The following is a 57,671-nucleotide window of genomic DNA, read 5'->3' on the forward strand; positions in this document are numbered from 1 at the left end:
ATCATCGGTCTGGCTGAAGTTCGTGACGTGTTCAAATCACCGAAATTCGGTGCGATCGCAGGTTGTATGGTGACGGAAGGTCTCATCAAACGTCACAACCCAATCCGCGTTCTGCGTGACAACGTGGTTATCTATGAAGGCGAGCTGGAATCCCTGCGCCGCTTCAAAGATGACGTTAACGAAGTCCGTAACGGCATGGAATGTGGTATCGGCGTTAAGAACTACAACGACGTTCGCGTTGGCGATATGATCGAAGTGTTCGAAATCATCGAAATCCAGCGTAGCATCGCTTAATCCCTCAGCGGATTAAAAAAATTGTAAGCCGGGTAAGCGAAGCGCCATCCGGCATGAAATATCAAAAGGGGCTTATGGCCCCTTTTTTGTCTGGAGAATTTATTATGGCGAAAGAATTTGGTCGCCCACAGCGCGTGGCTCAGGAGATGCAGAAAGAAATCGCTCTCATCCTGCAACGTGAAATTAAAGACCCACGCGTGGGCATGATGACCACCGTTTCGGGTGTTGAGATGTCCCGTGATCTGGCGTATGCCAAAGTGTTCGTCACATTCCTGAACGATAAAGACGAAGCCGCTGTTAAAAACGGCATTAAAGCATTGCAGGAAGCCTCTGGTTTCATTCGTTCTTTGCTTGGCAAAGCCATGCGACTGCGCATCGTGCCTGAGCTGACCTTCTTCTACGATAACTCACTGGTAGAAGGTATGCGGATGTCCAACCTGGTGACCAGCGTGGTTAAACATGACGATGAGCGTCGTGTGAACCCGGAAGAAGACAGCAAGGAGGACTGATGAGTCGTCCTCGTCGTCGCGGTCGCGACGTGCACGGCGTGCTGTTGCTGGATAAACCACAAGGTGCATCCAGCAACGACGTGCTGCAAAAAGTTAAACGCATTTATAATGCCAACCGCGCCGGTCATACCGGTGCGCTAGACCCGCTGGCGACCGGTATGCTGCCGGTTTGCCTGGGGGAGGCAACCAAGTTTTCTCAGTACCTGCTCGATTCCGATAAGCGTTATCGTGTGATCGCTAAACTTGGCCAGCGCACGGATACTTCCGATGCGGATGGTCAAGTTGTCGAAGAGCGTCCGGTGACCTTCAGTGAAGAACAGCTTCAGGCGGCGCTTGAAAGCTTCCGTGGTGATACCCAACAGGTGCCATCCATGTATTCGGCGCTGAAGTATCAGGGTAAGAAGCTGTACGAATATGCACGACAGGGGATTGAAGTCCCACGTGAAGCACGCCCGATTACTGTTTATGAGCTGCTATTTATTCGCCATGAAGGTGACGAACTGGAGCTGGAAGTTCACTGTTCGAAAGGCACCTATATTCGCACTATCATTGACGATCTCGGTGAAAAGCTGGGCTGTGGCGCGCACGTGATTTATCTGCGTCGTCTCGCGGTCAGTAAATATCCGGTTGAACGTATGGTGACGCTTGAGCATCTTCGTGCGCTGGTCGAACAGGCAGAAGAGCAGGGGATCCCCCCGGCTGATTTGCTCGATCCGCTGCTGATGCCGATGGACAGTCCGGCCTCTGATTTCCCGATCGTGAATTTGCCCCTGACGTCATCCGTTTACTTTAAAAACGGTAACCCGGTTCGCACGACAGATACCCCGCATGCCGGGCTGGTTCGTGTGACGGAAGGCGAAGAAAACAAGTTCATCGGAATGGGTGAAATCGACGACGAAGGCCGCGTCGCACCGCGTCGCCTGGTGGTTGAATATCCGGTTTAAGGCATTTACTTGCCTTGCGATAAGCAGGGGAGACGGGTAGAATATCGCCGCTTAACGCCTGGCGAATTGTTTAACAATCTGCGAGGCGTAAACTGGGGTTGCTGAATTAGAGATCGGCACCCTTTCATTCTTTATATTTTGGAGTTCATCATGTCTCTAAGCGTTGAAGCTAAAGCTAAAATCGTTTCCGAGTTCGGTCGTGGTACTAACGACAGCGGTTCTACCGAAGTTCAGGTTGCCCTGCTGACTGCACAGATTAACCACCTGCAGGGTCACTTTGCAGAGCACAAAAAAGATCACCACAGCCGTCGTGGTCTGCTGCGTATGGTTTCTCAGCGTCGTAAACTGCTCGACTACCTGAAACGTAAAGATGTTGCACGCTACACCGCGCTGATCGAGCGTCTGGGTCTGCGTCGCTAAGTCTTGCGAGTTTCAGAAAAAGGGGCCTAATGGCCCCTTTTTTCAACCAGACGGCAGCAATTCACTGGAAACTATTGTATTGTTGCTATAAATGATCTTCATTGCAGAGGTTCGCGCGGCTAATGAGAGGCTTCACCCATGAGGGTGTCGGTTGTCATTAGTCGCGAGGATGCGAAGAAGGTCGGGTTAAATCGACAGCACACCGTGGGTGTGCTGTCATTCATTAAGAAAGGACAGAACTTTGCTGAATCCGATCGTTCGTAAATTCCAGTATGGTCAGCATACCGTCACGCTGGAAACCGGCATGATGGCACGTCAGGCTACTGCTGCCGTTATGGTAAGCATGGATGACACTGCTGTATTCGTGACCGTTGTTGGCCAGAAAAAAGCAAAACCAGGTCAGGACTTCTTCCCTCTGACCGTTAACTATCAGGAGCGTACCTACGCTGCTGGTAAAATCCCTGGTGGCTTCTTCCGTCGTGAAGGCCGTCCAAGCGAAGGCGAAACCCTGATTGCGCGTCTGATTGACCGCCCGGTTCGTCCGCTGTTCCCGGAAGGCTTCGTTAACGAAGTTCAGGTTATCGCGACCGTTGTTTCCGTTAACCCACAGGTTAACCCGGATATCGTTGCGATGATCGGTGCATCTGCTGCACTGTCCCTGTCAGGCATTCCATTCAACGGTCCTATCGGTTCTGCTCGTGTGGGTTACATCAACGACCAGTATGTACTGAACCCGACTCAGGATGAGCTGAAAGAAAGTAAGCTGGATCTGGTTGTTGCCGGTACCGAAGCTGCAGTACTGATGGTTGAATCCGAAGCTGAACTGCTGAGCGAAGACCAGATGCTGGGCGCTGTGGTGTTTGGCCATGAACAGCAGCAGATTGTTATCCAGAACATCAACGACCTGGTGAAAGAAGCCGGTAAACCACGTTGGGACTGGCAGCCAGAAGCCGTGAACGAAGCGCTGAACGCGCGCGTTGCTGCCCTGGCAGAAGCTCGTCTGAGCGATGCATACCGCATCACTGACAAACAAGAGCGTTACGCTCAGATTGATGTCATCAAATCTGAAACCATCGCTACGCTGGTTGCAGAAGATGAATCCCTGGACGCAAACGAGCTGAGCGAAATCCTGCACGCTATCGAGAAAAATGCCGTACGTAGCCGCGTTCTGGCTGGCGAACCGCGTATCGATGGCCGTGAAAAAGACATGATCCGTGGTCTGGATGTGCGTACTGGCGTTCTGCCACGTACTCACGGTTCCGCACTGTTCACCCGTGGCGAAACTCAGGCGCTGGTAACAGCAACTCTGGGTACCGCACGTGACGCGCAGAACATCGACGAATTGATGGGTGAGCGCACTGACAGCTTCCTGTTCCACTATAACTTCCCTCCGTACTCCGTAGGCGAAACCGGTATGGTTGGCTCACCTAAGCGTCGTGAAATTGGTCACGGTCGTCTGGCGAAGCGCGGCGTGCTGGCTGTTATGCCGGAAGCTGACAAATTCCCGTACACCGTTCGTGTGGTTTCTGAAATCACCGAATCTAACGGTTCTTCTTCTATGGCTTCCGTTTGTGGCGCTTCTCTGGCCCTGATGGATGCAGGCGTGCCAATCAAAGCCGCTGTTGCGGGTATCGCAATGGGCCTGGTGAAAGAAGGCGACAACTTTGTTGTTCTTTCTGACATCCTGGGCGACGAAGATCACCTGGGTGATATGGACTTCAAAGTTGCGGGTTCCCGCGAAGGTATCTCTGCTCTGCAGATGGATATCAAAATTGAAGGCATCACCAAAGAGATCATGCAGGTTGCACTGAACCAGGCTAAAGGTGCGCGTCTGCACATCCTGGGCGTGATGGAGCAGGCGATTAACGCACCGCGTGGCGATATTTCTCAGTTCGCACCGCGTATCCACACTATCAAGATCAGCCCGGACAAGATCAAAGACGTGATCGGTAAAGGCGGTTCTGTGATCCGTGCTCTGACCGAAGAAACTGGCACCACCATCGAAATCGAAGATGACGGTACTGTGAAGATCGCTGCGACCGACGGTGAAAAAGCGAAATTCGCTATTCGTCGTATCGAAGAGATCACTGCAGAAATCGAAGTGGGTCGTATCTACAATGGTAAAGTGACCCGTATCGTTGACTTTGGCGCGTTCGTTGCCATCGGTGGCGGTAAAGAAGGTCTGGTTCACATCTCTCAGATCGCTGACAAGCGCGTTGAGAAAGTGACCGATTACCTGCAGATGAACCAGGAAGTACCGGTTAAAGTTCTGGAAGTTGACCGCCAGGGCCGTATCCGTCTGAGCATTAAAGAAGCAACCGAGCAGTCTCAGCCTGCTGCCGCGCCGGAAGCACCGGCCGCAGAACAAGGCGAGTAAGGTTGCATTTGCCCTCCGCTCTGGCGGAGGGCGTATTATCAGGCAGGACGCCTTGTTAGCAGCCGGGGGACAGGACGTTCATCCAATAGTTGTCTTCGGGAGTGGGAAATGAAGCCTTTTTTGCGCTGGTGTTTCGTTGCGACAGCTTTAACGCTGGCAGGATGCAGCAACTCTGCCTGGCGTAAGAGCGAAGTCCTCGCAGTGCCATTGCAACCGACTTTGCAGCAGGAAGTGATTCTGGCACGCATGGAACAAATTCTTGCCAGTCGGGCTTTAACCGATGATGAACGCGCACAGCTTTTATATGAGCGCGGAGTGTTGTATGATAGTCTCGGTCTGAGGGCACTAGCGCGAAATGATTTTTCACAAGCGTTGGCAATCCGACCTGATATGCCTGAAGTATTCAATTACTTAGGCATATATTTAACGCAGGCAGGCAATTTTGATGCTGCCTATGAAGCGTTTGATTCTGTACTTGAGCTTGATCCAACTTACAACTACGCGCACTTGAATCGCGGTATCGCATTGTATTACGGCGGTCGTGATAAGTTAGCGCAAGATGATCTGCTGGCGTTTTATCATGACGATCCTAATGATCCTTTCCGGGTCCTGTGGCTTTACATTGTCGAGCAGAAGCTCGATGAAAAGCAGGCGAAAGAGACGTTAAAGCAACGTTTCGAGAAATCGGACAAGGAACAATGGGGATGGAACATTGTCGAGTTCTACCTGGGCAACATTAGCGAAGCAACGCTGATGGATAGGCTCAAGGCGGACGCAACGGATAACACCTCGCTCGCTGAGCATCTCAGTGAAACCAACTTCTATTTAGGTAAGTACTACCTAAGTCTGGGGGATAAGGACAGCGCTACGGCACTGTTCAAATTAGCGGTCGCTAACAACGTACACAACTTCGTTGAGCACCGTTATGCATTGTTGGAATTATCGCTCTTGGGCCAGGAGCAAGACGACCTGGCAGAATCGGACCAGCAATAGCTGACGACACCACATCAGCCCGTAATCATTTTTCTTGATTGCCATCATCTTAACGGGTGAGGGCGTTGTTGTTCGTCAATACACCTACTTTGAGCCGGTTCACACTTTTCAATGAAAATTGCTAATCATTTTCACGACGAGTTATGTAGACTGGCCGCCATTAATATCGAGGCACTTGTACTACATGGCTGAATTCGAAACCACTTTTGCAGATCTGGGCCTGAAGGCCACTATCCTTGAAGCCCTTAACGATCTGGGTTACGAAAAACCATCTCCGATCCAGGCTGAATGCATCCCGCATCTGCTCTCTGGTCGTGACGTGCTGGGCATGGCCCAGACTGGTAGCGGTAAAACCGCAGCGTTCTCGCTGCCACTGCTGCACAACATTGATCCGGAACTGCGTGCACCGCAGATCCTCGTGCTCGCTCCGACCCGTGAACTGGCTGTTCAGGTTGCGGAAGCGATGACTGAATTCTCTAAACACATGCGCGGCGTGAACGTGGTTGCCCTTTACGGCGGCCAGCGTTATGACGTGCAGTTACGCGCCCTGCGTCAGGGCCCACAGATTGTTGTCGGTACACCTGGCCGTCTGCTGGATCACCTGAAACGCGGTACGCTGGATCTCTCTAAACTGAGCGGTCTGGTTCTGGATGAAGCTGACGAAATGCTGCGCATGGGCTTCATCGAAGACGTAGAAACCATTATGGCTCAGATTCCAGAAGGTCATCAGACCGCTCTGTTCTCTGCAACTATGCCAGAAGCGATCCGTCGTATTACCCGTCGTTTCATGAAGGATCCGCAGGAAGTGCGTATCCAGTCCAGCGTTACCACTCGCCCGGACATCAGCCAGACTTTCTGGTCTGTACATGGAATGCGTAAAAATGAAGCGCTGGTGCGTTTCCTGGAAGCAGAAGATTTTGATGCGGCGATCATCTTCGTTCGTACCAAAAACGCGACCCTGGAAGTGGCTGAAGCTCTGGAGCGTAGCGGCTATAACAGCGCTGCACTGAATGGCGACATGAACCAGTCCCTGCGTGAGCAGACTCTGGAGCGTCTGAAAGACGGTCGTCTGGATATCCTGATTGCAACCGACGTGGCAGCACGTGGCCTGGACGTAGAACGTATCAGCCTGGTTGTGAACTACGACATCCCAATGGATTCCGAGTCTTACGTTCACCGTATCGGTCGTACCGGTCGTGCGGGTCGTGCTGGCCGTGCCCTGCTGTTCGTTGAGAACCGCGAGCGTCGTCTGCTGCGTAACATTGAACGCACTATGAAGCTGACCATTCCAGAAGCAGACCTGCCAAACGCAGACCTGCTGGGCAAACGCCGTCTGGAAAAATTCGCCGCGAAAGTACAGCAGCAGCTGGAAAGCAGCGATCTGGATCAGTACCGTGCTCTGCTGGCGCAAATCCAGCCGACTGCGGAAGGCGAAGAGCTGGACATCGAAACTCTGGCTGCAGCGCTGCTGAAAATGGCACAGGGCGAACGTGCTCTGATCGTGCCACCTGATGCACCGATGCGTCCTAAGCGTGAATTCCGTGAGCGTGATGAGCGTTTCGAACGTCGTGGTAATGACCGCAACGATCGCAATGACCGTGGCCCACGTGGTGACCGTCCAGAGCGTAGTGGCGAAGACCGTCCACGTCGTGAGCGTCGTGACGCTGGCGATATGGAACTGTACCGCATTGAAGTTGGCCGTGATGATGGTGTTGAAGTTCGTCATATCGTTGGCGCTATTGCTAACGAAGGCGATATCAGCAGCCGTTACATCGGTAACATCAAGCTGTTCGGTACTCACTCTACGATCGAACTGCCAAAAGGTATGCCGGGCGAAGTTCTGCAGCACTTTACTCGCACTCGCATCCTGAACAAACCGATGAACATGCAGCTGATGGGTGATGCCCAGCCGCGTCCTGACCGTGGTCCTCGTCGTGAAGGCGATCGTCCAGCTGGCGAACGTCGTTTTGGTGGTGGTGAGCGTCGTGAAGGCAGCCGTCCTCCTCGTCGTGATGGCGCAGCACCTGCTGGTGCAGGCCGTTTCAGCGGTGAGCGTCGCGAAAATCGCGGCCCACGTCGTGAAGAAGGCACCTCCCGTCGTCGTGACGCGTAATTGCCACGCCTGATAGCGTAAAGTAATCATTACAGCCCCGATATTATTATCGGGGCTTTTTTTATTCCATTTGTACTATCGTACTGGTACAGTGCGACACATTAAAATGCAGTAGCAAAATGTTTAACTGGAGAAACGGCTGTATGGCGACACTAACCACCACACAAACTTCACCTTCGCTGCTCGGCGGCGTGGTGATTATCGGCGGGACGATAATCGGTGCAGGGATGTTTTCCCTGCCGGTGGTCATGTCCGGTGCGTGGTTCTTCTGGTCGCTGGCTGCGCTAGTGTTTACCTGGTTCTGTATGCTGCATTCCGGGCTGATGATCCTCGAAGCGAACCTGAACTACCGTATCGGGTCGAGCTTCGATACCATCACCAAAGATCTGCTGGGCAAAGGCTGGAACCTGGTAAACGGCATCTCCATTGCTTTCGTTCTCTACATCCTGACCTACGCCTACATCTCGGCGAGCGGTTCAATACTGCACCATACGTTTTCTGAAATGTCGCTGAACGTCCCGGCGCGTATGGCCGGATTAGTTTTCGCGCTGGCGGTAGCGTTTATCGTCTGGATGAGCACCAAAGCGGTGAGCCGCATGACAGCTATCGTTCTTGGCGCAAAGGTCATCACGTTTTTCCTGACCTTCGGCAGCTTGCTTGGGCACGTCACGCCACAAACGTTGTTTAACGTCGCCGAGAGCCACGCGACGTACTCCCCGTACCTGCTGATGACGCTGCCGTTCTGCCTGGCGTCGTTTGGCTATCACGGCAACGTTCCAAGTCTGATGAAGTACTACGGCAAAGATCCGCGCACGATTATTCGCTGTCTGATTTACGGTACGCTGCTGGCACTGGGGCTGTATGTGATTTGGCTGCTGGGGACGATGGGCAACATCCCACGTCCTGAATTTATCGGCATTGCCCAGAAGGGCGGGAACATTGATGTGCTGGTACAGGCGCTGAGTGGCGTTCTGAACAGCCGCAGTCTGGATCTGCTGTTGGTGGTGTTCTCGAACTTTGCGGTGGCGAGTTCATTCCTCGGCGTGACGCTGGGCCTGTTCGACTATCTGGCGGATCTGTTTGGTTTCGATGATTCCGCAATGGGCCGTCTGAAAACCGCGCTGCTGACCTTCCTGCCACCAATTGTTGGTGGCCTGCTGTGGCCGAACGGTTTTCTGTATGCCATCGGGTATGCGGGATTAGCTGCGACCATCTGGGCGGCGATTGTTCCGGCGCTGCTGGCGCGTAAATCACGTAAACGCTTCGGCAGCCCAAAATTCCGCGTCTGGGGCGGCAAGCCGATGATTGCACTGATTCTGGTGTTCGGTGTTGGCAACGCGCTGGTGCATGTACTTTCGAGCTTTGATTTATTGCCGGTATATCAGTAAAACTCTTTGCCGGATGGCGGCTGCGCCTTATCCGGCCTACGTAGAATTGTAGGCCCGGTAAGCGCAGCGCCACCGGGCACAAAATTACCCCAACAACTCCTCTTTCACCTGCATCGCTAAATCAAACGAATGCAAACGCGCCTGGTGATCGAAAATCTGTCCGTTAACCATAATCTCATCCGCCTGCGTCTCGCGCAGCACCGACTCCAGCCCGTGACGTACTTTCGCTTTATCGCCCACCAGAGACATGCTCAGTGCCTGCTGCACGCCGTACTGTTCCGATGCTGACCACAGCTGATGCATATTTTCCACCGGCGGCGGCAGCTGCCCGCTTTCTCCACGGCGCAGTTTGGCGAAGGCCTGCTGCATTGAGGTAAACAGGAATTCCGCATCGCGGTTGCTGTCGGCGGCGATGATATTGATACACACCATCGCGTGCGGTTTCTCCAGTCTTTCTGACGGTTTGAAATTCGTGCGATAGAGATGCAGCGCCTGATGCAGCATATCCGGGGCAAAGTGGGAGGCGAACGCAAACGGCAGGCCGAGCTGCGCCGCCAGCTGTGCACTGTAGAGGCTTGAACCTAACAACCACACCGGGATCTTTTCGCCATAACCGGGGACCGGACGCACCTGCGGATTTGGATCGCGGGCATCGAACCAATCCACCAGCTCCGCCACATCGCGCGGGAAGTTATCAATATCACCGCTCATATGGCGGCGCAGCGCACGCATTGTTGGCTGATCGCTGCCCGGCGCACGCCCAAGCCCCAAATCAATACGGCCAGGGTAGAGCGTATTCAGCGTGCCGAACTGCTCGGCAATCACCAGCGGGGAGTGGTTCGGCAGCATCACGCCGCCCGAGCCGAGATGCAGGGTGGTGGTATTCGCGGCCAGATAGCCAATCAGCACAGAGGTCGCTGCGCTGGCGATGCCCACCATGTTGTGATGTTCCGCCAGCCAGTAGCGATGATAGCCGCGCTGTTCAGCGAGACGTGCGAGATCCAGAGAGTGAGAAAAGGCTTCTCGTGCAGAGGAGCCTTCTGGGATCGGCGCCAGATCGAGCACCGAAAATGGAATGGATTTATCAGTCATAACAGCTCACTTTGTCGACGGCATATCTTTTAATAGTGCATTAAAATTTAATAACCGTTGTTAACAAAGTGAGCTTTTTTTAGGCCTGCAACTCCAGCCCCGCCACACGTTTCCAGTAACCGTTACAGTCACTGTGCGCCTTCAGCGGCAGTGGTGCAGCGCCATTTTCGTTGGCGCGAAACGCATCCAGCATCGCAAAGACATCAGTATCCAGCGGTGACAGACGCACCATATCCACCACGCCGTGCATCGACGTCAGTTCGTTACCGAGGTTATAAACATAACCGCTCATGGTTTGAATGCCGTTGAGCACAAACACCTGCTGATTCTCCTGCGACAGCATGTTGCGGCCTTGGGGATACTTGATGCAGCAGGTCTCGCACTCGTCCTTCGGGCGATCTTCCGAGCGGGCGGTAAAGCAGCGCGCGGAGTAGGCCAGCGGCAAATGCCCGTAGCTCAGGACTTCCACTTCGAACTGATCGCGGATGCCTAGCTCTTCACACTGAGTCAGCAGGTTGACCAGCCAGTCGCGGGACAGCTCCACCGGCATACACCAGCGCGTCATCCCCTGTTTAAGCAGCAGGCGCAGCGTCACGGCGTTATAGCAGTTGAGCGCATGTCCGGCGACAAACGGCAGCTTACGTTCGGCGCACATATTCACCACGCCAAGATCGCTCGCTTCCAGCAGAAAATCGCCGTTCTCTACGTAGCGCTTAATTTCGCCCAGCTCAGATGAAGCTTGTACCAGCGCCAGCGTCGACAGCACCACCTGCTTGCCGCTACCTGCGAGGTTTTTCGCCATATCCAGCCAGTCGCCCACTTTGGTCGCACGACGCTTGCTGCACACGGACTCACCGAGATAAATCGTATCGGCGCTACTGCTCGCCGCCTGCTGGTAAAAATCTTCCAGCGTCTCTTTTGACCAGTAATAGAGCACCGGTCCTAATGAATATTTCATGATTATCTCACTGCCATTTACGGTGATACGCGCCAAGCGTGGTTTGCGTGCCTTCAGACATCGCCCCGAGGGTCTCCATCCAGGCAGGTTGTGCGGCGTAGTTCTGCGGATCGGCCATGCAGCGGTCGATTGCCTGACGCCAGACTTTAGCGACCTGGCTCACGTACGCCGGGCTGCGCTGGCGGCCTTCAATTTTCACCGAGGCAATATTCGCCGCCAGCAGTTCCGGTAGCAACTCAAGCGTATTCAGGCTGGTCGGTTCTTCCAGGGCATGATAACGCTCGCCGTCGACCAGATAGCGGCCTTTACACAGCGTCGGATAACCGGCGTTTTCCCCGTCCTGATAGCGGTCGATCAGCACGTCGTTCAGGCGCGATTCCAGGCCTTGAGGTGTCTGCTGCCAGCGCACAAAGCGGGCAGGGGAGCACGCGCCTACGGTGTTTGGCGATTCACCGGTGAGGTAAGACGACAGATAGCAACGGCCTTCCGCCATGATGCACAGACTGCCGAACGCAAAAACTTCCAGCGGAACTGGCGAGACCCGCGCCAGTTGCTTAACCTGATGAATAGACAGCACGCGCGGCAGCACCACGCGAGCGACGTCGAAGTGGCGGTGATAAAAACGCACGGCCTCTTCATTCGTTGCCGAAGCCTGAACAGAGACATGGCGCTCAATATGTGGATAGCGTTCTGCGGCATACTCCAGCATAGCGAGGTCGGCGAGAATCAACGCGTCCGCCCCGAGCTGTGCCGCCATATCCACCGCACGCTGCCAGCGTGCATAGCCATCGGGATGCGCAAAGGTATTGATGGCGATATGCAACTTGCGGCGGTGCTGATGAACGAAGTTGACCGCTTCCTGGAGCTTTTTCTCCGTGAAGTTAAGACCCGCAAAATGGCGGGCGTTGGTGTCATCTTTCAGCCCGATATAAACCGCGTCGGCGCCATTTTCGATGGCCGCTTTAAGTGCCGGAAGGTTTCCGGCTGGACAGAGCAGCTCCATAATTTATCCTGACGTTGGCTGCCCCAGAGGGCGCAAAATTGTTAACGAACGGGGAGTTTAATTAACCTCCACGCGACAATTTTTGATTTAAGGCAGTTAATGGCGTATTGATGACACCAATAATCAATGACGGCACAATACGGTTTGTTGATTTACGCCGCTACGATGGCCGCCGGATATGGCAAAATAACAGGATTATCGACATCAGGGAGTAAAGCTCGTGCTGGAAAAACTGCGTTCACGCCTCGTACAATTTGGTCCTTCAATGCTGAGCGTGCCGGTAAAACTGACACCGTTCGCCCTTAAACGTCAGGTACTGCAGCAAGTGCTAAGCTGGCAGTTCCGCCAGGCGCTTGAAGAGGGCGAGCTGGAGTTTCTGGAAGGTCGCTGGCTGAGTATCGACGTGCGTGACATTGGACTGCGCTGGTTTACCTCCGTAGAGAACGGCAAGCTGCTGGTCAGTGATTCCGCTCCGGCGGACGTCAGTTTCAGCGCGAATGCCAGCGATCTGCTGATGATCGCTGCCCGTAAACAGGACCCGGACACCCTCTTTTTCCAGCGCCGTCTGGTGATTGAAGGCGATACTGAACTGGGTCTGTACGTCAAAAATTTAATGGATGCCATTGAGCTGGATCAGATGCCGAAGCCGCTGCGCACGGTGTTGATGCAAATGGCCGATTTCGTTGAGGCTGGCCTGAAAAACCCGCCTGAAAGTAAACACACTTCAGTAGGTGAGCCATGCTGATTCGAGTTGAAATTGGGATTGATGCCCCTGGTATCGATGCATTATTACGCCGCTCTTTCCCGGAGGACGGCGAAGCAAGATTGGTCCACGATTTGCGCGAAGACGGGCTGGTAACGCTCGGTCTGGTGGCAACGGATGATGAAGGCCAGGTCGTCGGGTACGTGGCGTTTAGTCCGGTCACGATCCAGGGCGAGGATCTACAGTGGGTGGGAATGGCACCGCTGGCTGTCGATGAAAACTATCGCGGTCAGGGACTGGCGCGCCAACTGGTGTATGAAGGGCTGGATTCTCTGAATGAATTTGGCTATGCAGCGGTGGTGACGCTGGGCGAGCCGGAATTTTACGGTCGCTTTGGTTTTAAGCCTGCCGCGCCTTACGATCTGCACTGCCGCTGGCCGGGCACCGAAACCGCCTTCCAGGTGCATCCTCTGGCGGATGACGCCCTGAACGGTGTCAGCGGTCTGGTTGAATATCACGACCACTTTAATCGCTTTTAATCGGCGCTGTTTGCAGGCTCTCGCGTAGGGCCTCAAACGATCCATCCCCGGCGACGAGGCGCTCTTTCTGGCGCTTCGTCAGTTGCTTAATGCGGTACTCCATCTTTAGCGCCAGCGAGCGCTCGCCCACGGGTGCCGAAAAGGCCAGCGTCAGCTCACCTTTCCCCCGCAGTGCTTTAGCGCCTTTCCCCGTTTGATGTTCAAGAAAACGACGCGCCACGTCGGTGGTAATTCCGGTATAAAGCGCATTATTGCCCGTTCGGACAAGATAGAGAAACCAGCACACAGTTCGCAGATTCAGTATGTTAAGGTGAACGCACGATAGCATGAGAGAGCGCAAAAATGGAAACTCTGGCCGCCATTAGCCGCTGGCTGGCAAAGCAGCATGTCGTCACCTGGTGCGTCCATAATGAGGGCGAACTGTGGTGCGCAAATGCCTTTTATTACTACGACCCCGATCGTGTCGCTTTTTACCTGTTAAGTGAAGACAAAACCCGCCACGCACAGATGTCAGGCCCACAAGCGCCAGTTGCGGGGACGGTCAACGGTCAGCCGAAAAATGTCGCGCTGATCCGTGGCGTACAATTTAAAGGCGAGATTCGTCGTCTGGAAGGAGAAGAGAGCGACGCAATGCGCAAGTGCTACACGCGCCGCTTCCCGGTGGCTCTCGCCATGTCAGCACCGGTCTGGGAAATTCGCCTCGATGAGCTGAAATTTACCGACAACACGCTGGGTTTTGGTAAGAAGCTTCACTGGCTACGATCCGAGCAGGCGTAATGCTTCGCGGTTAAAGGCCGGCAGATCGTCTGGCGTCCGGCTCGTTACCAGCTGATTGTTATCGACGACCACTTCCTGATCGTAGAAATCCGCTCCTGCATTTTTCAGATCGATGACGATGGGTTTAACCGCGGTCAGCTTACGCCCCCGCACGACCTCTGCGCTGATCAACAGCTGTGGCCCGTGGCAGATGGCGAAAACAGGTTTGCCGCTGGAGACAAAATCACGTGTGAACGTCACAAAGCGCTCGTCGCCGCGCAGCGTATCCGGGGAGTGGCCGCCTGGTAACAGCAGGGCGTCAAAGTCTGCCGGGCGCACTTCATCAATGGCTTTGTCGATGGTCACACTGGCCTCGCCCTTATGGCCTTTTACTGTTTTTCCGGCCTGCTTATCGATCGTCACCACCTCGTGCCCGGCTTTGCGGAACGCCTCTGCGGGCGAGGTGAACTCTGAATCTTCAAACTCGTCGGTGATCAAGACGGCTATTTTCTTGCCCATGTTTCCTCCGTTGTTTTGGCTTCAGACAGATTTTTTTCCGTTTGTGGTAAATACTTACCCGTAACAGACTTTTAAGTGTGGCTAAGCAGGCTGAAATCGCAAACGGACTAATCTGCAAAGGAGAGAAAATGAGCCAGGTATTAATCACAGGATCCACCGGGCTGGTGGGCGATCACCTTCTGAGAATGCTGATCCGGGAGCCGAGGATCAATTACATCGCCGCGCCCACCCGACGCCCGTTAGCGGACATCTCGGGCGTATACAATCCTCACGATCCACAGCTGACCGATGCGCTCGCGCAGGTGCAGGACCCGATTGATATCGCCTTTTGCTGTCTCGGCACCACCCGCCGCGAAGCCGGAAGCAAAGAGGCTTTTATCCACGCCGACTACACGCTGGTGGTGGACACGACGCTCACCGCGAAGCGTCTGGGGGCGAAGCACTTCTTAGTGGTCAGCTCGATGGGCGCGAACGCTAACTCGCCGTTCTTCTACAACAAAGTGAAAGGCAAAATGGAAGACGCGCTGATCGCCCAAAACTGGGATCGGCTTACGATTGTGCGCCCGTCGATGCTGCTGGGCGATCGTGAAAAGCAGCGCTTTAATGAATCGATTTTTGCCCCGCTGTTCCAGCTTTTTCCCGGCAACTGGAAATCCATTCAGGCGCGTGATGTGGCCAGCGCCATGCTCCACGAAGCTCGCTCCCCCTCAAAGGAGGGCGTGAATATCATCCCGTCGGCTAAACTGCGTGAAATCGCAAAAGGCGAGGCGTAAACTCCTCGGCCTAAACGAATCTCACTTCCGGGGAATGCTATGACTGGTCAGTCTTCATCTCAGGCGGCAACGCCATTTCAGTGGTGGAAGCCCGCACTCTTTTTTCTCGTCGTTATTGTGGGTCTTTGGTATGTGAAATGGCAGCCTTATTACGGCAAAGCGTTCACTGCCGCCGAAACCCATAGCATCGGTAAATCTATTCTCGCCCACACCGATTCCAGTCCACTTCAGGCAGCCTGGGATTACGCGATGGTCTACTTCCTGGCGGTCTGGAAAGCCGCGGTATTAGGCGTGCTTTTAGGTTCACTGGTTCAGGTTCTCATTCCGCGTAATTGGTTAATGCGCACGCTCGGACAACCGCGCTTTCAGGGAACGCTGCTTGGTACGATCTTCTCGCTGCCGGGGATGATGTGCTCCTGCTGCGCGGCGCCCGTCACGGCAGGCATGCGTCGTCAGAATGTGTCGATGGGCGGCGCGCTGGCGTTCTGGATGGGAAACCCCGTTCTTAATCCGGCTACGCTGGTGTTTATGGGCTTTGTGCTGGGCTGGCATTTCGCACTTATCCGCCTGGTTGCCGGGCTGATTATGGTGCTGGTGGTCGCCTCATTAGTGCAGTCTCTGGTGAAAGATATCGCACAACCCGCGAGCACTCTCGATGTAAGTCATATTGAATCACAGGACGGCTTTTTCAGCCGCTGGGGCAAAGCGCTGTGGCAGCTCTTCTGGAGCACAATCCCGGTCTATATTCTGGCGGTGCTGGTTCTGGGCGCGGCGCGCGTCTGGTTGTTCCCGCACGCGGACGGGGCGATCGATAATTCCCTGCTGTGGGTGATTGCGATGGCGGTCGCTGGGTGTCTGTTCGTCATTCCGACGGCGGCGGAAATTCCGATTGTGCAAACCATGATGCTGGCAGGGATGGGCGCGGCACCCGCGTTGGCGCTGCTCATGACGCTACCTGCGGTAAGTTTACCGTCGCTGATCATGCTGCGTAAGTCATTTCCGGCGAAAGCCCTGTGGCTGACGGGAGGGCTGGTGGCATTGAGTGGGGTGATAACAGGAAGTATTGCGCTACTTTAAGACAAAAAAATCCCCGGTCAGAGCCGGGGATTTTCTTATTTGATAAAGGTAAACGCGGTGGTGACTTTCTTCACGCCGCTCACCCGGCTGGCAATATCCGCAGCCGCTTTGGCTTCACGGTCTGTAACCAGGCCGAGAAGGAAGACTTCGCCATTCTCGGTCGTCACTTTCACGTTTGACGATTTCACCTGATCGCTGCCCAACAGTTGAGAACGCACTTTGGTGGTTATCCAGGTGTCAGACGATGCGGTTCCCAGACCAATCGGCTGGCCCTGACGTACTTCGTTGAAAACCTCGGTCGCCCCATCGACGCCCATAGCGATTTGCTTGGCGCGGGAAGCGAGATCCATATTCGGTGCCTGGCCTGCCAGTAGCACTTTGCCCTGATAAGCGGTCACGTTAATACGCGCTTCTTTCTTAATCTGTTCGTCTTTCGACAGAGCGCTGTTGACGCGAAGTTCCAGCGTACTGTCGTCAACCTGAGTTCCCACGGAACGCGGATCGGTTGCGGCTTTGGTGCCGACAGCTGCGGTGCCTACAACGGCCGCCGCGATGCATCCCTGAAGCAGCAGCGCAGAAATAAGGACTGCGAGGGGCGTTAATGCCTTCATTAGTACTCCTTAATCATTCCTGGTGAGGGAAAAGCGTGTTATCGATCAGATCGCATAAGCAGTTCACCGTCAGCATGTGCATTTCCTGAATGCGCGCGCTGCGATGCGAAGGAATGCGGATCTCCACATCCTGCGGCCCTAACAGACCCGCCAGTTCGCCACCGTCATAGCCGGTTAGTGCGACGATGGTCATATCGCGCGTCACGGCCGCTTCAACGGCTTTGACGATATCGCGGCTATTACCTCGTGTGGAAATCGCCAGCAGAACATCCCCGGCATGCCCTAAGGCGCGCACCTGTTTTGCGTATATTTCGTCATGCAGACGATCGTTGGCGATCGCCGTTAAGACCACATTATCGGTATTAAGTGCAATGGCAGGTAAACTTGGGCGTTCTGTTTCAAAACGATTGATCATGCTGGCAGCAAAATGCTGTGCGTTGGCGGCCGATGTGCCATTGCCACAACAGAGGATTTTGTTGCCGTTCAGCAGGGACTGCACCAGCGTCATCGCGGCACGAGAAATAGCATCCGGGAGGGCTTCCGCCGCAGCAATCTGAGTTTGAATGCTTTCTGTGAAACAAACCTTAATTCTTTCGAGCACGTTATCCCTTTAAAACTTTGTTTTAGACGTCTTCGCTAAAGGCGTTTTTCAGCCATTCTACGTCGTTTCCGGTGAAGGCTACCACATCGAACCGGCAATCCACAGTATCAAAACTCCCATTATGGCGGGCGAGCCACAAGTGGGCAGTCTGTAATAATTTTCGTTGTTTGGCGAGGGTCACGCTGGCGGCAGCGCCACCAAAGCGGGACGACTGACGAAAACGGACCTCAATAAACACGGTTACCTGACCCTCTTTCATGATCAGATCAATTTCGCCGCCCCGTTCACGAACGTTGGCGGCGATAAAACGCAGTCCTTTGCCTTCCAGCCAGCGACGCGCTTTTAACTCCCACGCGTCGCCGGTCTGTTTGCGGCTTAACTGGCCGGGACGATCTGCCCCTGCTGGTATTTGAGCCATGATAACTTCCTGTTAATCACGCAATCCTGTGTGGCGGTCAGATCGCCGGTGTTGCCGTTAAGCTCAAAGCCCGGCACCTGGCGCATCTGGGTAAAGTGGTTCGCCAGCGCCCACGCATCCACACCCATCGCGTAGAGACGTGCGAGGGAGTAATCGTTACGCACGCTGCTCAGCGCCTGTTGCATCAGTGCCGGATTGCTGCCTGCCAGCATCGGGATCTCGCTGTACTGCAGGCCGTCCATTTCCAGACGGAAATCCGGGCCCGCCGTACCTTGCGCACTGCGCGAGCTGGCGTAGAGGGTCACTCCGCTCTGACTGCCGTTGCGCATCGCAATCATCGGTTTAATAAAGGCAATCTCTTCCGGTGTCGCGACGATATAGGCCGCATCCACTTTACCGCCACCGCTGATTTGCGCGTCAGTCGGCGGAGCGGGGATGGTCAGGCCGCCGATGGTAACACCCTGCTGCTGCGGCAGGCTGGCTGAAACCGGACTGCCGGTCAGGGCGATACCCGAGCCGCCGTTAACGCCCGCACGCAGCTCAGACGTTGAACCAAATTTCTGCTGCAGCACGACGCCGCCACCCAGTTGCTGCCACTCCTGAGCAAAGGCATTCGCCACGCGATCGCCCAGTGCGCTACGCGGCGTTAACAGCAGTGGCGCTTGTTTTCCCTGTTCGTGGATATGGCGCGCGGCGTCGCGAGCCTCATCTTCTGGGGAAAGAGCGAAGTAGCAGATGTTCGCACGATTCTGCACCTGCTCTGGCTGGTTGAGTGCCAGCACGTTCAGCGAGGTATTGCTCTTCATCAGCTCTTCAACGTTGTTCTTCAACAGTGGGCCGACAACAATGCTGGCGCCGTCCTGCTGAACCTGCGCCAGAACTTGATCGAGCGGCTGCGAACTGGTGTCATAAATCTTCAGCTCAGCGCCTGGATTAGCGGTTGTGTTGGCAACGGACTGCGGCTGTGCGGCGGGCTGTTGTTCCGGTGTTGCTGCGGTTTGCGGCTGCGCGACAGCTGCATCAGTCGCCGGAGCGGCTGGCGCTTGCTGTGCCGCCGGAGCTTGCGGTTGTTGCGCAGGAGCAGTGGTCGGAGGCGTCGTTGGCGCCGTCACCGGATTTTGCAGGGTGCCCTGGGCAGGCGCCTGTGTGGTGGTTAAATCAGTAGTTTCCGCCGCAGATGGGCTCACCACGTCATTCACGTTGGCTGCCTGTGCGGCTTGCGCTGGAACCGCGCTGCCCGCAACCGCAGTGGTGCCATTTTTCGCCGCTTCAAAACCCTGCTGAATGGTGCGACCAAACACCGCCGCCTGGCCGTTCAGAGGCAGTAACAAGGCGATTTTATTCACGGATGCTGGTTTGAAATTCTGTACGTTAACCAGCTGCGTTGGCAGCATTTTCGCGCCTGGATTTTGCGGATAACGGGTCTGCCAGTCGGTGATTCCGGCTTTCAGCATCTTCGGATCGCTGCGGTTGGTGAACCACATTTGTTGCAGATCCAGCCAGCCCTGCAGCACGTTTTCGTCGGCGTTGATCACCAGCGTTTGTGCCTGCTCTGGCGTCATGGCCGACAGCGCCTGCCAGGTGGCGTCGATATTTTTCTGCTTAGCGTCACCGCTCAGCAGCGGCTCCTGGGCAATCAGTGCGCGAAGCAATGGCAGAGAAGGGCGACCCTGTTCGGCGGCAATCGTCGCCTGCCAGTAGCGCGCCTGCTGGTTGTTATCCAGCGCTTTTACGTCGATATCGGCGAGGATCTTTTTCGCGGCCGGATAATCTTTCTGCGCGGTTTTCACTTCCGCCGACAGCAGAGTCTGTTCGCGACGCTGAGTATCGTTCAATTCCTGCGGCAACTGGTTGTACAGATCGACCGCCTGCTGGGTTTTGCCCTCTTTCAGCAGTGAACGAATGGCAAGTAATTGCCAGTTGGTCTTGGTATCATCTGAGCTTTGCGACATCTGTTGCAGATAATAGCCGGAATCAGCCTGCGCAGTACCCTCCATATGGGCAGCAGTCTGATCGGGCGCCTGAGTGCCACAGCCTGCGAAAATCAAGGCTGCCAGCACAATGGGCAGGCTGCGCGAAGCTTTTGTTCGAAGAAACGTTAAGGGTACCATACTGTATCCAGTGATATTTTTTAGGCAATGCTCAATATTAAATCGGCAATACGGACTAAACAATGAAACAACACGAAACGGCAGATAATTCTCAAGGCCAGCTTTATATTGTACCTACTCCTATCGGGAATTTGTCTGATATTACCCAACGTGCGCTCACCGTTTTACAAGCTGTTGATTTAATTGCCGCTGAAGACACTCGCCACACCGGCCTGCTGCTGCAACACTTCGCCATTAGCGCCAAAATGTTCGCTTTGCACGATCACAATGAGCAACAAAAAGCCGAATCGCTGGTGGCCAAACTGAAAGAAGGGACGAACATCGCACTGGTGTCTGATGCCGGCACGCCGCTGATTAACGATCCTGGCTATCATCTGGTGCGTACCTGCCGCGAAGCAGGTATCCGCGTGGTGCCTCTGCCGGGGCCGTGCGCCGCGATTGCCGCGCTGAGCGCTGCGGGTCTGCCATCCGACCGTTTCTGCTACGAAGGTTTCTTACCGGCAAAATCCAAAGGCCGCCGCGACGTACTGAAAGATCTTGAAGCCGAACCGCGTACCCTGATTTTCTATGAATCCACCCACCGTCTGCTGGACAGTTTAGAAGATATGGTCGCCGTCTGGGGCGAGTCCCGCTACGTGGTGCTGGCCCGCGAGCTGACCAAAACCTGGGAAAACATCCACGGCGCACCGGTCGGTGAACTGCTGGCGTGGGTGAAAGAGGACGAAAACCGCCGTAAGGGTGAGATGGTCCTGATTGTTGAAGGCCATAAAGCGCAAGAAGACGCGCTGCCTGCCGAAGCGCTGCGCACCCTGGCGCTCCTGCAAGCCGAACTGCCGCTGAAAAAAGCCGCTGCGCTTGCCGCCGAAATCCACGGCGTGAAAAAGAATGCGCTGTACAAGCATGCGCTGGAGCAGCAGGGGGAATAATGTTCCTTCTTATCCGACATAAAATGTCGGAAGAAATGTCGGAAGAAATGTCGGAAGAAATGTCGGAAGAAATGTCGGAAGAAATGTCGGAAGAAATGTCGGAAGAAATCCGCTAATTGTAGGCCGGGCAAGCGCAGCGCCGCCCGGCGCGTCCTTCGTTACAAAATCCCCAGCGCCGACCCGACAATCGCCAGCACAAACGTGACGGCAATCAACAGCACCGGATGCGCTTTCTTCACCCGGAGCAGGTAGTACATCAGCAGGGTATAACCCATCGGCAAAATGTTCGGGAACACTTTATCGAAGAAGTCCTTTTGCAGCGCCACGCTATGAGTGGCGTCGATAGCGAAGCTAGTTACCACGTTGATATGTACGTATGAGGCAATCAGCCCACCGATCACCGTGATCCCGAGAATCGTTGCCGAGCGGGCAATCATCTGCGAATTTTCTCGCACCTTATCGATAGCCTTGATCCCCACCGTATAACCCACGTGGGTCCAGCCGACGCGCAGGAAGAAGATCGCAAGATAAACGCCGAAGAACAGGATCGGTCCCAGCAGGTTGCCCTGGCTGGCAAAGGAAGAGCAAATCCCCGCCATGATCGGCAGCAGCGTAAACCAGAAAATTGCGTCACCGATCCCAGCGATAGGGCCAAACAGCGCCACTTTCAGCCCTTTGATGGTGCTACGGTCTTCACCTTTCTCCTCCATAGAGATCAGCAGCCCCATCAGGAACCCGACCAGGTTTGGGTGGGTATTGATAAATTCCAGATGATCCTTCATCGCCGCGCTGAGACCTTCTTTGTCGCCTTTATAGATCTTCTTCAGGATCGGCAACATCGCCCAGGTAAAACCGCCTGCTTGCATGCGTTCGTAGTTAAAGCTCGCCTGCAACAGAGAGGATCGGAACCCCAGGCGCGTAATGTCTTTTTTACTGATTTCAGATCCCATTGCTGTAATCCTCTTCATCTTTTTTCGCGGTATTTGCGGGTGGCTGCGCCGCGTTTTTGGCTTTAGCGTTAAAGAATTCATACACTGCGAATCCGGCACCTAACACGGCTACCGGCAGCAGATTGCTGACCTGGATGTAACAGACAAACAAGAATCCGGCGATGAGATAAGGGATGTACTGCGCCTTGAACATCACGCGAAGCAGCAAGCCAAAACCGACCGCTGGCAGAATACCCCCCGCCACTTCAAAGCCGTGGGTCAGCCAGGCTGGCATCGCTTTGACCAGCGCCTGCATCGCCCCTTGTGCCAGGTAAGTGCACAGGAAGGTGATAATGGCGTAGGTGCAGGCGACAATCAGCGTCGTGGTCCAGTTCAGCCGGGCGAAAGCGGAGGTATTGGTCTCTTTCGCATACTTATCGGCCTTCGACATAAACAGCGAGAATGCCGAGTAGAAGAACAGAATCACGTACTGCATTAGCAGGCTAAACGGCAGCCCAAGCCCGATGGCGGTTTTCGCATCGACGCCGGTCGAAAAGGCAATGACGGTAGTCATCACCCCGGCCATGATCGGGTTCGGTGGCTGTACGCCCCCGGCAGGCGTTAAACCAGCAAAGGCCAGCTCAGTCAAACCGCCGGTGATGAGGCCAATGTGGATATCGCCCAGAATCGCCCCGGTAAGCGTACAGACAATGATCGGGCGAAACAGAAACAGCGCTTCCAGCCAAAAATCTATCCCTAGAAAGAAAACTAAAGCAGCCAGGGATATCCCCTGAATTAATGTTATTTCGTGCATTTTTTTGCCTCGTAATGATGACTTCAGCTATTTGAATGTCGAGACACTGCCACTAATCGGGGATACCTTCTTTTGCGTCCCCCGGAACATCCTGGATAAAGAGATTCACGCCGCTGCGCTTGATAAAACGCAGATCGTCGAGATCCCGTTCGTCGACATACACCTTGCTGCTGATTTGTTTTTTGCCTTCCGAAAAGTGCATATTCCCAACGTTGACATCATTGAGCGGCACGCCGCCTTCAATCAGTTTTCTGACGATGTCCGGCGTGCGACAAATCAGGAAAATTTTCTGGTGCGGCGCGGCTTTTTCAATGATGGCGATAGTCTTCTCGATGGAGAAAAAGCGGATACCAAAACCGTAGGTATCCGCGGTGATCCCCATGAGTTTTTGTTGGATCTCGTCTTTGGCAACCTCATCGTCGACGACGATCAACAAATTGGCACCGATAGTTGATGTCCATGTCACACCCACCTGGCCATGCACCAGGCGGTTATCGATCCGGGTTAAGAGAATATTGGGGCTACTCATAGTCTTTCTTCCTGCCGATATTGGATTGTGAGTGTTGTTGTATTTATGCAACGGTTGTCGAGTCGAGCACCAGCTTATTGGCCGAACCGCAGACGTTGATTTTGTTTTTGACCACTTCTTTCATGGCATCCATGCCCACCCGCATGTAGTAACGCGGGTCGTTACCCTGCGGATTTTCTCGGAACCACGCTTTGACTGCGTCGGAAAATGCGATTTTCAGCTCCGTCGCCACGTTCACCTTGCACACGCCCAGCTCAATGGTGCGACGCACATACTCATCGGGCACATCGCTCGCACCGTGCAGCACCAGCGGAATATCCACCACATCGCGGATCTCGCCCAGACGCTTAAAATCAATTTTCGGCGTTTTGGTGTACAGACCATGCGCCGTGCCAATCGCCACCGCCAGGCTGTCGACGCCGGTCAGTTCGACAAAGCGCCTGGCCTCCTGCGGATCGGTCAGAAACGCGCTTTCGGCGTCCACGCTCATGTCGTCCTCCACGCCGCCCAGCCGTCCCAGTTCTGCCTCGACGCTGCAATCATTGAGATGGCAGAAATCCACCACCGATTTCACCAGTTTCACATTCTGCTCGAACGGGAAATGGCTGCCGTCAATCATCGCGCTGCGTACGCCAGCGTTGACCTTGCGGCGAATATCCTCCAGAGATTCATGGTGATCGAGGTGCAGCGCCAGCGGCATGTCGTAGCTAATGGAGTAGGCGCTACACAGGGCGTAGATCTCTTCGAGTGCGATATGTTTAAAGGTGCCGGGCGTCCCGGCGAGGATCACCGGGGATCGCATTTCGCTGCACACTTCGAGGATCGCCTGGATCGTCTCAGCGTTGTGGATGTTAAACGCAGGCACGGCGTACCCTTTTGCCTGCGCATCCTGCAGAAGATATTTGGTTGAGATGATGCTCATGATGCGCTCCTTGGGGTCTGCCACGGGTGAATCACAACGCCTTGCACCACGCGGTTCACAGTGCCGCTGACGGATGGGGTGTCCGGGTTATTCCCGACGTTAATTGACTGCGTTAATGCGAACACCTGGGCGTAAATCAGGAAACAGAAGGCCAGTTCTACATCGAGGAACGGGCGTGAAGCGGGCAGCAGAATGTGAGGGCCGGAGTCGGTCACCGGATCGTGTTCAGCGGTGATGGCGACGACGTGCATTGCTTGGCCATCGCGGCGCAACTCTTCCAGCAGGTCAAGATCGTACTGACGCGTACACGGATGGCTGGAGACAAACACCACCACCAGCGTTTCGTTATCGATCAATGATTTCGGGCCATGACGGAATCCGGTTGGTGAGTCGTAAAAGGCAACCACTTTCCCGGCAGTCAACTCCAGCACTTTCAGCGCGGATTCACGCGCGGCTGCCTGCAAACCGCCGCTACCGAGATAAACGATCCGCTTCCACGGTTTCTCGCCAAATACACCCTGGCTGAAATCGCTGAGTGAAGAGAGGATCGACTGACAGCGATCCGCCACGTCCTGGAAGGTGTTGCTGTTGATCGTGTCCGGGGCGAACACCGCGAGGCAGCTGGCCATCATGGTGGTGATGCTGCTGGTCATCGCAAAACCGCGATCGTGGGTTTCGGCAGGCATCAGCAGAGCGAAAGCGTTGTCGCTATCGACCGCATTTTTGTAGAGGCTACCGGCCTCGTTACAGGTGATCGACAGGTGATAACACTCAGGGACGAACTGGTTTGCCAGCTCTACGGCCGCCACGCTTTCCGGGCTGTTGCCGGAGCGGGCGAAAGAGACCAGCAGCAATGGATGCGCCGGGCTCAGATAATCCATCGGGTTGGTCACCAGATCGGTGGTCGGAATAGCACTAAAATTTTTCCCGGTGTGGCGCGAAAGCCACGGGGCGATAATGTCGCCGATAAATGCCGATGTTCCCGCACCCGTCAGCACGATTCGCAGATCGTCTTTTTGTAACAACGGGGAGAGGAACTGATCGAGAGTCTGTCTAATGTTGTCGATATGATTAAGCGAACGGCTCCAGCATTCTGGCTGCTGACGGATCTCTTTTTCCGTCCAGGTGCCGGTGGCAGTTTTGGTTTCTGGCATAACGCAGTCCTTAGTAGGGTGAAACCGACAGCAGACTTCAGCAACAGTGCCTTATCTTTCGTTTCGTTTCACTTGTTCGATTGATTAAAATTTATCGAAAGGAAATCGAAAGATCAACAGGTATAAAAGAAATAAAACGAAAATGTGAGTTCAGGGGTTTTTAGAAAGGAAAAGAAAGGCCTTGCGGATCTCACCGAAGGCCAAGGTCATACACAATAAAAGGGCTAAGGGGGAGAGCCTGCCCGGAATAAAATCAGTGTTTAGATGCCTTCCTCAACGGGCTTTTCTTCGCGACAGCGCCCGAGTTCATCGACCAGACTGGTCAGCCCGCGATGCCCGCACTCCAGAGCCTGCAAACGAAACGCTTCACTGCTCAGGCCGTCACGCTCCATTACCATCTCCAGCAGCAGCTGCAAGTTGGTGCCGGTGATCACTTCCCAGCCCGGTTTTTCCATCGCCATCGTCGAGGCGACGCGAAACGGCGTGCCGCCGAGTAAGTCGGTCAGAAAGACGATGTCTTGCCCACCGTCCAGGCTGCCAATCGCCTGTTCCAGCTGCGAAGTCAGCAGCGCAGTGGTGGAGGTTTCGGGAAAGTCGATGGCGACAAACTGTTCCTGTTCACCGAGGATCTGCTTCATCGCTTTTTCCAGCCCGCTGGCAAATCCACCGTGGCCCGTCAAAATAATGCCTAACATCGAAGACCTCTTTCAATTTAAAGGAAGTGACAGAACTTACCGACTACGCCCAGAACCACCGTGATGCCAATCAGGCGTAACGGACTCCAGCCACGGCGTACCAGCCAGAACATCGTCAGGGTGTAGACCAGCGGCAGAAACGCGGGCATCAGCTTGTCGATAACATCGGTTTGCAGTTTCACCACCGCATCGCCCGCCGTGATCTCAAGCGTAGTGTTCAGGCGCACATAGGTGGCGACCAGCGCACCAATGACCGTCATCCCGACAATAGACGCCGCATGGCCTACCTTTTTGGTGTTGGCTTTGATCAGTGGAATAGCGGCGACACCCATCCGATAAGCATAGTGCGCCAGCCCAAAACGCAGCCCCAGATGTACCACGTTAAACATCACAATAAACACGACTGCGCCAAGAATTGAGCCTTGCAGCGCGAGGCTGGCACCGATACCGCCGCAGATGGGCAATAGCGTTAGCCAGAACATGGCATCGCCAATTCCCCCAAGCGGTGCACCTACCGCAATTTTAGTGCTTTGAATGCTGTTCACATCCTGCTTGGAACGTTCCATCGCCAGGATAATGCCGATCACAAAGGTCACCAGGAACGGATGGGTGTTGAAAAATCCCATGTGGCCTTTCATGGCGCGAGCCAGATCGCGTTTGTTAGTGTGGATTTTTTTCAATGCCGGAAGCAGGCCATACAGCCAGCCCGAAGCCTGCATACGCTCGTAGTTGAACGACGCCTGCAGCAGCATCGAACGCCACGTCACGCGGTTGATATCCTTTTTCGTCAGCTCCGCACCGATAGTCTGATCTTCATAGATATTTTCATTCACGCCGGACAGCAGCGTCTCGTCGGTATCGGAAACAGTCGGCAGAGTCGTTTGATTAGATGCCATCTTCGAATTCCTCTTTCTGAGCGACCGGCGCGGCCGGTTCCGGTGATTTACGCACAAAATCGATCAATGCCATTGCCAGCGCAGCGGCAGCAATCGCCAGCACCGGCAGTTTGAGCCACGCGGCGGCAACAAAACCGAGGATGAAATACGGGATGTAGACGTTTTTCATCATGATTTTCAGCAGCACGGCAAAGCCAATCGCAGGCATGATGCCGCCCGCCACGCCGAGACCATCAATCAGGCGAGCCGGCAGCACGTCAATGGCGGTTTTGGCATGTTCTGCCCCGAAGTAAATCGGCAGGAATGCGCAGAGAAAATAGAATATCCCGAGGGCCAGCAGCGCCAGATAATTCACCCGCTCGATCCCGTTGGTATCGGCGTTCGCCGCCATTTTGTCGCAGCGGGCCATCACGCCGGACATCACCGAGAACAGGAAGGTAATGCCCATCTGCACCGCCACGGCGAACGGCACGGCGACGCCGACGGCGACCTCCGGTTTCACACCCGTGGTGATGGCGAAGGTGGTCCCGACGATGGTGCCGATAATGACGTTTGGGGGCTGCGCGCCTGCCAGCGGGGCAAGACCCATCCACACCAGTTCCAGCGTCCCGCCGGTCAAAATCCCCGTATGCAGATCGCCCAGAATCAGGCCAACCAGTGGCCCAAGCACCACAGGGCGGTGCATGTGTGTTAACCCGTTGAACATATCCAGGCCCGCGATAAAGGCGAGAATGCCCAACGCGAATGCCTGCAACAGACTGATTTCCATTGTGAATCCCTCAGAGTAGTTTAAAGAGATCCAAAGCGGGTTCTGTCGGAACGCCCTGAACAAAGCATTCCACCCCGGCGGCTTTCAGGCCGCTAAATGCCGCGATATCACCGGCATCGACAGAGACCGTTTTGGCAATTTGTTGTTTGCCACTGGCGTAGTGCATGTTTCCCACATTGATACGTTTAACCGGAACGCCACCCTCGACGAGGGTCAGAAAATCGGCGGGTGATTTGCAGACCAGCAGGATTTTCTGGCGGTCTGCCGCGCGATGAATGTTGTCGATCACTTTTTGCAGAGACCAGAAGCGCACGTCGATACCTTCTGCCAGCACCATTTCCATCAGGTTTTGCTGGACCGAATCCTCAGCGACCTCATCATTGGCGACCAGCACCAGATTCGCACCTGCGAATCCGACCCACTGAACGCCGACCTGACCGTGGATTAGACGCTCATCGATGCGGCATAAGACAATGTTTGGCATAGCATTATCCTCTTCGTTGTTATGCGTTATGGGACGACGTGCCCTGACAGGCCGCGTGATACTGGCGCAGTATGTCCTGAATGTGGTCGATGATGAGTTCTCGCGGTGTCGCCTTGAGAGCCTCCTCGCGAACTTTTCGATACTGCAGCGGTAAGTACTGACTCACGAGCGGGAGCGGAATAGGCTCATCCGCCAGATTACGCACCAGTCGTTCGAAGGCGTCGTCGATCTGGCTGTCCGGCCAGTAGTAGCGAACGCGATCCGAATAGCTGTAGCCGCGAGCCAGTCGTCGCGCGTTGCCGTCACCGTGGTAGTGGCTTTGCCAGTATTCGGGGCGATCCAGCATCACGCTTTCCAGCACCTGACGCAGGCCGGAGCTGGCTTTGGCGGGCAGCAGCTCTTCTTCAATAGCGGCCAGCGAGAACAGGGCTTCACGCAGGGCAAAGGTCAGCGCCGGGCCCACTTTTAAAATCGCGAAGTGATCTTTCACCAGCTGGCGCAGGGCCTGCGGTGTTTGGTAGTCGGTGGAGTGCGCTTCAAAGACGAGCGAATCATAGGCGTTCACCATTTCGCTCAGTGCGACGGCTTTTTCTGGCCGATAGTCAATCACGTGGGTGTTATCGAATTCGACGCCTGGTTGCACTACCAGCCCGATGATGCGCGGCCAGATATCAGCCAGCCCCTGTTTTTCGAAAGCGAGGCGATGGGCTTCCAGCGTGGCGCGCGCCGCTTCGGGTGTAGTGACTTCCAGCTCGGTTAACGCCTCATGAGCACCGCCGGGAACAGGGACTTCTGTGCCAATGATGTACACCAGGTCAGATTCGCCAAAATGTTCGCGGCGGGCCTGTTCAGCTATTTTTGCCAGTCGCGCGGCGCGCTCTGCGACGATCTCATCCGTCAGTGGAACCGGATCGTCCTCGCAGGACATGCTGCAATCGAGGTGGATCTTTGTGAATCCTGCGGCCACGTAGCTTTTGATCAGATCGTCAGCGTTCGCCATTGCTTCACTGGCGGTGAGGTTTTGCCAGCGATTTGGGCCGAGATGATCGCCGCCTAAAATCAGCTGCGAGAGCGGGAAGTTGAGACGCTCGGCAAGCTGGCTGACAAAGCCGTGAAAATCGGCGGGTGTCATGCCCGTGTAGCCGCCAAACTGATCCACCTGGTTGGACGTTGCTTCAACCAGCAGGGCGGTGTGACTATCGCCGGCGAAGCGAATGGCAGCTTCGAGTACCAGCGGATGTGCGGAGCAGACGGCATAAATTCCGTTGGCTGCACCAGCTTTATGCAATTCCACCATTTCAATAAGATGTTTCACTTTCCTCTCCACGTTGGATGGTTCGCGTGCTTATCTTTCGTTTTATTTCACTTTATACTGCGCGATGGTGCTATAAAAATAAAACGAAAGATAATAGTTTTCCGATCTGTTTCACAAAAGAAACATAATGAAAGGTTTCAGCAAAGGTATCAGCCACGGTTGGCAGGCTAATGGGGCTTGCATTCCCGCAAAAGAAAGGCGTTAATGGATAAAACGAAATGAAACGAAAGATTTTCTCAAAGGAGCTCGTATGAGCAGCACTGATTCCTCTATGGAAAAGCGCATCACTGGCACCAGCGAAAGGCGTGAACACATTATCCAGCGGCTGCGGCAGCAGGGAAGCGTACAGGTAAACGATCTTTCGCAGCTTTATGGTGTTTCAACGGTGACGATCCGTAACGATCTGGCGTTCCTCGAAAAACAGGGCATCGCCGTTCGCGCCTACGGTGGCGCGTTGATTTGCGACGGGAATACGCCTGGCGTAGAGCCTTCCGTCGAGGATAAAAGTTCGCTTAATACAGCGGTCAAACGCAGTATTGCGCAGGCGGCGGCGGATCTGATTAAACCTGGCCATCGCATCATTCTTGACTCCGGGACCACCACCTACGAAATCGCGCGCATGCTGCGCCAGCATAATGATGTGATTGCCATGACCAACGGCATGAACGTGGCGAATGCACTGCTGGAGGCTGAAGGCGTTGAGCTGCTGATGACCGGCGGCCATCTGCGTCGACAATCGCAGTCGTTTTACGGCGACCAGGCCGAGCAGTCACTGCAAAATTATCATTTCGATCTGCTGTTTCTGGGCGTGGATGCTATTGATACGGACCGAGGTGTCAGTACGCATAATGAGGATGAAGCCAGGCTGAATCGGAAGATGTGCGAAGTGGCGGAGCGTATTATCGTGGTCACCGACTCAAGCAAGTTCAATCGCTCAAGTCTGCATAAAATCATCGATACCCCGCGTATCGATATGGTCATCACCGACGAAGGCATTCCGGCGGAGAGCTTACAGGAGCTTCAGCGGTCGGGGATTGAAGTGGTGCGGGTAAAAGAGTAAGCATAAATTTTGCCGGGTGGCGGCTGCGCCTTACCCGGCCTACAAAACCCGTAGGCCTGGTAAGCGTAGCGCCACCGGGCAAAAGGCATCACGTCACCGGAGCCGGGTTAAACACCGCCAGCTGGTTGTGCAATCCCCATTGGTCAGAGAAGGTTTTCTTACGCCCGCTCGCCACATCCAAAATAAAGTGGAACAGTTTCCAGCCCACGTCCTCAATAGTCTCTTCACCCGTCGCAATCGTCCCCGCGTTGATGTCCATTAAGTCATACCAGCGGTTTGCCAGCTCGGTGCGGGTCGCCATTTTGATCACCGGCACCGCCATCAGGCCGTACGGCGTGCCGCGCCCGGTCGTGAACACTTGCACCGTAATGCCCGACGCCACCTGCTGCGTGCCGCAAACGAAATCGCTGGCCGGTGTGGCGGCATAAATCAGGCCGCGTTTTGTTGGGCGTTGACCCGGAGAAAGCACTTCGGAGATCGCGCTCTGGCCGGATTTGGCAATCGATCCGAGAGCTTTTTCAACCACGTTCGCCAGCCCACCTTTTTTGTTGCCCGGAGACGGGTTCGCGCTGCGGTCGGTTTGCCCCATATCGAGATAATTGTCGTACCAGGCCATCTCTTCCAGCAGGCGTTTGCCCACTTCTTCGTTAATGGCGCGCGGGGTGAGGAGGTGGATCGCATCGCGCACTTCGGTCACTTCTGAGAACATCACCGTAGCACCGCAGCGTACAAACAGGTCTGAAGCATAGCCAACAGCCGGGTTGGCCGTGACGCCAGAGAATGCATCGCTGCCGCCGCACTGAGTACCGACAACCAGCTCAGATGCCGGGCACGTTTCGCGCTGGCGTTGGTTGAGTTTTTCCAGGTGGCGCACCGCGACCTGGAGAATATCGTCAACCATTGATTTAAAGCCGACGTGATGCTCGTCCTGCAGGCGGACAATGCTGGCATCATCCACCGCAATCGCCTGCACATCTTCAGTGCCCTGCAACAGACGTTCTGGCTGGAGCTTCTCACAGCCCAGACCAATCACCATCACTTCTCCGCCAAAATTCGGGTTAAGCGAAATGTTGTGAATGGTGCGAATCGGCACCACGGCAGCCGGGGCATTGATCGCCACGCCACAGCCGTACAGGTGGTTCAGACCCACCACACCGTCGACGTTCGGGTATTTTGGCAGCAGATCGCGCTCGATGATTTTCACCACGTAATCCACCACGCCCGCCACACAATGCACGCTGGTGGTAATGCCGAGCAGGTTTTTGGTGCCGACACTGCCATCTTTGTTGCGATAGCCTTCGAAGGTGTAGCCTTCCAGCGGCGGTAGCGGTTCAGGCACGCGTGTCGCCAGCGGCAGGGTATTCAGCGGCGGCGCTTTCGGCAGTTCAACTAACGATTCGTCAATCCAGCTGCCCTGCGGGAGAGCCCGTACGGCGTAGCCGATGACTTCCCCGTAACGGACGATTTCACCGTGAGCAGGAATATCGACCAGTGCGACTTTGTGCCCCTGGGGAATATGTTCAATCAGCGTCAGGCCATCTGGGAAACGCGTTCCGGCTTTCAGGCCATTGTCGTTAACAATAATCGCCACGTTATCCGTGTCGTGCACCTTTATATAGAACGCCGTCGGCGACGTTTGTCGAATGTTAATGTCGGCCATTGCTCATTATTCTCCAGTAAAACTTTAGATATTAAATGCTGTTAAGCGAGTGTTTATTTTCTTATTGTCAGAAATAAAGACGCTGCCTTCTTGGATAAAGAATGTCAGGACTGAAACGATAAAAATGTGACCGAGATCACTCATCGGTGCGAGCCATAGCGCCGCCTGGGAGGCAATGCGTAAATCTGTGCATCAGCGCCCATGATGTTGTGCATATGCTCAAAATAACGTTTGAACAGGCATTTAAAATTGAGCGATGCGACAATGTGCAGCCCCAGTCGGATGTTTATACTTAATCACGATTTCAATGCATCTGGTTAATTAACGGATATTGCCTGCTATCAATAAATAATCAGTAATGACTTATTCAAAATAATAAAAATATCTGGATCGATGTGCCTGAGGAAATAAACATGTCACTGGAAACAGCTGTAGAAACGAAAAAGGGTATTCATACCCGTCATTTAATATTACTGATTATTTTTATCGTGACGGCGATGAACTACGCTGACCGCGCCACGCTGTCAATTGCCGGAACCGAAGTGGCGAAAGAGCTGCAGTTAAGCGCCGTATCGATGGGCTACATCTTCTCCGCGTTTGGCTGGGCTTATCTGCTGATGCAAATTCCAGGCGGCTGGCTGCTGGATAAATTTGGCTCGAAGAAAGTCTATACCTACAGCCTGTTCTTCTGGTCGCTGTTCACGTTTATGCAGGGTTTTGTCGATTTCTTCCCGCTGGCGTGGGCCGGTATCTCCATGTTCTGTATGCGCTTTATGCTCGGTTTCTCGGAAGCGCCGTCATTCCCGGCCAACGCCCGAATCGTGGCGGCCTGGTTCCCGACCAAAGAGCGCGGCACCGCCTCGGCGATTTTTAACTCCGCGCAGTATTTCTCCCTCGCGCTGTTCTCGCCACTGCTCGGCTGGCTGACGTTTGCGTGGGGCTGGGAACACGTCTTCACCGTGATGGGGGTGATTGGTTTCATTCTGACCGGCATGTGGGTGAAGTTCATCCATAACCCAACCGACCACCCGCGTATGTCTGCCGAAGAGCTAAAGTTCATCTCTGACGGCGGCGCGGTGGTCGACATGGATCATAAAAAACCGGGCGACAAAGCGGCGAGCGGTCCAAAGCTGCATTACATCAAACAGTTATTGACCAACCGCATGATGCTGGGCGTATTTTTTGGTCAATACTTTATCAACACCATTACCTGGTTCTTCCTCACCTGGTTCCCGATTTACCTGGTGCAAGAAAAAGGTATGTCGATCCTGAAAGTCGGCATGGTGGCGTCCATCCCGGCGCTGTGCGGTTTTGCGGGTGGCGTGCTGGGCGGGGTGTTCTCGGACCATCTGATTAAAACCGGTAAGTCGATCACCCTCGCGCGTAAGCTGCCGATTGTGCTCGGCATGCTGCTGGCCTCCTCCATTATCCTGTGCAACTACACCAACAACACAGTACTGGTTGTCGCGCTGATGGCGCTGGCGTTCTTCGGTAAAGGCTTTGGTGCGCTGGGCTGGCCGGTGATTTCCGATACTGCGCCAAAAGAAATTGTGGGCCTGTGCGGTGGCGTGTTTAACGTCTTCGGTAACGTGGCGTCGATTGTCACCCCGCTGGTGATTGGTTATCTGGTAAGTGAACTGCATTCGTTCAATGCGGCGCTGGTCTTCGTTGGCTGTTCTGCGCTAGGGGCGATGTTCTGCTACCTCTTCGTCGTAGGCGATATCAAGCGTATGGAATTGCAAAAATAACGATTCATTGAAGGTGAAAGCGATGAGTAACGATATTTTCCCGAACAAGTTTAAAGCAGCTCTGGCGGCAAAAGAGATTCAAATTGGCTGCTGGTCTGCGCTGGCAAGCCCTATTAGCACGGAAGTTCTGGGGCTGGCCGGTTTTGACTGGCTGGTGCTAGACGGTGAACACGCCCCGAACGATATCAGCACCTTTATTCCGCAGCTGATGGCGCTGAAAGGCAGCCACAGTGCGCCGGTGGTGCGTGTTCCGACCAACGAGCCGGTGATTATCAAGCGCCTGCTGGATATCGGCTTCTATAACTTCCTGATCCCGTTTGTGGAAAATGTGGAAGAAGCCGTGCAGGCCGTGGCCTCGACCCGCTATCCGCCGGAAGGCATTCGCGGGGTATCGGTTTCCCATCGCGCCAACATGTTTGGCACTGTGCCGGACTACTTTGCCCAGTCAAACAAGAACATCACCATCCTGGTTCAGATTGAGAGCCAGCAGGGCGTGGACAACGTCGATGCCATCGCCGCTACCGACGGTGTGGACGGCATCTTTGTCGGCCCAAGCGATCTGGCGGCAGCCTTTGGCCACCTCGGTAACGCCAATCATCCTGATGTGCAGCGCGCCATTCAGCACATTTTCGCCCGTGCTAAAGCGCACAACAAACCGTGCGGCATTCTGGCACCGGTCGAAGCTGACGCCCGCCGTTACCTGGAGTGGGGCGCGACCTTTGTGGCGGTAGGCAGCGATCTCGGCGTCTTCCGCTCTGCCACGCAGAAGTTAGCCGATTCCTTTAAAAAATAATCACCACTGAGAAGAGAGAACGTTATGACGATGAAAGTTGGTTTTATTGGCCTGGGGATCATGGGTAAACCAATGAGTAAAAACCTGATTAAAGCAGGTTACTCACTGGTGGTTTCTGACCGCAATCCGGAAGTGATCGCCGAGCTGATTGCCGCCGGAGCCGAAACGGCCCTCACGGCCAAAGCGATTGCCGAGCAGTGCGACGTGGTCATCACCATGTTGCCCAACTCTCCGCACGTGCAGGACGTGGCGCTGGGTGAAAATGGCCTGATCGAAGGCGCGAAGCCCGGCCTGGTTCTGATCGACATGAGCTCTATCGCCCCGCTGGCGAGCCGCGAAATCAGCGAAGCGCTGAAAGCGAAAGGCGTGGAGATGCTGGATGCACCGGTGAGCGGCGGCGAGCCAAAAGCCATCGACGGTACTCTTTCGGTAATGGTTGGTGGTGATAAAGCGATTTTCGACAAATATTACGACCTGCTGAAAGCGATGGCCGGTTCCGTGGTACACACCGGTGAAATCGGCGCGGGCAACGTCACCAAGCTGGCGAACCAGGTGATTGTGGCGCTGAACATTGCCGCGATGTCTGAAGCCCTGACCCTGGCGACCAAAGCAGGCGTCAATCCGGACCTGGTGTATCAGGCGATTCGCGGCGGGCTGGCGGGGAGCACTGTGCTGGACGCCAAAGCGCCGATGGTGATGGATCGCAACTTCAAGCCGGGCTTCCGTATCGATCTGCATATTAAAGATCTGGCGAACGCGCTGGATACCTCTCACGGCGTGGGCGCGCAGCTGCCGCTGACCGCTGCGGTGATGGAGATGATGCAGGCCTTGCGTGCCGATGGTCTGGGAACGGCTGATCACAGCGCGATTGCGTGCTACTACGAAAAACTGGCGAAAGTGGAAGTCACTCGCTAATGGCGTTCTGCCCGGTGGCGCTGCGCTTTCCGGGCCTACCCTGTAGGCCGGATAAGTGAAACGCTTTCCGGCGCTGTGCAGTAACAGGCTACCACTATGAAAATTGTAATCGCCCCTGACTCATATAAAGAAAGCCTGTCTGCCTCCGAGGTAGCGCAGGCGATAGAAAAAGGATTTCGGGAAATATTTCCGGATGCTCAGTATGTCTCGGTGCCCGTCGCTGACGGTGGAGAAGGCACGGTCGATGCGATGATTGCCGCCACTCAGGGAACGGAGCACCACGTCGTTGTCACCGGTCCACTGGGCGAGAAAGTGAATGCCTGCTGGGGAATGTCCGGCGATGGCGCGACTGCGATTATCGAAATGGCCGCCGCCAGCGGTCTGGCACTGGTTCCGTCGGCAAAACGGAATCCGCTGATAACCACCTCTCGCGGCACGGGTGAGCTGATTCTGGATGCGCTGGATAAAGGCGCACGCAACATTATTATCGGTATCGGCGGCAGCGCGACTAACGATGGCGGAGCTGGCATGGTTCAGGCGCTGGGCGCGAAGCTGTGCGATGCCAACGGCAAAGAGATTGGCTACGGTGGCGGCAGTTTGATGGCGTTGAACCGGATCGACGTTTCCGGGCTGGACCCGCGACTGAAGGGCTGCACTATTCGCGTGGCCTGCGACGTGACCAATCCACTGATTGGCGAACAGGGCGCATCGCGCATTTTTGGTCCGCAAAAAGGGGCCGATGAAGCAAAAATCGTCGAGCTTGATCGCAATCTCAGCCACTTCGCGGATGTGATAAAAAAATCCCTGTCGATTGACGTGAAAAACGCACCGGGTTCTGGCGCGGCTGGGGGAATGGGGGCTGCGCTGATGGCGTTTCTTGGCGCCGAGCTGCGCAGCGGGATTGAGATTGTTACCCAGGCGCTGAACCTCGAAGAACATATCCACGATTGCACTCTGGTGCTGACAGGAGAAGGGCGGCTCGACAGCCAGAGTATTCATGGCAAAGTGCCGGTTGGCGTGGCGAGTGTCGCCAAAAAATATCACAAACCGGTGATAGGTATTGCGGGCAGTTTAACCAGCGATGTCGGCGTGGTGCATCAGTACGGTATCGACGCGGTGTTCAGCGTGCTGAACAGCATTGGCTCGCTGGAAGAAGCCTTCCGCGGGGCATTTGACAATATTTATCGCTCATCGCGCAACATTGCGGCGACTTTGCAGGTGGGGATGCGCACGCAAGGGTGACAGCAGCCCTCAAACCCTCTATACTTCGCGCCGAAGCTGACCAGACAGTCGCCGCTTCGTCGTCGTCCCTTTCGGGGGAGACGGGCGGAGGGGAGGAAAGTCCGGGCTCCATAGGGCAGGGTGCCAGGTAACGCCTGGGGGGGAAACCCACGACCAGTGCAACAGAGAGCAAACCGCCGATGGCCCGCGCAAGCGGGATCAGGTAAGGGTGAAAGGGTGCGGTAAGAGCGCACCGCGCGGCTGGCAACAGTCCGTGGCACGGTAAACTCCACCCGGAGCAAGGCCAAATAGGGGTTCACCAGGTACGGCCCGTACTGAACCCGGGTAGGCTGCTTGAGCCAGTGAGCGATTGCTGGCCTAGATGAATGACTGTCCACGACAGAACCCGGCTTATCGGTCAGCTTCAACCATTCAGAAAACCCCGCTTCGGCGGGGTTTTTGCTTTCTGGGGCCTGAATATTTGCACAGACGGCCCCCTCTCCCTTGAGGGAGAGGGCTGGGGTGAGGGGGGAAGGCTCCCGCCAAATCAAACCAATTCTCATTTTTGCGACTGATAGCACATTTCACTGTTTCTGGTGGGGATGGTGATTTTTTACCAACATAAGCGATCCCATTCACAAAATTACGCGCTAAAAACGGTCCATTTTTCAGTGTTGAGTTGATGTTATAAATGCTGTTGAGTTGTAATTCATTTATAGCTCATAGATTAACGAAATCTTTCCGTTCAATACATTTGCCCTATGAATGTGTGATGCCTTCGACGCTTTTTCAGATGTTGACCAGTATTTATTAACTTATTTGATAATATACAAAAATGTTTAACTCTAATAACGCCTAATTATTCACCTTTAATTGCCTGAAATATCACCTTTATTCATTCTGGTTTATTGCCATAAATAGATCGTGGTTATCGCCATAAAATTAATTTATCTCTCTGTATTTTGTTGATCAATATCAGGCGAATCATTGATTTCAGAAATGTTATCAGTATGATTTATAATGATAAAAGTGGCTTTTTGTTGCTATCTGGAAAATACGAAAAAGCATTCTGTGAGTAACAGCACATACCCTCGTCATCAATAATGGGTAGAATTCTGTCACGGGATATGGAAATAAGAGCAGAATATAATGAACACTATTATTCTACCGAAAACACAACATCTGGTTGTATTTCAGGAAGTCATTAAAAGTGGATCTATTGGTTCTGCCGCCCGACAACTAGGTCTGACTCAGCCAGCCGTTAGCAAAATCATCAACGATATCGAATCCTACTTTGGCGTCGAACTGATTGTGCGTAAAAACACCGGCGTGAAGCTGACCAGCGCGGGGCAAACGCTCCTCGCCTACTCCGAATCCATCACGCGCGAAATGAAGAATATGGTCAGTGAGATGAACAACCTGAGCTTCAGCACCGTCATTGACGTCTCGTTCGGTTATCCGTCGCTGATTGGTTTTACGTTCCTCTCCAGCATGATCAAAAAGTTCAAGGAAGTGTTCCCGAAAGCGCGAGTTTCGATGTTTGAAGCACAGCTCTCTTCGTTCCTCCCGGCTATCCGTGACGGACGGCTAGACTTTGCCATCGGTACACTGAGCGATGAGATGCTGCTCCAGGATCTTCACGTTGAGCCACTGTTTGAGTCTGAGTTTGTACTGGTAGCCAGCAAAACACGAACGAGCACGGGAACGACGACACTGGCATCGCTCACACACGAGCAGTGGGTGATGCCGCAAACGGATATGGGCTACTACAAAGAATTATTAACCACCCTCCAGAATAACCACATCAGCATCGAAAACATCGTCCAAACCGATTCCGTCGTCACCATCTATAACCTGGTTCTCAACGCCGATTATCTCACCGTGATCCCAAGAGACATGATTACGCCGTTCGGTTCAGATCAGTTTGTGGTGTTGCCCGTAGAAGATGAATTACCTATTGCACGTTATGCCGCAGTCTGGTCAAAAAATTATCGTATTAAAAAATCCGCTTCGGTATTAGTGGAGTTGGCGAAGCAATATTCCGCTCAAAATAGTGAAAGGCGAAAACAGCTTACAATTACTGAATAATGAATTAAGTATTTAATTTTAAAAACACCCGGCGAAAATATACTTCGCTGACACCCAGATTTTGTCTATAGAAAATTAATTATTATAAAGAGGATTATATGCACATTACTTACGATCTTCCGGTAACGATTGAAGAAATACAAGATGCCCGCAAACGACTGGCTGGTAAAATTTATAAAACAGGTATGCCGCGTTCTAATTATCTGAGTGAACGCTGCAAAGGCGAAATTTTCCTCAAGTTTGAAAATATGCAACGCACGGGTTCGTTTAAAATTCGCGGTGCGTTCAACAAATTAAGTTCGTTAACCGAAGCCGAACGCCGCAAAGGTGTCGTCGCGTGCTCTGCGGGCAACCACGCTCAGGGCGTTTCACTCTCCTGTGCGATGCTGGGCATCGACGGTAAAGTGGTGATGCCGATGGGCGCGCCTAAATCGAAAGTGGCTGCCACGCGTGATTACTCCGCCGAAGTCGTGCTGCACGGCGAGAACTTTAACGACACCATCGCCAAAGTGAGCGAAATCGTTGAGCTGGAAGGCCGCATCTTTATCCCACCGTATGACGATGTGAAAGTCATTGCCGGACAGGGAACCATTGGTCTGGAAATTCTGGAAGACTTATATGATGTCGATAACGTGATTGTCCCTATTGGCGGCGGTGGTTTAATCGCGGGTATTGCGACTGCAATTAAATCCATTAACCCAACCATTAATATTATCGGCGTTCAGTCAGAAAACGTTCACGGTATGGCGGCGTCATACCACGCCGGGGAAATTATGAATCACCGTACCACCGGGACATTAGCCGACGGTTGCGATGTTTCTCGCCCAGGTAATTTAACCTTCCAGATTGTGCGTGAATTAGTCGATGACATCGTATTGGTCAGCGAAGACGATATTCGTAACAGCATGGTCGCGCTGATTCAACGCAATAAAGTGGTAACAGAAGGGGCTGGCGCGCTGGCAACTGCTGCATTATTAAGCGGCAAACTGGACCATTATATTCAGGGTCGTAAAACGGTAAGTATCATTTCCGGTGGTAATATTGACCTTTCCCGCGTTTCCCAAATTACCGGCCTCGTTGACGCATAAATAAGGATAAATTATGAGCAACTCTGAAACCATTATTGCCAGTCAGACAAAAACGTCCTCCTGGCGAAAATCAGATACCACCTGGACACTGGGGCTGTTCGGTACCGCAATCGGTGCAGGCGTGCTGTTCTTCCCGATCCGCGCCGGTTTTGGCGGCCTGATTCCGATCCTGCTGATGCTGCTTCTGGCATACCCGATTGCCTTCTATTGCCACCGCGCGCTGGCACGTCTGTGTCTGTCTGGCAGCAACCCATCCGGTAACATTACCGAGACGGTCGAAGAGCATTTTGGTAAGACCGGCGGCGTGGTCATCACCTTCCTCTACTTCTTCGCCATCTGCCCGCTGCTGTGGATTTACGGCGTTACCATTACGAACACTTTCATGACCTTCTGGGAAAACCAGCTCCAGTTGCCTGCGCTGAACCGTGGCTTTGTCGCCCTGTTCCTGCTGCTGCTGATGGCCTTCGTTATCTGGTTTGGTAAAGACCTGATGGTGAAAGTGATGAGCTTCCTGGTGTTCCCGTTCATTGCCAGCCTGATCCTGATCTCCCTGTCGCTGATCCCTTACTGGAACTCGGCGGTGATCGACCAGGTCAACCTGAGTGATATCTCCTTTACCGGACACGATGGCATTCTGGTTACCGTCTGGCTTGGGATTTCCATCATGGTCTTCTCCTTCAACTTCTCGCCAATTGTCTCTTCGTTTGTGGTGTCAAAACGTGAAGAGTACGAAGGCGAATTCGGCAAAGAGTTCACCGAGCAGAAATGTTCCAAAATCATCGGTCGCGCCAGCATGCTGATGGTGGCGGTAGTGATGTTCTTCGCCTTTAGCTGCCTGTTCACGCTCTCTCCGCAGAACATGGCGGAAGCCAAAGCACAGAACATTCCCGTGCTGTCTTACCTGGCCAACCACTTTGCTTCGCTGTCAGGCACCAAATCGACATTCGCTACGGTGCTGGAATACGGCGCATCGATCATTGCCCTGGTCGCCATCTTCAAATCCTTCTTCGGACATTATCTCGGTACGCTGGAAGGGCTGAACGGCCTGGTGCTGAAGTTTGGTTACAAAGGCGATAAGAAGAAAGTTTCCGTCGGCAAACTCAACACCATCAGCATGATCTTCATCATGGGTTCCACCTGGGTGGTGGCTTACGCCAACCCGAACATTCTGGATCTTATTGAAGCGATGGGCGCACCGATTATCGCCTCCCTGCTGTGCCTGCTGCCGATGTATGCCATCCGCAAAACGCCAGCACTGGCGAAATACAAAGGCAGAACCGAGAACATCTTCGTTACCGCGATTGGCCTGCTGACCATTCTGAATATCGTTTACAAACTTTTCTGATTCAAAGCTCAGGATGAGCGGAGTAAAGACATGAATGAATTTCCGGTTGTATTGGTCATTAACTGTGGATCGTCCTCTGTGAAGTTTTCGGTACTGGATGCAGCGAGTTGTGATGCGCTGATGACCGGTATCGCAGATGGAGTGAACACCGAAAGTGCCTTTATATCCGTGAACGGGAGCGAGCCAGTCAAACTGGCTCGCAAGGACTACGAAGGGGCGCTGGCTGCCATCGCCCTGGAGCTGGAAAAGCGCGATTTGATGAGCAGCGTGGCCTTAATTGGCCACCGTATCGCTCACGGTGGCAGCCTGTTCAGCGAGTCCACCCTGATCACCGATGAGGTTATCGACCAAATCCGTCAGGTTTCCCCTCTGGCCCCGTTGCACAACTACGCTAACCTCAGCGGCGTGGAAGCCGCGCAGCAGCTGTTCCCAGGCGTGCAGCAGGTGGCGGTGTTTGATACCAGTTTCCACCAGACGCTCGCGCCACAGGCCTATCTCTACGGCCTGCCGTATCGCTTCTTTGAAGAACTGGGCGTGCGCCGTTACGGGTTCCACGGCACCTCCCACCGCTATGTTTCCCAGCAGGCCCGGTCCTTGCTGAATATTCCCGAAGCGGACAGCGGGTTGGTGATTGCGCACCTCGGTAACGGGGCGTCGATTTGCGCGGTCCGCAACGGACACAGCGTGGATACCTCGATGGGAATGACGCCGCTGGAAGGGCTGGTGATGGGCACGCGCTGTGGCGATGTCGATTTTGGCGCCATGTCCTGGATTGCCCAGCAGACCGGGCAGACGTTCGAGGATCTTGAGCGCGTCGTCAACAAAGAATCAGGCTTGCTCGGGCTTTCCGGCCTCTCGTCTGATTTACGCACTCTTGAAAAAGCCTGGCACGACGGACACGAGCGCGCCCGCCTCGCGATTGAGACCTTCGTCCATCGCATAGCCCGTCACATCGCCGGTCATGCCGCGTCCCTGCACCGTCTGGACGGCGTGGTCTTTACGGGCGGCATTGGCGAAAACTCAAAACTGATTCGCCAGCTGGTGGCCGACCGCCTGCAGGTATTTGGCATCCGGCTTGATGAGCAGAAAAACGCCCAGCCAGGTAGCGCGGGTGAGCGCATCATCTCCGCTGACACGTCCCGCGTGCCGTGCGCCGTGATCCCAACCAACGAAGAAAAAATGATCGCACTGGATGCCCTCCGTCTTGGAAAGGTCCATCTGGCTGCGGAAATCGCCTGATACAGAGAGAAAATCATGAAGGTTAATATCGATATTCGTGTCGCTCCCTACAGCGACGCGTGGGCCGGCTTTTGCGGTAACGAATGGCAAGACAGTATTAATGTGCGGGATTTTATCCAGCAAAACTACACGCCGTATGAGGGCGACGAGCACTTTTTAGCGCCCGCGACGCCTGCCACCACGGCGCTGTGGCAGAAGGTGATGGAGGGCATTCGTCAGGAAAACTCGACTCACGCTCCGGTCGATTTCGACACTAACGTCGCCACCACCATTACTGCCCACGGACCGGGCTATATCGAGAAAGCGCTGGAAACGATTGTCGGCCTGCAAACAGACAAGCCGCTGAAACGCGCCCTGCATCCGTACGGCGGGATCAACATGATCCGCAGCTCGTTTGAAGCCTATGGCCGCGAGATGGACCCGCAGTTTGAGTATCTGTTCACCCATCTGCGCAAAACTCACAACCAGGGTGTGTTTGACGTCTATTCCCCGGAGATGATGCGCTGTCGTAAATCCGGCGTGCTTACTGGTCTGCCGGACGGTTACGGGCGCGGGCGCATTATCGGCGACTATCGCCGCGTGGCGCTGTACGGCATCAGCTATCTGGTGCGTGAACGCGAGCTGCAGTTTGCCGATCTGCAGCCGAGAATGGAGCGCGGAGAAGATCTGGAGGCGACCATTCGCCTGCGTGAAGAGTTATCCGAGCACCGCCGCGCGTTGCTGCAAATCCAGGAGATGGCGGCGAAATATGGCTGTGATATTTCGCGCCCGGCGATGAACGCCCAGGAGGCGGTGCAGTGGCTGTACTTTGCCTATCTGGCGGCGGTGAAATCACAGAACGGCGGGGCGATGTCCCTGGGCCGCACGGCGACCTTCCTTGATATTTACATCGAACGCGACATGAAGGCCGGACGCCTGAACGAGCAGCAGGCGCAGGAGTTGATCGACCACTTCATCATGAAGATCCGCATGGTGCGCTTCCTGCGTACACCGGAATTCGACACCCTGTTCTCAGGCGATCCGATTTGGGCCACGGAAGTGATCGGCGGGATGGGATTAGATGGCCGTACGCTGGTCAGCAAATCTTCGTTCCGCTATCTGCACACGCTCAACACGATGGGGCCTGCGCCGGAGCCGAACCTGACGATCCTGTGGTCCGAACAGCTGCCGATTGCTTTCAAAAAATATGCCGCGCAGATGTCGATCGCTACTTCCTCGTTGCAGTACGAGAATGACGATCTGATGCGTGCCGATTTCGACAGCGATGATTACGCCATCGCCTGCTGCGTCAGCCCGATGGTGATCGGCAAGCAGATGCAGTTCTTCGGTGCGCGCGCCAACCTCGCCAAAACGCTGCTGTACGCAATCAATGGCGGGGTGGATGAGAAGCTGAAAATCCAGGTCGGACCGAAAACCGAACCGCTGCTCGACGATGTGCTGGATTACGACACCGTGATGGCGAGCCTGGATCACTTTATGGACTGGCTGGCGGTGCAGTACATCAGCGCCCTGAACCTGATCCACTTCATGCACGATAAATACAGCTATGAAGCCTCGCTGATGGCCCTGCACGACCGCGATGTACATCGCACGATGGCGTGCGGGATCGCGGGCCTGTCGGTGGCGGCGGATTCCCTGGCGGCGATCAAGTACGCCACGGTGAAACCGGTGCGCGACCACACCGGCCTGGCGGTCGACTTCGTGATAGAAGGGGAGTATCCGCAGTACGGCAACAATGACGATCGGGTGGACAGCATCGCCTGCGATTTGGTGGAGCGCTTTATGAAGAAAATTCAGGCGCTGCCGACCTATCGCAACGCTGTGCCGACGCAGTCGATTCTGACCATCACCTCGAACGTGGTGTACGGCCAGAAAACGGGTAACACACCGGATGGACGTCGTGGCGGCACGCCATTTGCGCCGGGGGCGAACCCGATGCATGGGCGCGATCGCAAAGGTGCGGTGGCCTCGTTAACGTCTGTCGCGAAATTGCCGTTCACCTACGCCAAAGACGGGATTTCTTACACCTTCTCAATTGTGCCGCAGGCGCTGGGCAAAGACGAAGGGGTACGTAAAACTAACCTGGTCGGTCTGCTGGACGGATATTTCCACCATGAAGCGGCCATCGAAGGCGGGCAACACCTGAACGTCAACGTTATGAACCGGGAAATGCTGATGGATGCCATTGAACATCCAGAGAATTATCCGAACCTGACAATCCGCGTTTCAGGCTATGCAGTGCGCTTCAACGCCCTGACGCGTGAACAGCAGCAGGACGTGATTTCACGAACTTTCACCCAGGCCATTTAAGCCAACACCTGTGGATACGCCCCCTTCCATGAAGGGGGCTTTTTTTTGCCCGCTGCACATACAAATTTGTTTATATAATTGATCACACATCTTCATCCAGTCTTGAAAAACAATGCACCTGCTTCCCCTACAACTCTTTAAGGACAGTAAGATGATGAAAATGACCCGTATTGCTCTGCTCGCAGCAACGCTCGCTGGTTTTAGTTTTACCGCGCAGGCGGCAAACGTTGAGGCCGCACCGTCCCCGTCGCAAGATCCTCTCGTGCAGCATCTTAAACTCAGTACCGATCAGGTGAAGAAAATTGAAGATCTGCACCAGAAACTGGAAGATAACGTCAGCAAAATCCCGATGACCGGCGTGAAAGATGGTGCGCTGATTGAGATGTTCCAGTCCGGAAAATGGAACGAAAGCGTAGTAAAAAATCAACTGTCCGCTTTTAGCAAAGTAGAAGAACAAGCGCGCTACTATCGCGTGAAATACTACTTCGACGTCAGCCAGGTGCTCACGCCGGAGCAGCGTAAGCAGATCAAAACCGATATGGCGAATGCACTGAGCGAGTGATTCTGTTCGCCCGCGAAAGTCGCGGGCGTTTTGATGTGGTGTTTGTGGGAATGCTTTTGCTGTGTTGGCGATCATTCTTTGTATCCGCAGTAAGAGCGGGTTAATTTACCAATCGCCGTAGGGGTAGGTTTTGCCTTTAATAAATTCTTCTGTCTCTTTGGTATATTCGTAACCCTGCGAATGTTGAGTTATCCCTTTACAACCATCCAGTCTATCGCCGGATAATGTGATTATTTTTTCCGGTTCTACCGGACTGCTACCATTGCCGCTGGCAGTGTTCTGTAGCCAAACCTTTACTTTACCTTCAGGAGCTAAGCCAAACAGTAAAGTATTAAACCAGGCCATTTCACCATAATCGTCTAACCCTGTTGAAACACTCATCTTTTGCCTGACGGATTCGGGAAAAGTCACATGCGTTTCGTAGGTTTTTTTATCAATGACAGAGTCCCAACAAAACAGCATTGTCACCGGAGGGTGCCGGATTTTATTGAACTGTGCATGTCGTCTGACTTTATTATTCCATGTGCTAACTGTCGCCCAATTGTCCTGAATACTATCCAGACTCCTGAATGAGTAAAGGATTTTTTTGTCATCGATGATACCAACATAGGTAACATCAGCGGGCAAAGCCTTCGGAGTGAAAAACGTAAATTCAATCAGTCCATAGGGCATCTTACCCGTTTCTTCTGGTGTTATGGACTTGCCGGATTGGCACCCGAATAAAGCAAGTACCAAAGCAAATAGGGACTGTTTTCCATAACTCATTTTTGAATTCCATCCATGTTGTAGATTGTCCTTTGCCAGTTTTCATCTGGCCTGTTTACAAAACCAAGGGTCTCAGACATTGAGGCTCCACCGTAGGGCTTTTGGGTTCTATCAAAAATAATGCTGTTCCAGTTTGCCGAGCAGTGGATAAGGTTTTTAGCAATACAATCAGTTTCTTGCTGATTAAATTCTGACGGAATTTTCCCAGAACGACATGCTTGCCCCATTAATATCGATTTTTCACATAGTTTTAAAAGATCTGGGCTGAGATTTAGGGCATCATTTTTTTGAATTTCCTTAAACACCACCCCAGCATCCTGCGCTGCATCGATCATCACTCGCAGTACCACCTTAGACCAGTCGTTCTTCACGATGCGCTTTTTCATGACCAGAGCCGCAAACGCACGTTTCTGCATTCCTTCTCTCGGATGGGCTGGCATCCTTGTGTCCTCCCAGACGTCAGCCGTAATGTCATAGGTGCGGATTAACGGTGCCAATACCGCAGAAAGTTTCAGAATCGGTAGCTGCTCCATGGCATGCCGGTATGCTCGTGTATCCGTCAGCGGTGTATCCAGCGGCACGGTTTCCACTTCCGGATGCGTCAGATAGAGATTTTCCCGCATCACAGGCAGGTAGCCACCGCCGATATCGGAATGCGCTCCGGGCAGAGCGAGCTCCGGCCAGGCGGGCTGCACGCTGTTCAAAGCGAAGTTAAAACGGCACTCGTGCTGCGCCGTGATGTGAAATACTTTCTCTGCCACGCCGGGACGTAGCACGATATTGACGTCACCGGTGTTAGCCGTGTGCGGATTAAGTCCATTTTGCGGTGTGCCGATGGCGGCGACGGTATCAAAAATACCGATAAAGCGAGTTTTTCCTGCCGGAGCACCCGCGTATTCGACGTTATTCAATCCCTGGCGGATGGCATTGATAATGTCCCGATCTTCCATCTGAATGCTGTTGGCAAAGTGGCGTGCCGCCGCCGCACCGCGACTAAAACCGAAGATATCGAATCTAAACTCAGTCACTTTCAGGGAAGGAACTGATACAAACTCCCTGATATCATCAAAGAACTTTTTAATCGCTCCCGCAATCTGCTTCACCGCCAGATCCGTCTTCGCAATCACCCCGGTATCTGCCACCCCAAAACTCAGCCCAATCATGCTGTCCGGTTTTCCCGCCTCGGTACCGATCCCCTCAACGTAAATGGCCGCCTGCGCCTGCCCTGAATCAATGGGCAGATCCGTTTTGTACAACGTATTTAACCAGTGAATATTGGTGTACCCGCCGGTATAGCTGATCGCCCCGGTCCCGGAGATGCCCATCTGTTCCTGAGCCGTACGCGCCAGAATGCTCTCAGCATCAGGGTCGGAGAGGTCGAAGTGCGCGGCGGTACAGGCGGCGAGCATATTTTGCGTGTTGACAGCATTATTGCCGGTTCCATCAAAAAACACCCCGAGGGTCAGGGTGATATTCCGTTTTTCAGGCTGCTTTTGTTCAGACGGAGGGAATATTTCATTATACTTTTCCGGCAACACCAGATCGCTGAACTCGGTATTCGCAATGAGATGTTTACTGCGAATATAATCATAACTCACGCTGATACTTTCAGTATCCAACATATCCTTCGTCACCGAACTCGATATAGCTTGAATCGATGCGCCGTGCAGTTCGATATGATAATACTTTTCCTGGCGGCCAAACCGGTTAGTACGGTAATAATCAAAGCTCAGCCGCAGCTTTTCATTTTCATTTATCGCCGCCATCAGAAGCGGTGAGCTTTTGTCGACCGGCTTGGTGAAGCTCAGTCCCTGGTGATGCACACCATCTGTGGTACTGACACTGCTGGATGAGAGCTGATAAACAAGGATTTCGTTTTCATGTCGATACTGAAAGCGGTTGCCGATCGATTTTTCTGTTCCACAGCCAGAGGATATTTCCCCCGGACGCTCTCCCATCAGCGTTAAATAGATAACGTTGCTCATTCAATGATGTCCTTTTCATTGATTAATAAAATATATTGATGTGATTAATAAAGCAGGTCAGGAGTGTAGTCTTTTTACGCTCGTCAATATTGTCGTTAGTGTCATAGAATCAGAAAATAAATATCATGACGAGTGGTTTTTCCGGACCGACATATCAAGAAATAAAGGAGAGATGAGCAGGGAAATGCAATCTGTGAAGTCTCCAGGACCAGGGCTGCTCAAAAGTCCCCACAAAGAGAAATCGCGTTCACACGGAAAATCAATCAACAACGCGGGTTTGTCGCGGGCGTTTTAATTCTTTGAACTGTGTCACTGTTAGAAACGTGTTTCTAAAATCCCTTCTTTCAGAGCATTTTTTCCTTTTAACACCCAAAAACCGCACAAATGTTGTGACTTTTTTCTCTTGCGCCCTCGGTATCATCTCTCCATTCAAATAATAAGCACCTGTACTCTTCTGGCTCATTATCGCTGGTGAGCGGAACCCATAAAAATAACTGTTTACCCTACAAAATAAGCGAGTGCCTTATGTATACGGCGACAAACAACAGCGTTATTGTGATTGATTCCCCGGCGGCAAGACGGGCGGGAATGAGTGAAAGCGAGTGGCAGGAAGCGATTAAATTCGACAGTAATGACACCGGCTGGGTGATCATGAGTATCGGCATGGCGATTGGTGCGGGGATTGTTTTTCTCCCTGTGCAGGTCGGATTAATGGGGCTTTGGGTTTTTCTGCTCTCATCAATTATTGGCTATCCGGCGATGTATCTCTTTCAGCGTTTATTTATTAACACGCTGGCAGAATCCCCCGAGTGCAAAGATTACCCGAGTGTGATCAGCGGTTATCTCGGCAAAAACTGGGGCATCTTATTAGGTGCGCTCTATTTCGTGATGCTGGTTATCTGGATGTTTGTTTATTCCACCGCGATTACCAACGACAGCGCCTCATATTTGCATACCTTTGGCGTCACCGATAGCCTGTTATCTGAAAACCCTTTCTACGGTCTATTTCTGATTTGTATCCTGGTGGCCATTTCATCACGCGGTGAAAAGCTGTTGTTTAAAGTGTCGAGCCTGATGGTTCTGACCAAGTTGCTGGTGGTTGCAGCGCTCGGTCTGTCGATGATTGGCATGTGGCAGCTGATTAACGTCGGGATGCTGCCGCCGATGGGCTTACTTATCAAGAACGCCATCATCACACTGCCGTTTACCTTAACCTCTATTCTCTTTATTCAGACACTCAGTCCGATGGTGATCTCTTATCGCTCGCGGGCCAAATCTATCGAAGTGGCGCGCCATAAAGCGCTGCGGGCGATGAATATTGCGTTCGGTATTCTGTTTGTGACGGTCTTTTTCTATGCGGTTTCGTTTACCCTGGCGATGGGGCATGACGAGGCGGTGAAAGCGTACGAACAAAATATCTCGGCTCTGGCGATTGCCGCGCAGTTTATTAGCGGCGACGGTGCGGGCTGGGTCAAAATCGTCAGCGTTATCTTAAATATCTTTGCCGTGATGACCGCGTTCTTCGGCGTTTATTTAGGCTTTCGGGAAGCGACGCAGGGTATTGTGATGAATGTGCTGCGCCGCAAATTGCCTGAAGAGAAGATCAATGAGCGTCTGGTGCAGCGCGGAATAATGCTATTCGCCATTCTGCTGGCCTGGAGTGCGATTGTTCTCAATGCACCGGTCCTGAGTTTTACCTCTATTTGTAGCCCGATCTTTGGCATGGTCGGCTGTTTAATTCCGGCGTGGCTGGTCTATAAAGTCCCCGCGCTGCACAAATATAAAGGCGTATCACTGGTGATTATTATTATTACCGGGCTGCTGCTTTGTGTTTCTCCTTTCCTCGCGTTCTCCTGAGGGGCAATTAAGGTCGTAACGATGTCTGAGCAAATTAATCCTTTATGGAATCATTTTATTCGTGCCGTGCAGGAGGAAGTCAAACCTGCGCTGGGGTGTACGGAACCGATCTCGCTGGCGCTGGCCTGCGCAATCGCCGCGCAGCAGTTATCCGGAGCAGTCACGCGCATTGAGGCCTGGGTCTCTCCGAACCTGATGAAAAACGGTCTCGGCGTGACGGTACCGGGTACCGGCATGGTGGGTCTGCCGATTGCCGCTGCGCTGGGTGCTCTGGGTGGCAATGCGCAGGGCGGGCTTGAAGTGCTGAAAGGCGTTTCAACGGATAGCGTTGAGCAGGCGAAGGCGCTGCTCAACGCGGGAAAAGTGCAGGTGAAATTGCAGGAACCGTGCGCGGAGATCCTCTATTCCCGAGCGCGCGTCTACGCCGGCGAAGAGTCGGCGAGTGTAACGATTGCGGGCGGGCATACACGCGTCGTGCAGATAACCTGTCAGGGTGAAACCCGCTTCATGCTGGACGAGCAGCCGCAAAGCGACGCCGACGATCCGCTGGCCATGCTTTCACGCACCACGCTGTCGCAGATCCTTGAGTTTGTCGAACAGGTTCCGTTCTCAAAGATTGGGTTCATTCTGGAGGCCGCGCGTCTGAACGATGCACTTTCCCGCGAAGGACTCACCGGGCAATGGGGGCTGCATATAGGTGCGACGTTGAATAAGCAGCGCTCTCGCGGATTTATGGCGCAGGATTTGGGCTCGGATATTGTCATTCGCACCAGCGCTGCGTCGGATGCGCGGATGGGCGGAGCGACACTCCCGGCCATGAGCAATTCCGGTTCAGGCAATCAGGGGATCACCGCAACCATGCCCGTACTGGTGGTGGCCGAGCATCTTCAGGCTGACGACGAAAAGTTGGCGCGGGCGCTCATGCTCTCGCATCTGGCGGCGATCTACATCCACTACCAGCTTCCACGTTTATCAGCGCTGTGCGCGGCCACCACGGCAGCGATGGGCGCGGCGGCGGGAATGGCGTGGCTGCTCGATGGACGCTATCAAACGCTGTCGATGGCGATCAGCAGCATGATTGGTGACGTAAGCGGTATGATTTGCGATGGCGCTTCCAATAGCTGTGCCATGAAAGTGTCAACCAGCGTGGGAAGTGCCTGGAAAGCGGTGATGATGGCGTTGGATGATTCTGCTGTGACGGGCAACGAAGGGATTGTGGCCGATGATGTGGAGCACTCAATCGCCAATTTGTGCTCACTGGCGTGTCAGTCGATGCAGGCCACCGATCGGCAGATTATCGAGATTATGGCGAATAAGGCGACTTGACGTGCAGGCTCTCTCCCGTGAAGGGAGAGAGTCGTTATTACACCGGCAAATCAATCAGCAGCGCGCGCAGCGGAGTATCGGCGACCAGCGTAATGTTCGCTTCATCGCGAATAAACGCGCCGTCACCGCAGGTGAGCGCTTCTTTCTCTTCCGTATGCGTCAGAGCATGTACCGTGCCGTGAATGGATTGCAGGTAGGCGCGTGGCCCGTGGAGCTGGAAGCTCGCCTGTTCACCTTTTTTCAACTCGATATGATGCAACCATACCTGCTGGCGCAGTTGCAGGCTGCCGTTGCTGCCATCCGGCGTTGCTATCAGCTGCTGTTTATCGCCGCTGAGATTGATCTTCTGCACCAGCGGATTTTCCCGCTCCGGGCAGGCGTCCAGCCACAGCTGCATACGCGTTAGCGTCTTATCTTTGCTGAGGTTGTGTTCGCTATAGCTAATGCCCGGCTGCGTTGATATCAGCAACGCTTCGCCCGCCTTCGCCTGGACATGATTGCCCTCGCTGTCGCGATATTCCGCTTCACCTTCCAGGATCAGATTCAGGATATCCACTTTCGGATACGTGCGAGGCTGGAAGGAGGCGCCCGGTGCGAGCACTTCCTGATTCAGCACGCGCAGTGAGGCGTAACCGAGCAGTTTTGGGTCAAAGTAGTGTCCAAAGGAAAAGGTGTAGCGGGCCTGCAGCCAACCGAAATCGGCTTGTCCGCACTGTTTTGCTGTTCTTGTCGTAATCATAAAACTGACCTCTCTTTACACTAAAACAATGGTAAAGGTATGGACGCTTCATTGTTAGCCAGATATTCTGCCCGGTATGTTCAAATTTCCTGAATGAGAACGAGATGGCTAAAGAGAGAGCATTGACGCTTGAGGCGCTGCGCGTCATGGACGCGATAGACAGGCGTGGCAGCTTTGCCGCTGCGGCAGACGAGCTGGGGCGCGTTCCATCTGCCCTGAGCTACACCATGCAGAAGCTCGAAGAAGAGCTGGATGTGGTGCTTTTCGACCGTTCCGGTCACCGAACAAAATTCACTAATGTCGGGCGAATGCTGCTGGAGCGTGGCCGCGTTCTGCTCGAAGCAGCCGACAAACTGACCACCGACGCCGAAGCTCTGGCGCGTGGTTGGGAAACCCATCTGACGCTGGTCACCGAAGCGCTGGTGCCGACTTCGGCGCTGTTCCCGCTGGTGGACCGTCTGGCCGCCAAAGCCAACACCCAACTCTCGGTCATTACCGAAGTGCTGGCAGGCGCGTGGGAGCGGCTGGAGACGGGCAGGGCGGACATCGTGATCGCGCCTGACATGCACTTCCGCTCCTCGTCGGAGATCAACTCGCGCAAGCTTTATAGCGTGATGAACGTCTACGTTGCCGCGCCGGATCACCCGATTCATCAAGAGCCGGAGCCGTTATCCGAAGTGACTCGCGTGAAGTATCGCGGCGTGGCGGTGGCGGATACTGCGCGGGAACGACCGGTGCTCACCGTTCAGTTGCTGGACAAGCAGCCGCGTCTGACGGTGACCTCTCTGGAAGACAAGCGTCAGGCGCTGTTAGCGGGCCTGGGTGTCGCCACGATGCCGTATCCGTTTGTGGAAAAAGATATCGCTGAAGGGCGACTGCGCGTGGTCAGCCCGGAATACACTAACGAAGTGGATATTATTATGGCGTGGCGTCGTGACAGCATGGGCGAGGCCAAATCCTGGTGTCTGCGCGAAATCCCGAAACTGTTCGCGCATCATAAGTAGTTTTTGTAGGCCCGGATCGCTACGCGTCTCCGGGCAAATTTCACGGCTGTAACTTAGGGTCCGGCCCGAAGCGGTTTTCGCCCGGCGTACCGCTCTGGCAGTTAAAGGCCAGAATGATCAGCCAGCCGATAATCGGAATCAAAATCAGCAGCAACCACCACGCTGAACGATCCGTATCGTGAAGACGGCGGAACAACACAGCCCAGGAGGGCAGTAGAACCAGCACGGCGTAAATCGTGGTGAGAATGCCTTCGCCACCCGCGCGTTCCCACCCCAGAATTTTATCGACAATACCTAGCACGATGGCGAGGATGAAGTTCACCAGAATGAACATCCAGTACTCTTTGCGACGCGCACGGCCACCAAATCCAACGTAGTTTCTCAGTACTTTTAGATACCAGTCCATTTTCCTTAGCCTCGATATTCAGTCAATCACTTGTTTTTTAAGCAATCACTTAAAGCGTAGACGGGAATAAAAGAGTGGTAAAGGCGCCACAGTGGGCGCCTTTATGCTTTAGCGAAAACGCGTATCGCGACCGTGCGGTTCGTCCAGATCCTGCCACGGACCGATGGAAATAATCCCCGTCGGGTTGATCGTTTTGTGGCTGCGATAGTAGTGGGTGCGGATGTGGTCGAAATCGACGGTTTCAGCAATACCTTCCATTTGATAAATATCGCGCAGGAAACCGTACAGATTCAGGTAATCGCTGATGCGGTGTTTGTCGCATTTAAAGTGGGTGACGTAAACCGGATCGAAACGCACCAGCGTGGTCCACAAGCGAATGTCGGCTTCTGTCAGGCGGTCGCCCGTCAGATAACGGTGCTGGCCAAGGATTTGTTCGAGGCGCGCCAGAGATTCAAACACCTTACCGACCGCTTCGTCGTAAGCTTCCTGGCTGGTGGCGAAACCGGCTTTGTAAACGCCATTGTTGACGTTGTCGTAAATCCAGCTGTTCAGTTCGTCGATTTTATCGCGCAGTTCCGGCGGATAAAAATCACCGGCCCGTGCACCGTGCGCATCAAACGCAGTATTGAACATACGGATGATCTCAGCGGATTCATTACTGACGATGGTCTGGTTTTTCTTGTCCCACAGAACCGGCACAGTGACGCGTCCGGTGTAGTGCGGGTCGGCGCGCAGGTAAAGCTGATAGAGGAAATCGTGGTGATACAGTTCATCGCCGGTGGCGGCAGGGAAATCACTGTCGAAGGTCCAGCCGTTTTCCAGCATCAGCGGATTGACGACGGAAACGGGAATTAAGGAATCCAGCCCTTTCAGTTTGCGCACGATCAGCGTGCGGTGTGCCCACGGACAGGCCAGAGAAACGTACAGGTGGTAGCGATCTTTTTCTGCCGCAAAACCGCCTTCACCGCTTGGGCCCGGTGCGCCATCGGCGGTGAGCCAGTTACGGAAGGCCGAAACAGAACGCTTGAAGCGTCCTCCAGTGGATTTGGTGTCATACCAGGTTACCCCAACACTTTTGTCTCTCAAAGCTCTCGAATAAAAAAATATACAATTACTATCAAGATGATAGGAAAATGAACAGTTCAAGATTTGTATGGGGAACCTCTCGAATATCAAATATTCGGTGGTAAGTAAATGAGCGGATAAAGGTAAACGATAAACAGTAAATAATTTTTATTAATAGGCATTAATTAATCAAATGTGGTTTTGTTTAATGACGAAATTATCCACTAAAAACACCATTAAGTTAAAAAATAATTCTGCATGTGAATTTTTCTGCGTTTGTAATAAAATTAAAATTAAAACGAAAGCAGAAATTAAATTATTATGGATGTTTCAATATGGGAAAGATCCATTATCACACAACAAACTAAAACACTTAATATAACGACCTTAATAAAATCATCATAAATATCTACAGATAACCTTATTCATTATCAATCAATCTCTTCCATTAAGTAACATTAGCAATAATAGATTGCCTTTCGAGAAAGGCAACGTTAACTCCAAAGGAGAGATCCGTTTATAATAGCAGTCGATATGATACTGGCAATGAAAATTAATATTTGCAAAGTAGAGATATAATGAAATAATAAATCAAATTATAGATATGAGTTTATCACACTTAATTATAAATGGAAATTTGAGTTCAATCGAAGGTTTTAAGTTCATTTTAGCGGCTATACCAAGTATGTTTTCAAAGTACTTCCATTAAATTTATTTTTCAGGTCCAGGTAAGCCTAAGGGGCAAAAGTTCCATTAGAATATTCATCGAAGTATCATAGATTGCATATTTGCTTGATATTATGTATAGGAAGAAATAAATATCCTTTATAAATCGACATGCAGAGACACATAAACCATGATGCTATATTAGAGTGTCAAGGAGTAAATAATATATCATAAATACCCTCTCCTCAATCACATAGTGATTGAGGAGAGGGGTAATTTAGAATAAGTTCGTTAATTAAGGCGTAAATTTGTAATTTAATGCATGAAAATTTTTCATGACGAACCTGGATTATCTCTAGAGACATCGAGGAATTGCCCACCAAAAATTGAAATCAAAAGCCTCAAGGAAACTGAGTAATACTGGACCTCTGCATTGATCAGTGATTTTTGAGCAGAAGCATAAAAAACTTCAGCATCCAAGACTGATTGCAAGTCAGAATATCCAACCTTAAACCTGCTCTCAGCAATAAACAGCCTTTTCTTTGCTAAAATTAGAGATTTCTTTTGGTTTTCTTTCATTTCCTCGGCAAGTATTTGCGCATCGACAAGATTTTTAACCTCCGTTAGTGCATTTAACACTGTAATTCTTAAGTCTAATCTTGCCTCTTCAACTGATATTTTTGCACTATCAACATCAGCATCAATCTTATACCATTCTATGAATGGCAGGGACAATGATGCATTTAGTGATCTTACAGGAGAAGAAAACAAACTATCCACAAATGAACTTGCTGAGGACAATGCGGCACTTAGCGAAATGTCTGGATAGTACCTAGAATATTGTAAATCCAGGCTTTTAAGTTCTGATTCAAGTTGATATTCTGATATTATTATTTCTGGTTTGCAACCAAGAATATTTAATGGAAGTTGTGCAGGTGTAGTTAGCTTTTTGGAAAAATCCGCTGCCGTATTGAAAGGTAAATCTTCATTTACGGATTTATCGAGGAATACAGCAAGATACTCTCTCTTGCCTGAAAGAGATACAGCAACATTTTGAATTTGATCGTCATAATCATTAATTATTTGTCTTGCTGCATAAACATCCACTGGATTAACCAGACCATTTTTAAAACGTGATTCAATTAAATTTAGTCTTAGACGATAGTTTTCACGTTCTTCTTTAAGAAAATGAAGTTCCTTGTAGGTTTTTAAAACATCCCAGTATGTAATTAGAAAGTTTTCAATAACTTTTAGTTTTGTACGCCTGCTTTCCTCAACTGCTATTTTTAGGCTTAACTCAGCAAGGTTAATATTAATTTTACGTTGACTATTTAAATCCATATTATAACTTAGTGAAGAAGATAGAGAAAAACTATCATGTGAGCCATAACCATTCTTTATAATTCGAGAGTTACCATAACCACCGTTAATTGAAATCGATGGGTATTTATCAAAACTAACTTGTTTAATATTATTTTGTTCACGTTCGACGCGTTTACTAAGAAGTTTTAAATCATTATTATTTATATCTAATGATTTTACCAACGACGACAGAGTGTCATCATTTACTTCATGTAAAAAAGTATTTAAATCATAGTGTGTTGAATGTGGCAAATTTTTAATGCATTGATTCAATGTAACTTTTTCTGTAGTACTATGTTTAGTATTTACTTTACTGCAAGAAACCAATACTAAAAAAAGTGGAAATAAAATATATATATGCATATTTACTCTCGAGTAAGAGCAACCCTTGGTTGAAGGCGGGAGGCATTTCTAGCGGGAATGTATCCAAAAAAGACCCCTGTAAATGCAGATGAGATTAAAGCGAGAATAGCTGATGTACTGTCAAATATTAAAGGCACGTCATTTAAAATAATGGGTGTAACCAGACATATAAGCCACGATGTTAGCACTCCAATTCCTCCTCCAAAAAAACAAAGCATGGATGATTCAATTAAGAATTGAAGTAAAATGTCTTTAGGTTTTGCACCAATCGCAATACGTATTCCAATTTCCTGAGTGCGCTCTGTAACAGAAACAAGCATGATATTCATGATGCCCACACCACCAACAACTAATGATATTGCTGCTATCGTTGCGATAAGACGACTCATAATATCTGAGGTTTTGTTAACAGCATCAGTAAAGTATTTATTTGAAACAAAATGAAAATCATTCTTACCATGAAGAGTGAGTA

At 52.9% G+C, this 57,671-nt stretch carries 56 protein-coding genes and 1 other RNA gene (2 of these 57 cut by a window edge); 30 read left to right on the top strand and 27 right to left on the bottom strand.

Going from position 1 to position 57,671, the window contains the following annotated elements; translation table 11 throughout:
• The 9 genes from infB to mtr all read left to right on the top strand — a co-directional run.
• On the top strand, positions 1-294 hold the 3' end of the coding sequence (gene infB / locus JBO43_RS16420; RefSeq protein ID WP_202674715.1) for a translation initiation factor IF-2. Its footprint begins 2,400 nt before the window's first position; only the last 294 of its 2,694 coding nucleotides appear in the window; the start codon falls outside the window, past its left edge; the stop codon is at positions 292-294.
• Between the two features lie 104 nt (positions 295-398).
• A complete protein-coding gene (rbfA, locus tag JBO43_RS16425; protein ID WP_095283553.1) occupies positions 399-803 on the top strand; it encodes a 30S ribosome-binding factor RbfA in 405 nt (134 codons plus the stop codon).
• Positions 803-1,747, top strand: coding sequence for a tRNA pseudouridine(55) synthase TruB (gene truB / locus JBO43_RS16430; RefSeq protein WP_202674716.1), 945 nt, complete (start codon positions 803-805; stop codon positions 1,745-1,747). Before rbfA ends, truB begins: the two co-directional genes overlap by 1 nt.
• Positions 1,748-1,897: 150 nt before the next feature.
• Positions 1,898-2,167, top strand: coding sequence for a 30S ribosomal protein S15 (rpsO, locus tag JBO43_RS16435; RefSeq protein ID WP_003861789.1), 270 nt, complete (start codon positions 1,898-1,900; stop codon positions 2,165-2,167).
• A gap of 241 nt (positions 2,168-2,408) precedes the next feature.
• Complete coding sequence (gene pnp / locus JBO43_RS16440; protein WP_095283551.1) at positions 2,409-4,544, top strand: polyribonucleotide nucleotidyltransferase; 2,136 nt, start codon at positions 2,409-2,411, stop codon at positions 4,542-4,544.
• A gap of 108 nt (positions 4,545-4,652) precedes the next feature.
• Positions 4,653-5,537: a lipoprotein NlpI gene (gene nlpI, locus JBO43_RS16445; RefSeq protein ID WP_095283550.1), complete on the top strand. Its 885-nt coding sequence runs from the start codon at positions 4,653-4,655 to the stop codon at positions 5,535-5,537.
• 111 nt (positions 5,538-5,648) lie between these two features.
• Positions 5,649-5,729, top strand: coding sequence for a protein YrbN (gene yrbN, locus JBO43_RS16450; RefSeq protein WP_097919743.1), 81 nt, complete (start codon positions 5,649-5,651; stop codon positions 5,727-5,729).
• On the top strand, positions 5,722-7,650 hold the full coding sequence (locus JBO43_RS16455) for a DEAD/DEAH family ATP-dependent RNA helicase (protein WP_095283549.1): 1,929 nt from the start codon (positions 5,722-5,724) through the stop codon (positions 7,648-7,650). The genes yrbN and JBO43_RS16455 overlap by 8 nt, the downstream gene beginning before the upstream one ends.
• Before the next feature lie 143 nt (positions 7,651-7,793).
• A complete protein-coding gene (gene mtr, locus JBO43_RS16460) occupies positions 7,794-9,038 on the top strand; it encodes a tryptophan permease (RefSeq protein WP_202674717.1) in 1,245 nt (414 codons plus the stop codon).
• 84 nt (positions 9,039-9,122) lie between these two features.
• Here mtr and JBO43_RS16465 read toward each other — a convergent pair whose 3' ends face one another.
• The 3 genes from JBO43_RS16465 to ubiU form a co-directional block, all read right to left on the bottom strand.
• Entirely contained in the window at positions 9,123-10,130 is a 1,008-nt protein-coding gene (locus JBO43_RS16465) for a luciferase-like monooxygenase (protein ID WP_095283547.1), read from the bottom strand.
• Between the two features lie 79 nt (positions 10,131-10,209).
• On the bottom strand, positions 10,210-11,088 hold the full coding sequence (locus JBO43_RS16470) for a U32 family peptidase (protein ID WP_174348434.1): 879 nt from the start codon (positions 11,086-11,088) through the stop codon (positions 10,210-10,212).
• Between the two features lie 7 nt (positions 11,089-11,095).
• Entirely contained in the window at positions 11,096-12,091 is a 996-nt protein-coding gene (gene ubiU, locus JBO43_RS16475; RefSeq protein WP_095283545.1) for a ubiquinone anaerobic biosynthesis protein UbiU, read from the bottom strand.
• A gap of 220 nt (positions 12,092-12,311) precedes the next feature.
• Here ubiU and ubiT point away from each other — a divergent pair, with 220 nt between their 5' ends.
• Positions 12,312-12,836, top strand: coding sequence for a ubiquinone anaerobic biosynthesis accessory factor UbiT (ubiT, locus tag JBO43_RS16480; RefSeq protein WP_095283544.1), 525 nt, complete (start codon positions 12,312-12,314; stop codon positions 12,834-12,836).
• Entirely contained in the window at positions 12,830-13,333 is a 504-nt protein-coding gene (locus tag JBO43_RS16485) for a GNAT family N-acetyltransferase (RefSeq protein WP_095283543.1), read from the top strand. Before ubiT ends, JBO43_RS16485 begins: the two co-directional genes overlap by 7 nt.
• Here JBO43_RS16485 and JBO43_RS16490 read toward each other — a convergent pair.
• Positions 13,320-13,661: a GIY-YIG nuclease family protein gene (locus JBO43_RS16490; RefSeq protein WP_103947038.1), complete on the bottom strand. Its 342-nt coding sequence runs from the start codon at positions 13,659-13,661 to the stop codon at positions 13,320-13,322. The genes JBO43_RS16485 and JBO43_RS16490 overlap by 14 nt on opposite strands.
• A gap of 14 nt (positions 13,662-13,675) precedes the next feature.
• On the opposite strand from JBO43_RS16490, the gene JBO43_RS16495 reads away from it, so the two are divergent.
• Positions 13,676-14,110, top strand: coding sequence for a YhbP family protein (locus tag JBO43_RS16495; protein WP_202674718.1), 435 nt, complete (start codon positions 13,676-13,678; stop codon positions 14,108-14,110).
• On the opposite strand, the gene JBO43_RS16500 is transcribed toward JBO43_RS16495, so the two are convergent.
• Entirely contained in the window at positions 14,090-14,608 is a 519-nt protein-coding gene (locus JBO43_RS16500) for a type 1 glutamine amidotransferase domain-containing protein (RefSeq protein WP_103948848.1), read from the bottom strand. The two genes, JBO43_RS16495 and JBO43_RS16500, sit on opposite strands and share 21 nt — an antisense overlap.
• 128 nt (positions 14,609-14,736) lie before the next feature.
• Here JBO43_RS16500 and JBO43_RS16505 point away from each other — a divergent pair, with 128 nt between their 5' ends.
• Positions 14,737-15,381: an NAD(P)H-binding protein gene (locus JBO43_RS16505; protein ID WP_202674719.1), complete on the top strand. Its 645-nt coding sequence runs from the start codon at positions 14,737-14,739 to the stop codon at positions 15,379-15,381.
• Positions 15,382-15,420: 39 nt separating this feature from the next.
• On the top strand, positions 15,421-16,458 hold the full coding sequence (locus JBO43_RS16510) for a permease (protein WP_095283539.1): 1,038 nt from the start codon (positions 15,421-15,423) through the stop codon (positions 16,456-16,458).
• A gap of 35 nt (positions 16,459-16,493) precedes the next feature.
• Here JBO43_RS16510 and dolP read toward each other — a convergent pair whose 3' ends face one another.
• Genes dolP through JBO43_RS16530 form a run of 4 tightly spaced genes read right to left on the bottom strand, consistent with a single transcriptional unit; the run spans position 16,494 to position 20,199 of the window.
• A complete protein-coding gene (dolP, locus tag JBO43_RS16515) occupies positions 16,494-17,069 on the bottom strand; it encodes a division/outer membrane stress-associated lipid-binding lipoprotein (protein ID WP_095283538.1) in 576 nt (191 codons plus the stop codon).
• A gap of 13 nt (positions 17,070-17,082) precedes the next feature.
• Positions 17,083-17,670, bottom strand: a complete 588-nt coding sequence (diaA, locus tag JBO43_RS16520; protein ID WP_095283537.1) for a DnaA initiator-associating protein DiaA — start codon at positions 17,668-17,670, stop codon at positions 17,083-17,085.
• Positions 17,671-17,692: 22 nt separating this feature from the next.
• Entirely contained in the window at positions 17,693-18,088 is a 396-nt protein-coding gene (locus JBO43_RS16525) for a YraN family protein (RefSeq protein WP_202674720.1), read from the bottom strand.
• Positions 18,046-20,199 carry a penicillin-binding protein activator gene (locus JBO43_RS16530; RefSeq protein WP_095283535.1) on the bottom strand — a complete coding sequence of 718 codons (2,154 nt, stop codon included), beginning with the start codon at positions 20,197-20,199 and terminating at the stop codon, positions 18,046-18,048. Before JBO43_RS16530 ends, JBO43_RS16525 begins: the two co-directional genes overlap by 43 nt.
• Positions 20,200-20,261: 62 nt before the next feature.
• Between JBO43_RS16530 and rsmI the strand changes: the two genes are divergently transcribed.
• Entirely contained in the window at positions 20,262-21,125 is an 864-nt protein-coding gene (gene rsmI, locus JBO43_RS16535) for a 16S rRNA (cytidine(1402)-2'-O)-methyltransferase (RefSeq protein WP_103947034.1), read from the top strand.
• Positions 21,126-21,283: 158 nt separating this feature from the next.
• Here rsmI and agaD read toward each other — a convergent pair whose 3' ends face one another.
• The 10 genes from agaD to kbaZ form a co-directional block, all read right to left on the bottom strand.
• A complete protein-coding gene (agaD, locus tag JBO43_RS16540) occupies positions 21,284-22,075 on the bottom strand; it encodes a PTS galactosamine transporter subunit IID (protein ID WP_095283533.1) in 792 nt (263 codons plus the stop codon).
• A complete protein-coding gene (agaC, locus tag JBO43_RS16545) occupies positions 22,065-22,868 on the bottom strand; it encodes a PTS galactosamine transporter subunit IIC (RefSeq protein WP_095283532.1) in 804 nt (267 codons plus the stop codon). Before agaC ends, agaD begins: the two co-directional genes overlap by 11 nt.
• Before the next feature lie 52 nt (positions 22,869-22,920).
• Positions 22,921-23,397: a PTS galactosamine transporter subunit IIB gene (gene agaB / locus JBO43_RS16550; protein ID WP_095283531.1), complete on the bottom strand. Its 477-nt coding sequence runs from the start codon at positions 23,395-23,397 to the stop codon at positions 22,921-22,923.
• A gap of 43 nt (positions 23,398-23,440) precedes the next feature.
• On the bottom strand, positions 23,441-24,319 hold the full coding sequence (gene kbaY, locus JBO43_RS16555) for a tagatose-bisphosphate aldolase subunit KbaY (RefSeq protein ID WP_095283530.1): 879 nt from the start codon (positions 24,317-24,319) through the stop codon (positions 23,441-23,443).
• On the bottom strand, positions 24,316-25,473 hold the full coding sequence (locus tag JBO43_RS16560) for an SIS domain-containing protein (RefSeq protein WP_202674721.1): 1,158 nt from the start codon (positions 25,471-25,473) through the stop codon (positions 24,316-24,318). Before JBO43_RS16560 ends, kbaY begins: the two co-directional genes overlap by 4 nt.
• Before the next feature lie 260 nt (positions 25,474-25,733).
• Entirely contained in the window at positions 25,734-26,168 is a 435-nt protein-coding gene (agaF, locus tag JBO43_RS16565; RefSeq protein WP_095283528.1) for a PTS galactosamine/N-acetylgalactosamine transporter subunit IIA, read from the bottom strand.
• A 17-nt stretch (positions 26,169-26,185) separates the two neighbouring features.
• A complete protein-coding gene (gene agaE / locus JBO43_RS16570) occupies positions 26,186-27,064 on the bottom strand; it encodes a PTS N-acetylgalactosamine transporter subunit IID (protein ID WP_202674722.1) in 879 nt (292 codons plus the stop codon).
• Positions 27,054-27,833, bottom strand: coding sequence for a PTS N-acetylgalactosamine transporter subunit IIC (gene agaW, locus JBO43_RS16575; protein ID WP_095283526.1), 780 nt, complete (start codon positions 27,831-27,833; stop codon positions 27,054-27,056). Before agaW ends, agaE begins: the two co-directional genes overlap by 11 nt.
• A gap of 10 nt (positions 27,834-27,843) precedes the next feature.
• Entirely contained in the window at positions 27,844-28,317 is a 474-nt protein-coding gene (agaV, locus tag JBO43_RS16580; protein ID WP_095283525.1) for a PTS N-acetylgalactosamine transporter subunit IIB, read from the bottom strand.
• A gap of 19 nt (positions 28,318-28,336) precedes the next feature.
• Positions 28,337-29,632, bottom strand: a complete 1,296-nt coding sequence (kbaZ, locus tag JBO43_RS16585) for a tagatose-bisphosphate aldolase subunit KbaZ (RefSeq protein ID WP_103947031.1) — start codon at positions 29,630-29,632, stop codon at positions 28,337-28,339.
• Positions 29,633-29,882: 250 nt separating this feature from the next.
• Here kbaZ and JBO43_RS16590 point away from each other — a divergent pair, with 250 nt between their 5' ends.
• Complete coding sequence (locus JBO43_RS16590) at positions 29,883-30,692, top strand: DeoR family transcriptional regulator (RefSeq protein WP_202674723.1); 810 nt, start codon at positions 29,883-29,885, stop codon at positions 30,690-30,692.
• Between the two features lie 88 nt (positions 30,693-30,780).
• Here the strand turns inward: JBO43_RS16590 and garD are convergent, their stop codons facing one another.
• On the bottom strand, positions 30,781-32,352 hold the full coding sequence (garD, locus tag JBO43_RS16595) for a galactarate dehydratase (protein ID WP_103947030.1): 1,572 nt from the start codon (positions 32,350-32,352) through the stop codon (positions 30,781-30,783).
• Between the two features lie 413 nt (positions 32,353-32,765).
• Here garD and JBO43_RS16600 point away from each other — a divergent pair, with 413 nt between their 5' ends.
• The 11 genes from JBO43_RS16600 (at position 32,766) to JBO43_RS16650 (ending at position 45,661) form a co-directional block, all read left to right on the top strand.
• Positions 32,766-34,100 carry an MFS transporter gene (locus tag JBO43_RS16600; RefSeq protein WP_202674724.1) on the top strand — a complete coding sequence of 445 codons (1,335 nt, stop codon included), beginning with the start codon at positions 32,766-32,768 and terminating at the stop codon, positions 34,098-34,100.
• 22 nt (positions 34,101-34,122) lie between these two features.
• Positions 34,123-34,893 (top strand): 2-dehydro-3-deoxyglucarate aldolase, encoded by a 771-nt coding sequence (gene garL, locus JBO43_RS16605; protein WP_095283520.1) that lies wholly within the window; start codon positions 34,123-34,125, stop codon positions 34,891-34,893.
• Positions 34,894-34,917: 24 nt separating this feature from the next.
• Positions 34,918-35,808, top strand: a complete 891-nt coding sequence (gene garR, locus JBO43_RS16610; RefSeq protein WP_095283519.1) for a 2-hydroxy-3-oxopropionate reductase — start codon at positions 34,918-34,920, stop codon at positions 35,806-35,808.
• A gap of 96 nt (positions 35,809-35,904) precedes the next feature.
• Complete coding sequence (gene garK, locus JBO43_RS16615; RefSeq protein ID WP_202674725.1) at positions 35,905-37,050, top strand: glycerate 2-kinase; 1,146 nt, start codon at positions 35,905-35,907, stop codon at positions 37,048-37,050.
• A 32-nt stretch (positions 37,051-37,082) separates the two neighbouring features.
• Positions 37,083-37,459, top strand: an RNA gene (rnpB, locus tag JBO43_RS16620) — RNase P RNA component class A.
• A 719-nt stretch (positions 37,460-38,178) separates the two neighbouring features.
• Positions 38,179-39,117: a transcriptional regulator TdcA gene (tdcA, locus tag JBO43_RS16625; protein ID WP_095283516.1), complete on the top strand. Its 939-nt coding sequence runs from the start codon at positions 38,179-38,181 to the stop codon at positions 39,115-39,117.
• 98 nt (positions 39,118-39,215) lie between these two features.
• Positions 39,216-40,205, top strand: coding sequence for a bifunctional threonine ammonia-lyase/L-serine ammonia-lyase TdcB (tdcB, locus tag JBO43_RS16630; protein ID WP_095283515.1), 990 nt, complete (start codon positions 39,216-39,218; stop codon positions 40,203-40,205).
• 13 nt (positions 40,206-40,218) lie between these two features.
• Positions 40,219-41,550 (top strand): threonine/serine transporter TdcC, encoded by a 1,332-nt coding sequence (tdcC, locus tag JBO43_RS16635; RefSeq protein WP_095283514.1) that lies wholly within the window; start codon positions 40,219-40,221, stop codon positions 41,548-41,550.
• 30 nt (positions 41,551-41,580) lie between these two features.
• Complete coding sequence (gene tdcD, locus JBO43_RS16640; protein ID WP_095283513.1) at positions 41,581-42,789, top strand: propionate kinase; 1,209 nt, start codon at positions 41,581-41,583, stop codon at positions 42,787-42,789.
• Positions 42,790-42,804: 15 nt separating this feature from the next.
• Positions 42,805-45,099 carry a formate C-acetyltransferase gene (pflB, locus tag JBO43_RS16645; RefSeq protein WP_202674726.1) on the top strand — a complete coding sequence of 765 codons (2,295 nt, stop codon included), beginning with the start codon at positions 42,805-42,807 and terminating at the stop codon, positions 45,097-45,099.
• A gap of 151 nt (positions 45,100-45,250) precedes the next feature.
• Positions 45,251-45,661: a Spy/CpxP family protein refolding chaperone gene (locus JBO43_RS16650; protein ID WP_202674727.1), complete on the top strand. Its 411-nt coding sequence runs from the start codon at positions 45,251-45,253 to the stop codon at positions 45,659-45,661.
• Between the two features lie 105 nt (positions 45,662-45,766).
• Here the strand turns inward: JBO43_RS16650 and JBO43_RS16655 are convergent, their stop codons facing one another.
• Positions 45,767-46,426, bottom strand: coding sequence for a DUF2931 family protein (locus JBO43_RS16655; RefSeq protein ID WP_202674728.1), 660 nt, complete (start codon positions 46,424-46,426; stop codon positions 45,767-45,769).
• Positions 46,423-48,411 carry an Hcp family type VI secretion system effector gene (gene tssD, locus JBO43_RS16660; protein ID WP_202674729.1) on the bottom strand — a complete coding sequence of 663 codons (1,989 nt, stop codon included), beginning with the start codon at positions 48,409-48,411 and terminating at the stop codon, positions 46,423-46,425. The genes JBO43_RS16655 and tssD overlap by 4 nt, the downstream gene beginning before the upstream one ends.
• A gap of 525 nt (positions 48,412-48,936) precedes the next feature.
• Here tssD and JBO43_RS16665 point away from each other — a divergent pair.
• Entirely contained in the window at positions 48,937-50,268 is a 1,332-nt protein-coding gene (locus JBO43_RS16665) for an SLC5/6 family protein (RefSeq protein WP_202674730.1), read from the top strand.
• Positions 50,269-50,289: 21 nt separating this feature from the next.
• A complete protein-coding gene (locus tag JBO43_RS16670) occupies positions 50,290-51,594 on the top strand; it encodes an L-cysteine desulfidase family protein (protein WP_202674731.1) in 1,305 nt (434 codons plus the stop codon).
• 37 nt (positions 51,595-51,631) lie between these two features.
• Here the strand turns inward: JBO43_RS16670 and JBO43_RS16675 are convergent, their stop codons facing one another.
• The gene (locus JBO43_RS16675) at positions 51,632-52,333 is read right to left on the bottom strand and encodes a pirin family protein (protein WP_095283508.1); all 702 of its coding nucleotides are present in this window, start codon (positions 52,331-52,333) and stop codon (positions 51,632-51,634) included.
• A 104-nt stretch (positions 52,334-52,437) separates the two neighbouring features.
• On the opposite strand from JBO43_RS16675, the gene JBO43_RS16680 reads away from it, so the two are divergent.
• Complete coding sequence (locus JBO43_RS16680; RefSeq protein ID WP_095283507.1) at positions 52,438-53,337, top strand: LysR family transcriptional regulator; 900 nt, start codon at positions 52,438-52,440, stop codon at positions 53,335-53,337.
• 40 nt (positions 53,338-53,377) lie between these two features.
• Here the strand turns inward: JBO43_RS16680 and JBO43_RS16685 are convergent, their stop codons facing one another.
• The 4 genes from JBO43_RS16685 to JBO43_RS16700 form a co-directional block, all read right to left on the bottom strand.
• Entirely contained in the window at positions 53,378-53,743 is a 366-nt protein-coding gene (locus JBO43_RS16685) for a DUF805 domain-containing protein (protein ID WP_103947023.1), read from the bottom strand.
• 108 nt (positions 53,744-53,851) lie between these two features.
• Positions 53,852-54,829, bottom strand: coding sequence for a glutathione S-transferase family protein (locus JBO43_RS16690; RefSeq protein WP_202674732.1), 978 nt, complete (start codon positions 54,827-54,829; stop codon positions 53,852-53,854).
• A 978-nt stretch (positions 54,830-55,807) separates the two neighbouring features.
• Positions 55,808-57,199 carry a TolC family protein gene (locus JBO43_RS16695; protein ID WP_202668382.1) on the bottom strand — a complete coding sequence of 464 codons (1,392 nt, stop codon included), beginning with the start codon at positions 57,197-57,199 and terminating at the stop codon, positions 55,808-55,810.
• A 2-nt stretch (positions 57,200-57,201) separates the two neighbouring features.
• Positions 57,202-57,671, bottom strand: the 3' portion of a protein-coding gene (locus JBO43_RS16700; RefSeq protein WP_202668383.1) for an ABC transporter permease. 1,462 nt of this gene lie beyond the right edge of the window; 470 of the gene's 1,932 nt are visible here — the last part of the coding sequence; its start codon lies off the right edge, out of view; the stop codon is at positions 57,202-57,204.

Origin of the sequence: Lelliottia jeotgali, from assembly GCF_016771845.1 — a bacterium.
Lineage (GTDB): Bacteria > Pseudomonadota > Gammaproteobacteria > Enterobacterales > Enterobacteriaceae > Enterobacter > Enterobacter jeotgali.

Coding starts and splice junctions, on each gene's coding strand:
- JBO43_RS16675 (WP_095283508.1), bottom strand. CDS start 52,333: ATGATTACGACAAGAACAGCAAAACAGTGCGGACAAGCCGATTTCGGT.
- agaC (WP_095283532.1), bottom strand. CDS start 22,868: ATGCACGAAATAACATTAATTCAGGGGATATCCCTGGCTGCTTTAGTT.
- agaF (WP_095283528.1), bottom strand. CDS start 26,168: ATGTTAGGCATTATTTTGACGGGCCACGGTGGATTTGCCAGCGGGCTG.
- tssD (WP_202674729.1), bottom strand. CDS start 48,411: ATGAGCAACGTTATCTATTTAACGCTGATGGGAGAGCGTCCGGGGGAA.
- JBO43_RS16455 (WP_095283549.1), top strand. CDS start 5,722: ATGGCTGAATTCGAAACCACTTTTGCAGATCTGGGCCTGAAGGCCACT.
- JBO43_RS16655 (WP_202674728.1), bottom strand. CDS start 46,426: ATGAGTTATGGAAAACAGTCCCTATTTGCTTTGGTACTTGCTTTATTC.
- agaD (WP_095283533.1), bottom strand. CDS start 22,075: ATGGGATCTGAAATCAGTAAAAAAGACATTACGCGCCTGGGGTTCCGA.
- JBO43_RS16530 (WP_095283535.1), bottom strand. CDS start 20,199: ATGGTACCCTTAACGTTTCTTCGAACAAAAGCTTCGCGCAGCCTGCCC.
- JBO43_RS16560 (WP_202674721.1), bottom strand. CDS start 25,473: ATGCCAGAAACCAAAACTGCCACCGGCACCTGGACGGAAAAAGAGATC.
- JBO43_RS16650 (WP_202674727.1), top strand. CDS start 45,251: ATGATGAAAATGACCCGTATTGCTCTGCTCGCAGCAACGCTCGCTGGT.
- agaV (WP_095283525.1), bottom strand. CDS start 28,317: ATGCCAAACATTGTCTTATGCCGCATCGATGAGCGTCTAATCCACGGT.
- JBO43_RS16680 (WP_095283507.1), top strand. CDS start 52,438: ATGGCTAAAGAGAGAGCATTGACGCTTGAGGCGCTGCGCGTCATGGAC.
- JBO43_RS16505 (WP_202674719.1), top strand. CDS start 14,737: ATGAGCCAGGTATTAATCACAGGATCCACCGGGCTGGTGGGCGATCAC.
- JBO43_RS16670 (WP_202674731.1), top strand. CDS start 50,290: ATGTCTGAGCAAATTAATCCTTTATGGAATCATTTTATTCGTGCCGTG.
- dolP (WP_095283538.1), bottom strand. CDS start 17,069: ATGAAGGCATTAACGCCCCTCGCAGTCCTTATTTCTGCGCTGCTGCTT.
- JBO43_RS16500 (WP_103948848.1), bottom strand. CDS start 14,608: ATGGGCAAGAAAATAGCCGTCTTGATCACCGACGAGTTTGAAGATTCA.
- tdcD (WP_095283513.1), top strand. CDS start 41,581: ATGAATGAATTTCCGGTTGTATTGGTCATTAACTGTGGATCGTCCTCT.
- JBO43_RS16470 (WP_174348434.1), bottom strand. CDS start 11,088: ATGAAATATTCATTAGGACCGGTGCTCTATTACTGGTCAAAAGAGACG.
- garR (WP_095283519.1), top strand. CDS start 34,918: ATGACGATGAAAGTTGGTTTTATTGGCCTGGGGATCATGGGTAAACCA.
- rbfA (WP_095283553.1), top strand. CDS start 399: ATGGCGAAAGAATTTGGTCGCCCACAGCGCGTGGCTCAGGAGATGCAG.
- kbaY (WP_095283530.1), bottom strand. CDS start 24,319: ATGAGCATCATCTCAACCAAATATCTTCTGCAGGATGCGCAGGCAAAA.
- tdcA (WP_095283516.1), top strand. CDS start 38,179: ATGAACACTATTATTCTACCGAAAACACAACATCTGGTTGTATTTCAG.
- pflB (WP_202674726.1), top strand. CDS start 42,805: ATGAAGGTTAATATCGATATTCGTGTCGCTCCCTACAGCGACGCGTGG.
- rsmI (WP_103947034.1), top strand. CDS start 20,262: ATGAAACAACACGAAACGGCAGATAATTCTCAAGGCCAGCTTTATATT.
- truB (WP_202674716.1), top strand. CDS start 803: ATGAGTCGTCCTCGTCGTCGCGGTCGCGACGTGCACGGCGTGCTGTTG.
- mtr (WP_202674717.1), top strand. CDS start 7,794: ATGGCGACACTAACCACCACACAAACTTCACCTTCGCTGCTCGGCGGC.
- agaE (WP_202674722.1), bottom strand. CDS start 27,064: ATGGCATCTAATCAAACGACTCTGCCGACTGTTTCCGATACCGACGAG.
- tdcB (WP_095283515.1), top strand. CDS start 39,216: ATGCACATTACTTACGATCTTCCGGTAACGATTGAAGAAATACAAGAT.
- rpsO (WP_003861789.1), top strand. CDS start 1,898: ATGTCTCTAAGCGTTGAAGCTAAAGCTAAAATCGTTTCCGAGTTCGGT.
- agaB (WP_095283531.1), bottom strand. CDS start 23,397: ATGAGTAGCCCCAATATTCTCTTAACCCGGATCGATAACCGCCTGGTG.
- JBO43_RS16685 (WP_103947023.1), bottom strand. CDS start 53,743: ATGGACTGGTATCTAAAAGTACTGAGAAACTACGTTGGATTTGGTGGC.
- JBO43_RS16665 (WP_202674730.1), top strand. CDS start 48,937: ATGTATACGGCGACAAACAACAGCGTTATTGTGATTGATTCCCCGGCG.
- garK (WP_202674725.1), top strand. CDS start 35,905: ATGAAAATTGTAATCGCCCCTGACTCATATAAAGAAAGCCTGTCTGCC.
- JBO43_RS16590 (WP_202674723.1), top strand. CDS start 29,883: ATGAGCAGCACTGATTCCTCTATGGAAAAGCGCATCACTGGCACCAGC.
- garD (WP_103947030.1), bottom strand. CDS start 32,352: ATGGCCGACATTAACATTCGACAAACGTCGCCGACGGCGTTCTATATA.
- JBO43_RS16495 (WP_202674718.1), top strand. CDS start 13,676: ATGGAAACTCTGGCCGCCATTAGCCGCTGGCTGGCAAAGCAGCATGTC.
- JBO43_RS16510 (WP_095283539.1), top strand. CDS start 15,421: ATGACTGGTCAGTCTTCATCTCAGGCGGCAACGCCATTTCAGTGGTGG.
- JBO43_RS16525 (WP_202674720.1), bottom strand. CDS start 18,088: ATGGCTCAAATACCAGCAGGGGCAGATCGTCCCGGCCAGTTAAGCCGC.
- tdcC (WP_095283514.1), top strand. CDS start 40,219: ATGAGCAACTCTGAAACCATTATTGCCAGTCAGACAAAAACGTCCTCC.
- JBO43_RS16695 (WP_202668382.1), bottom strand. CDS start 57,199: ATGCATATATATATTTTATTTCCACTTTTTTTAGTATTGGTTTCTTGC.
- JBO43_RS16490 (WP_103947038.1), bottom strand. CDS start 13,661: ATGCTATCGTGCGTTCACCTTAACATACTGAATCTGCGAACTGTGTGC.
- nlpI (WP_095283550.1), top strand. CDS start 4,653: ATGAAGCCTTTTTTGCGCTGGTGTTTCGTTGCGACAGCTTTAACGCTG.
- JBO43_RS16600 (WP_202674724.1), top strand. CDS start 32,766: ATGTCACTGGAAACAGCTGTAGAAACGAAAAAGGGTATTCATACCCGT.
- garL (WP_095283520.1), top strand. CDS start 34,123: ATGAGTAACGATATTTTCCCGAACAAGTTTAAAGCAGCTCTGGCGGCA.
- agaW (WP_095283526.1), bottom strand. CDS start 27,833: ATGGAAATCAGTCTGTTGCAGGCATTCGCGTTGGGCATTCTCGCCTTT.
- JBO43_RS16465 (WP_095283547.1), bottom strand. CDS start 10,130: ATGACTGATAAATCCATTCCATTTTCGGTGCTCGATCTGGCGCCGATC.
- ubiU (WP_095283545.1), bottom strand. CDS start 12,091: ATGGAGCTGCTCTGTCCAGCCGGAAACCTTCCGGCACTTAAAGCGGCC.
- yrbN (WP_097919743.1), top strand. CDS start 5,649: ATGAAAATTGCTAATCATTTTCACGACGAGTTATGTAGACTGGCCGCC.
- JBO43_RS16485 (WP_095283543.1), top strand. CDS start 12,830: ATGCTGATTCGAGTTGAAATTGGGATTGATGCCCCTGGTATCGATGCA.